Annotated in this window: 55 protein-coding genes, 1 pseudogene and 13 riboswitches (1 of these 69 cut by a window edge); of the genes and pseudogenes, 28 read left to right on the top strand and 28 right to left on the bottom strand. The window is 59.8% G+C overall.

Translation table 11 applies throughout. The features are described from left to right. From KHC23_RS22815 to KHC23_RS22785, 7 genes are all read left to right on the top strand, one after another. Positions 1-1212, top strand: partial view of a proton-conducting transporter transmembrane domain-containing protein gene (locus KHC23_RS22815; protein ID WP_213376009.1) — the 3' portion only. 765 nt of this gene lie to the left of the window's left edge; 1212 of the gene's 1977 nt are visible here — the last part of the coding sequence; its start codon lies off the left edge, out of view; it ends in the stop codon at positions 1210-1212. Positions 1213-1234: 22 nt separating this feature from the next. Beyond that, complete coding sequence (locus KHC23_RS22810) at positions 1235-1609, top strand: fluoride efflux transporter FluC (RefSeq protein WP_213376008.1); 375 nt, start codon at positions 1235-1237, stop codon at positions 1607-1609. A gap of 12 nt (positions 1610-1621) precedes the next feature. Continuing rightward, a complete protein-coding gene (locus tag KHC23_RS22805; RefSeq protein ID WP_213376007.1) occupies positions 1622-1966 on the top strand; it encodes a DUF190 domain-containing protein in 345 nt (114 codons plus the stop codon). Positions 1967-1992: 26 nt separating this feature from the next. Then, positions 1993-2649: a hypothetical protein gene (locus KHC23_RS22800; protein ID WP_213376006.1), complete on the top strand. Its 657-nt coding sequence runs from the start codon at positions 1993-1995 to the stop codon at positions 2647-2649. Between the two features lie 65 nt (positions 2650-2714). Continuing rightward, a riboswitch (Fluoride riboswitch) is annotated at positions 2715-2774 on the top strand. A gap of 133 nt (positions 2775-2907) precedes the next feature. Then, positions 2908-5058, top strand: a complete 2151-nt coding sequence (eno, locus tag KHC23_RS24945) for a phosphopyruvate hydratase (protein ID WP_213376005.1) — start codon at positions 2908-2910, stop codon at positions 5056-5058. A gap of 40 nt (positions 5059-5098) precedes the next feature. Beyond that, positions 5099-5485, top strand: a complete 387-nt coding sequence (locus tag KHC23_RS22790) for a DUF190 domain-containing protein (protein ID WP_213376004.1) — start codon at positions 5099-5101, stop codon at positions 5483-5485. A 2-nt stretch (positions 5486-5487) separates the two neighbouring features. Next, positions 5488-5766, top strand: coding sequence for a hypothetical protein (locus tag KHC23_RS22785; protein WP_213376003.1), 279 nt, complete (start codon positions 5488-5490; stop codon positions 5764-5766). A gap of 320 nt (positions 5767-6086) precedes the next feature. Further along, positions 6087-6149, bottom strand: a riboswitch (Fluoride riboswitch). A gap of 170 nt (positions 6150-6319) precedes the next feature. Here KHC23_RS22785 and KHC23_RS22780 read toward each other — a convergent pair. The 3 genes from KHC23_RS22780 to KHC23_RS22770 all read right to left on the bottom strand — a co-directional run bounded on the left by KHC23_RS22780 (position 6320) and on the right by KHC23_RS22770 (position 8839). Further along, positions 6320-6586, bottom strand: coding sequence for a hypothetical protein (locus tag KHC23_RS22780; protein WP_213376002.1), 267 nt, complete (start codon positions 6584-6586; stop codon positions 6320-6322). 127 nt (positions 6587-6713) lie between these two features. After that, entirely contained in the window at positions 6714-8480 is a 1767-nt protein-coding gene (locus KHC23_RS22775) for a dynamin family protein (protein WP_213376001.1), read from the bottom strand. Next, complete coding sequence (locus KHC23_RS22770; RefSeq protein WP_213376000.1) at positions 8477-8839, bottom strand: hypothetical protein; 363 nt, start codon at positions 8837-8839, stop codon at positions 8477-8479. Before KHC23_RS22770 ends, KHC23_RS22775 begins: the two co-directional genes overlap by 4 nt. Before the next feature lie 257 nt (positions 8840-9096). Then, positions 9097-9158, bottom strand: a riboswitch (Fluoride riboswitch). A 107-nt stretch (positions 9159-9265) separates the two neighbouring features. After that, a riboswitch (Fluoride riboswitch) is annotated at positions 9266-9328 on the top strand. Positions 9329-9410: 82 nt separating this feature from the next. On the opposite strand from KHC23_RS22770, the gene KHC23_RS22765 reads away from it, so the two are divergent. From KHC23_RS22765 to KHC23_RS22755, 3 genes are read left to right on the top strand one after another with little or no spacing between them, the layout of a single operon-like run. Then, a complete protein-coding gene (locus tag KHC23_RS22765; protein WP_246544887.1) occupies positions 9411-9794 on the top strand; it encodes a hypothetical protein in 384 nt (127 codons plus the stop codon). 32 nt (positions 9795-9826) lie between these two features. Then, a complete protein-coding gene (gene ilvD, locus KHC23_RS22760) occupies positions 9827-11656 on the top strand; it encodes a dihydroxy-acid dehydratase (RefSeq protein ID WP_213375998.1) in 1830 nt (609 codons plus the stop codon). A 52-nt stretch (positions 11657-11708) separates the two neighbouring features. Continuing rightward, positions 11709-12578: a universal stress protein gene (locus tag KHC23_RS22755; RefSeq protein WP_213375997.1), complete on the top strand. Its 870-nt coding sequence runs from the start codon at positions 11709-11711 to the stop codon at positions 12576-12578. A gap of 29 nt (positions 12579-12607) precedes the next feature. On the opposite strand, the gene KHC23_RS22750 is transcribed toward KHC23_RS22755, so the two are convergent. After that, positions 12608-13630: a formamidase gene (locus KHC23_RS22750; RefSeq protein ID WP_213375996.1), complete on the bottom strand. Its 1023-nt coding sequence runs from the start codon at positions 13628-13630 to the stop codon at positions 12608-12610. 246 nt (positions 13631-13876) lie between these two features. Then, positions 13877-13937: riboswitch (Fluoride riboswitch) on the top strand. A 253-nt stretch (positions 13938-14190) separates the two neighbouring features. Here KHC23_RS22750 and KHC23_RS22745 point away from each other — a divergent pair. Together KHC23_RS22745 and KHC23_RS22740 are read left to right on the top strand one after the other, a co-directional pair. Then, a complete protein-coding gene (locus KHC23_RS22745) occupies positions 14191-14826 on the top strand; it encodes a DedA family protein (RefSeq protein ID WP_213375995.1) in 636 nt (211 codons plus the stop codon). A gap of 66 nt (positions 14827-14892) precedes the next feature. Further along, positions 14893-15243 carry a hypothetical protein gene (locus KHC23_RS22740; protein ID WP_213375994.1) on the top strand — a complete coding sequence of 117 codons (351 nt, stop codon included), beginning with the start codon at positions 14893-14895 and terminating at the stop codon, positions 15241-15243. A 113-nt stretch (positions 15244-15356) separates the two neighbouring features. On the opposite strand, the gene ppa is transcribed toward KHC23_RS22740, so the two are convergent. The 4 genes from ppa to KHC23_RS22720 all read right to left on the bottom strand — a co-directional run bounded on the left by ppa (position 15357) and on the right by KHC23_RS22720 (position 17320). After that, positions 15357-15896, bottom strand: coding sequence for an inorganic diphosphatase (gene ppa, locus KHC23_RS22735; protein WP_213375993.1), 540 nt, complete (start codon positions 15894-15896; stop codon positions 15357-15359). Between the two features lie 61 nt (positions 15897-15957). Next, positions 15958-16019, bottom strand: a riboswitch (Fluoride riboswitch). Between the two features lie 24 nt (positions 16020-16043). Further along, positions 16044-16304: a hypothetical protein gene (locus KHC23_RS22730; RefSeq protein ID WP_213375992.1), complete on the bottom strand. Its 261-nt coding sequence runs from the start codon at positions 16302-16304 to the stop codon at positions 16044-16046. A gap of 21 nt (positions 16305-16325) precedes the next feature. After that, positions 16326-16982 (bottom strand): histidine phosphatase family protein, encoded by a 657-nt coding sequence (locus KHC23_RS22725; protein ID WP_213375991.1) that lies wholly within the window; start codon positions 16980-16982, stop codon positions 16326-16328. Next, on the bottom strand, positions 16979-17320 hold the full coding sequence (locus KHC23_RS22720; protein WP_213375990.1) for a hypothetical protein: 342 nt from the start codon (positions 17318-17320) through the stop codon (positions 16979-16981). The genes KHC23_RS22725 and KHC23_RS22720 overlap by 4 nt, the downstream gene beginning before the upstream one ends. A 157-nt stretch (positions 17321-17477) precedes the next feature. After that, a riboswitch (Fluoride riboswitch) is annotated at positions 17478-17538 on the bottom strand. A 120-nt stretch (positions 17539-17658) separates the two neighbouring features. After that, positions 17659-17723: riboswitch (Fluoride riboswitch) on the top strand. 65 nt (positions 17724-17788) lie between these two features. Here KHC23_RS22720 and KHC23_RS22715 point away from each other — a divergent pair. Continuing rightward, on the top strand, positions 17789-19123 hold the full coding sequence (locus tag KHC23_RS22715) for an SAM-dependent methyltransferase (RefSeq protein WP_271188711.1): 1335 nt from the start codon (positions 17789-17791) through the stop codon (positions 19121-19123). A gap of 143 nt (positions 19124-19266) precedes the next feature. Next, positions 19267-20187 carry a MurR/RpiR family transcriptional regulator gene (locus tag KHC23_RS22710; RefSeq protein WP_213375989.1) on the top strand — a complete coding sequence of 307 codons (921 nt, stop codon included), beginning with the start codon at positions 19267-19269 and terminating at the stop codon, positions 20185-20187. Between the two features lie 39 nt (positions 20188-20226). On the opposite strand, the gene KHC23_RS22705 is transcribed toward KHC23_RS22710, so the two are convergent. Next, entirely contained in the window at positions 20227-21012 is a 786-nt protein-coding gene (locus KHC23_RS22705; protein WP_246544886.1) for an undecaprenyl-diphosphate phosphatase, read from the bottom strand. Positions 21013-21181: 169 nt separating this feature from the next. Between KHC23_RS22705 and KHC23_RS22700 the strand changes: the two genes are divergently transcribed. The 9 genes from KHC23_RS22700 (at position 21182) to KHC23_RS22660 (ending at position 32211) form a co-directional block, all read left to right on the top strand. Then, positions 21182-21946, top strand: coding sequence for a COG4280 domain-containing protein (locus KHC23_RS22700; protein ID WP_213375988.1), 765 nt, complete (start codon positions 21182-21184; stop codon positions 21944-21946). Between the two features lie 9 nt (positions 21947-21955). Further along, positions 21956-22162, top strand: coding sequence for a hypothetical protein (locus tag KHC23_RS22695; protein ID WP_213375987.1), 207 nt, complete (start codon positions 21956-21958; stop codon positions 22160-22162). Between the two features lie 8 nt (positions 22163-22170). After that, entirely contained in the window at positions 22171-23382 is a 1212-nt protein-coding gene (locus tag KHC23_RS22690; RefSeq protein WP_213375986.1) for an MFS transporter, read from the top strand. Continuing rightward, the gene (locus KHC23_RS22685) at positions 23379-24020 is read left to right on the top strand and encodes a dual specificity protein phosphatase family protein (protein WP_213375985.1); all 642 of its coding nucleotides are present in this window, start codon (positions 23379-23381) and stop codon (positions 24018-24020) included. Before KHC23_RS22690 ends, KHC23_RS22685 begins: the two co-directional genes overlap by 4 nt. A gap of 117 nt (positions 24021-24137) precedes the next feature. Further along, positions 24138-24839, top strand: coding sequence for an acid phosphatase (locus KHC23_RS22680; RefSeq protein ID WP_213375984.1), 702 nt, complete (start codon positions 24138-24140; stop codon positions 24837-24839). A gap of 357 nt (positions 24840-25196) precedes the next feature. Next, complete coding sequence (locus tag KHC23_RS22675) at positions 25197-26918, top strand: dynamin family protein (RefSeq protein WP_213375983.1); 1722 nt, start codon at positions 25197-25199, stop codon at positions 26916-26918. Then, complete coding sequence (locus KHC23_RS22670) at positions 26915-28540, top strand: MutS-related protein (protein WP_213375982.1); 1626 nt, start codon at positions 26915-26917, stop codon at positions 28538-28540. Before KHC23_RS22675 ends, KHC23_RS22670 begins: the two co-directional genes overlap by 4 nt. Then, entirely contained in the window at positions 28537-30024 is a 1488-nt protein-coding gene (locus tag KHC23_RS22665) for a MutS-related protein (RefSeq protein ID WP_213375981.1), read from the top strand. Before KHC23_RS22670 ends, KHC23_RS22665 begins: the two co-directional genes overlap by 4 nt. Before the next feature lie 170 nt (positions 30025-30194). Further along, positions 30195-30273, top strand: a riboswitch (Fluoride riboswitch). Between the two features lie 90 nt (positions 30274-30363). After that, positions 30364-32211: a DUF190 domain-containing protein gene (locus KHC23_RS22660; RefSeq protein WP_213375980.1), complete on the top strand. Its 1848-nt coding sequence runs from the start codon at positions 30364-30366 to the stop codon at positions 32209-32211. 154 nt (positions 32212-32365) lie between these two features. Here the strand turns inward: KHC23_RS22660 and KHC23_RS24590 are convergent, their stop codons facing one another. The 4 genes from KHC23_RS24590 to KHC23_RS22640 all read right to left on the bottom strand — a co-directional run bounded on the left by KHC23_RS24590 (position 32366) and on the right by KHC23_RS22640 (position 35407). Further along, the gene (locus KHC23_RS24590; RefSeq protein WP_213375979.1) at positions 32366-32743 is read right to left on the bottom strand and encodes a DUF190 domain-containing protein; all 378 of its coding nucleotides are present in this window, start codon (positions 32741-32743) and stop codon (positions 32366-32368) included. 53 nt (positions 32744-32796) lie between these two features. Then, positions 32797-32861: riboswitch (Fluoride riboswitch) on the bottom strand. 371 nt (positions 32862-33232) lie between these two features. Continuing rightward, complete coding sequence (locus tag KHC23_RS22650; RefSeq protein ID WP_213375978.1) at positions 33233-34204, bottom strand: inorganic phosphate transporter; 972 nt, start codon at positions 34202-34204, stop codon at positions 33233-33235. A 37-nt stretch (positions 34205-34241) separates the two neighbouring features. Further along, complete coding sequence (locus KHC23_RS22645; protein ID WP_213375977.1) at positions 34242-34835, bottom strand: cation efflux transmembrane domain-containing protein; 594 nt, start codon at positions 34833-34835, stop codon at positions 34242-34244. Then, on the bottom strand, positions 34832-35407 hold the full coding sequence (locus tag KHC23_RS22640) for a Chromate resistance protein ChrB (protein ID WP_213376022.1): 576 nt from the start codon (positions 35405-35407) through the stop codon (positions 34832-34834). Before KHC23_RS22640 ends, KHC23_RS22645 begins: the two co-directional genes overlap by 4 nt. A gap of 216 nt (positions 35408-35623) precedes the next feature. Here KHC23_RS22640 and KHC23_RS22635 point away from each other — a divergent pair, with 216 nt between their 5' ends. Continuing rightward, positions 35624-36307 carry an RNA pyrophosphohydrolase gene (locus KHC23_RS22635; RefSeq protein ID WP_246544885.1) on the top strand — a complete coding sequence of 228 codons (684 nt, stop codon included), beginning with the start codon at positions 35624-35626 and terminating at the stop codon, positions 36305-36307. Between the two features lie 74 nt (positions 36308-36381). Then, positions 36382-36442: riboswitch (Fluoride riboswitch) on the top strand. Positions 36443-37218: 776 nt separating this feature from the next. Here the strand turns inward: KHC23_RS22635 and KHC23_RS22630 are convergent. From KHC23_RS22630 to KHC23_RS22575, 12 genes and pseudogenes are all read right to left on the bottom strand, one after another. Beyond that, positions 37219-37542: a hypothetical protein gene (locus tag KHC23_RS22630; RefSeq protein ID WP_213375976.1), complete on the bottom strand. Its 324-nt coding sequence runs from the start codon at positions 37540-37542 to the stop codon at positions 37219-37221. A 202-nt stretch (positions 37543-37744) separates the two neighbouring features. Next, a riboswitch (Fluoride riboswitch) is annotated at positions 37745-37804 on the bottom strand. A 126-nt stretch (positions 37805-37930) separates the two neighbouring features. Further along, complete coding sequence (gene ctaD / locus KHC23_RS22625; RefSeq protein WP_213376020.1) at positions 37931-39556, bottom strand: cytochrome c oxidase subunit I; 1626 nt, start codon at positions 39554-39556, stop codon at positions 37931-37933. A 375-nt stretch (positions 39557-39931) separates the two neighbouring features. Further along, positions 39932-39991, bottom strand: a riboswitch (Fluoride riboswitch). A 132-nt stretch (positions 39992-40123) separates the two neighbouring features. Further along, positions 40124-42271: a type IV secretory system conjugative DNA transfer family protein gene (locus KHC23_RS22620; RefSeq protein WP_213375975.1), complete on the bottom strand. Its 2148-nt coding sequence runs from the start codon at positions 42269-42271 to the stop codon at positions 40124-40126. Next, the gene (virB11, locus tag KHC23_RS22615; protein ID WP_213375974.1) at positions 42249-43322 is read right to left on the bottom strand and encodes a P-type DNA transfer ATPase VirB11; all 1074 of its coding nucleotides are present in this window, start codon (positions 43320-43322) and stop codon (positions 42249-42251) included. Before virB11 ends, KHC23_RS22620 begins: the two co-directional genes overlap by 23 nt. Beyond that, a complete protein-coding gene (virB10, locus tag KHC23_RS22610) occupies positions 43285-44637 on the bottom strand; it encodes a type IV secretion system protein VirB10 (protein ID WP_213376019.1) in 1353 nt (450 codons plus the stop codon). The genes virB11 and virB10 overlap by 38 nt, the downstream gene beginning before the upstream one ends. Before the next feature lie 2 nt (positions 44638-44639). Next, a complete protein-coding gene (virB9, locus tag KHC23_RS22605) occupies positions 44640-45443 on the bottom strand; it encodes a P-type conjugative transfer protein VirB9 (protein WP_213375973.1) in 804 nt (267 codons plus the stop codon). Continuing rightward, complete coding sequence (locus tag KHC23_RS22600; RefSeq protein ID WP_213375972.1) at positions 45440-46156, bottom strand: VirB8 family type IV secretion system protein; 717 nt, start codon at positions 46154-46156, stop codon at positions 45440-45442. The genes virB9 and KHC23_RS22600 overlap by 4 nt, the downstream gene beginning before the upstream one ends. Further along, positions 46153-47283 carry a TrbL/VirB6 family protein gene (locus tag KHC23_RS22595; RefSeq protein ID WP_213375971.1) on the bottom strand — a complete coding sequence of 377 codons (1131 nt, stop codon included), beginning with the start codon at positions 47281-47283 and terminating at the stop codon, positions 46153-46155. Before KHC23_RS22595 ends, KHC23_RS22600 begins: the two co-directional genes overlap by 4 nt. A gap of 8 nt (positions 47284-47291) precedes the next feature. Then, entirely contained in the window at positions 47292-47486 is a 195-nt protein-coding gene (locus KHC23_RS22590; RefSeq protein ID WP_213375970.1) for a hypothetical protein, read from the bottom strand. 205 nt (positions 47487-47691) lie between these two features. After that, complete coding sequence (locus KHC23_RS22585) at positions 47692-48408, bottom strand: type IV secretion system protein (RefSeq protein WP_213375969.1); 717 nt, start codon at positions 48406-48408, stop codon at positions 47692-47694. Positions 48409-48418: 10 nt separating this feature from the next. After that, complete coding sequence (locus tag KHC23_RS22580; protein WP_213375968.1) at positions 48419-49315, bottom strand: hypothetical protein; 897 nt, start codon at positions 49313-49315, stop codon at positions 48419-48421. Beyond that, a pseudogene (locus KHC23_RS22575) lies at positions 49312-49905 on the bottom strand (TraG/VirB4 family ATPase); the annotation flags it as partial. The pseudogene KHC23_RS22575 and the gene KHC23_RS22580, both read right to left, overlap by 4 nt. A gap of 204 nt (positions 49906-50109) precedes the next feature. Between KHC23_RS22575 and KHC23_RS22570 the strand changes: the two are divergent. Then, positions 50110-50697: a hypothetical protein gene (locus KHC23_RS22570; protein WP_213375967.1), complete on the top strand. Its 588-nt coding sequence runs from the start codon at positions 50110-50112 to the stop codon at positions 50695-50697. Positions 50698-50744: 47 nt separating this feature from the next. Here the strand turns inward: KHC23_RS22570 and drt2 are convergent, their stop codons facing one another. Continuing rightward, positions 50745-52052 carry an antiviral reverse transcriptase Drt2 gene (drt2, locus tag KHC23_RS22565; RefSeq protein ID WP_213375966.1) on the bottom strand — a complete coding sequence of 436 codons (1308 nt, stop codon included), beginning with the start codon at positions 52050-52052 and terminating at the stop codon, positions 50745-50747. A gap of 184 nt (positions 52053-52236) precedes the next feature. Between drt2 and KHC23_RS24720 the strand changes: the two genes are divergently transcribed. The 3 genes from KHC23_RS24720 to uraD all read left to right on the top strand — a co-directional run bounded on the left by KHC23_RS24720 (position 52237) and on the right by uraD (position 54271). Beyond that, positions 52237-52362, top strand: a complete 126-nt coding sequence (locus tag KHC23_RS24720; protein ID WP_271188710.1) for a hypothetical protein — start codon at positions 52237-52239, stop codon at positions 52360-52362. 212 nt (positions 52363-52574) lie between these two features. Then, positions 52575-53378 carry an ABC transporter permease gene (locus KHC23_RS22560; protein ID WP_029557200.1) on the top strand — a complete coding sequence of 268 codons (804 nt, stop codon included), beginning with the start codon at positions 52575-52577 and terminating at the stop codon, positions 53376-53378. 14 nt (positions 53379-53392) lie between these two features. Continuing rightward, positions 53393-54271, top strand: coding sequence for a 2-oxo-4-hydroxy-4-carboxy-5-ureidoimidazoline decarboxylase (gene uraD, locus KHC23_RS22555; RefSeq protein ID WP_213375965.1), 879 nt, complete (start codon positions 53393-53395; stop codon positions 54269-54271). Here the strand turns inward: uraD and KHC23_RS22550 are convergent. Both KHC23_RS22550 and KHC23_RS22545 read right to left on the bottom strand, forming a co-directional pair. Then, positions 54256-54747, bottom strand: coding sequence for an HPP family protein (locus KHC23_RS22550; protein WP_213375964.1), 492 nt, complete (start codon positions 54745-54747; stop codon positions 54256-54258). The genes uraD and KHC23_RS22550 overlap by 16 nt on opposite strands. An 18-nt stretch (positions 54748-54765) precedes the next feature. Further along, positions 54766-55527 (bottom strand): haloacid dehalogenase type II, encoded by a 762-nt coding sequence (locus tag KHC23_RS22545; protein WP_213375963.1) that lies wholly within the window; start codon positions 55525-55527, stop codon positions 54766-54768. Between the last annotated feature and the right edge of the window lie 91 nt (positions 55528-55618).

Here is a 55618-nt window from a genome sequence, read left to right as displayed (position 1 = left end):
CTGCCGGCCACATCAGGCGACGCATTCCCAGTGCTATCGGTGATCGTGATCGTGGTGGCGACGTTCAGCGCGATCCTCACGATCCTTTACGCATTCCAGCAGGATGACTGGCGCTGTCTTCTTAGTTTCTCGTCGGCCGAGAACGCGTCGATCGCCGTTGGTGCCCTCGGTGCAGCAATGCTGTTCCGCAGCTACGATCTCAAAGACCTTGCCGGTCTTGCTTGGACGGTGGCGCTTCTACATCTCGCCGGCCACGCCCTCGCCAAGGGAGCACTCTTTCTCGCAGCAGACGGACTGCGGAGCGCCAACGGGAACTATCACATTGCCTATAGCGGCGCCGGCAGCCATTGGGTGTTCGGCGTGGGCGCACTGCTGGCGGCGATGAGTCTCGCAGCAATGCCGCCCACGGCTGGCTTCGTCAGCGAATGGTTCGTCTTCCAGACAGTCTTCCAAGGCTTCCACCTGCCAACTCTCGGCGGTCGCCTGGTGCTCGCTTTGGCGGGAGCTGGCCTTGCGCTGACGGCCGCCGTGGCGTTCGCAACCTTCGTTAAGGTGATAGGCCTCGGCGTATTGGGCCGCGATGCGCGGCGGCCAGCGCCGGTGAGCCGTGTCTATTCGATCTCCGTCGGTCTTATCGGCTTGGCGGTCCTGGCGCTCGGTGTGGGAATGCCTGTGTGGCTTCAGGCTTTGAACATGGCCACGTTCCGGCAGGTCGGCGTCGCTGTAGCATCACAGATGCATGACGGCTTCTTGCTCGTGCCGCTCACGGCCAAATTCGCTTTTATCTCACCGAGCCTTCTAATCATCGTGATGCCACTCCTGGCGCTCATCCCGATCGGTCTCGTACTTGTCAGTCGTCATCGGCCCATCCGACGCACCGCTGTGTGGTATGGGGGACTTTCGCCCGATCCAACAACGGCGTCGACAACGTCGTTGTCGTTTTCGAACGCGATGCGAACGTTCTATAGCTTCGTCTATCGCCCAACGGCCGAGACCGAACGTGACGCGGATGCCGGCGGGTATTTTGTGACGAAGCTCGTCTTCGAACACGATGTTGCTCCGATCTTCGGTCCTTGGCTGTTTCAGCCAGCGGTTCGAGCGGTGCGCGCTGTCGCCGGCAAGCTGCGACTGCTCCAGTCGGGGCATCTCAATTTCTACCTCAGCCTGATCGGACTGCTTCTTGTGCTCGTCCTCGGACTGACATTGTCCTAACCAACGGAGACGAGACGGTACGATGTGGACTTACGGATCAATAGCGTTCTTCGGCGTCCTTGGTTGCTGGGCGCGGTTCGCACAAACAAACCTTGTCCAGGCTGTCTATGGGCGCGACTTTCCCTACGCCACGATGAGCATCAACATCATGGGAAGCTTCATCATGGGGTTTCTATTCGTCGAGACCCTTGAACGGCTGACCCTTGCGCCGTCGCTACGCACCGGGATTCTCACCGGGTTTATCGGTGGCTACACAACGTTTTCGACTTTCGAAATGGAAACGCTCCTGCTTGCCGAGGGCGGCGAGGCCCTGAAAGCCGCGCTCTACATGGTTCTCTCGGTGGGTCTTGGCTTCATCGCTGCATTCGGAGGAGCCTACATCGCCAGAAATTTATAACGGGAGGACCCAATGACCAACGACATCCTGATGGTGCGCATTTACTTGAGCGAAGCCGACCACGGCAAACGCAAAACGTTGATGCAAGAGATCCTCACGCTTCTGCAGGACCGGCACGCCGTACAAGGCGTCACGGTGTTCCGCGGCATTGCTGGCTTCGGCGCGAATGGCGAGGTCCGAGCAGACGACATCTTGCGCCTTAATGTCGATCTTCCATTGGTCATCGAGTTCTTCGATGAACCGAAGGTCGCGGAGGCTGCGATCGCTCTGCTGGATGATATTGTTCCAGGTGGTCACATCGTGTCCTGGCCCGCGAAGCGATACGGCACGACGGCACTGCCGTTGAAGCGAAGCTAAGCCAGCGTCGCTGAGCGAGAACCGAAATGCGCAAGCCCGCATCGAGAGTGCCGGTCAGCGTGGAAACCGATGATATTCCCCGCATTGCGCTGACGCATGGCCAGACGATTTGGTTGATGACCGAACTCGGGCTTCACCATGGCGTGAGCACATCGACATTCAACTATTATATAAAATCACTGCGCAAACTTGGAATTCCGTTCGAAAAAGGCAAGGGACAGTCCGAAGGTCATCGCCACGTAACCTATGATTTCGAGGAATTGATGGAGCTGACCGTAGCCCTTTTGTTGCGTGTTTACGGGACGCTTCCTGACACAGTGGTCGCAGGTCTTCGCGAGTTCCGGGATGATCTTCGGCCGATCTATCGCCAAGCTTATTTCGACACCAAAACCAAGACTTATCCGGTCGCGCGCGTCGCCGAACATGGCCGAAACCACGTTGCCATCGATGGCCTCTTTCTGGACCTCAACATTCGCTATTCGGCCGGGCAAATGATCGAATTTGGCCCGCCAAAGGCCATGTCGCCGTTCGAAGCGGTGACGACATTTGCGCGCTCCGAGGTTCCTGCTCGATCGTATCTCCCACTCAATGTCACAGCCCTGGCGGAGATGATCGTCGGACGGACCCAGGTGTTACCCTCGATCCGCCGCGGACGCGGCGCGCGGCAAGCGCACCAATCGTAAGGGGTGCTGTTCAAAGTGTTTTCGATCGTTGTTCGCTTGCCTAGGGCTTACAGCGAGGATATCTTGTGCTCGATGGGGATGGAGTCCCCCGAAACCGCCGAGAGGCTGATGACTCCTACCGCGCGAATGGTCGTGGTAGGAAAGTCGTGACTCCCTTGTCCCCCCTTCTTCCCACGGCAGGCCCTACCCGCAGCAACCCTGCGCAACGGCTTCCGCATTCGGCGGCTTCGATGTCGAACGAATGGGACGGAGGCCTTCATGAACAGGATTGTCGCGATACTCGGAGACGAGATACTCGACTCGCGTGGCTATCCCACGTTACGCGTCGAAGTACGGTTGCAAAGCGGCATCGCCGCGCTTGCGTCTGTGCCCTCCGGTGCTTCGACCGGTGAAGGCGAAGCCCACGAACTGCGCGACGGGGATCCCAAACGCTATGGCGGCCGTGGCGTGCTCAAGGCGATTGCGAATTTGGAAGAGATCGGTCGCGTCATTCGTGGTCACGATCCGACCAATCAGGCTGATATCGACCGTCTGCTGATCGAGGCCGACGGTACGGAGACGAAGTCTCGGCTCGGCGCTAACGCGATTGTCGGCACATCAATGGCGGTGGCTCGCGCTGGCGCGCAGGCATCTGGTCGCCCGCTCTATGCCTACCTCGCCAGCTCAACGAGCGCGAACCCAGCGAGCTATCGCCTTCCGGTTCCGATGATGAACGTTATCAATGGTGGCGCTCATGCGGCAAACTCCCTGGACTTTCAGGAGTTCATGATCGTCCCGCATGGTGCGCCATCGTTTCGTGAGGCAATGCGTTGGGGTTCGCAGACCTATCACGCGCTGCGCACCCTTCTCAACGAGAAAGGCCTAAGCGTTGGCGTCGGTGATGAAGGTGGCTTTGCACCGAATTTGGCAGGCAACGACGCCGCCTGCTCGCTGATTGTCGAAGCCATCGAGCGTGCCGGCTTTATTCCAGGAGAGCAGATCGCTCTGGCGCTTGATCCGGCGGCTTCCTCGTTCTGGCGAAATGATACCTACGATCTGAGGAAGTCAGGCGTCGGGCCGATAGACAGCGGCGGCCTTCAGGCGATCTACAAGGACTGGATCAAGCGGTTTCCGATCGTTTCCATTGAGGACGGCTTCGGTGAACATGATTGGCCCGCGTTTCAAGCCCAGACCGCCGAACTCGGGCGGTCAATCCAGATCGTCGGTGACGATCTTTATGTGACCAATCCCAAGCTCATCGACCGTGGTGTTGCCGAAAAGACCACCAATGCTGTCTTGATCAAGCTCAATCAGATCGGCACCGTCACCGAGACGATCGCAGCGATTTCGGCGTGCCGCGCGGCGGGATGGAATTACGTCATCTCACACCGTTCCGGCGAGACCGACGATCCGTTCATCGCGGATTTTGCGGTTGCAATGAACGGTGGGCAGATCAAGGCGGGCGCGCCCTGCCGCGGCGAACGCTTGGCGAAATACAATCGTCTCCTTGAGATAGAGCGCGAAGTCGCAGGACAGAGCTTCTACCTCTCCCCATTTGCCCCCGTCTATTCTCAATCAAAAGACGTTGCTCGCACGGCGGCGTCGTCTACCGCGCCGGGGCACGACGTTGTTGCTGTCATCGAGGAAGCGTCCACCGCACGCCGCTGTCTTACGGTCGCGCAACGGGCTGCGGAACTGGGCGGAGCGCTCTCGCTGTCAGCGCTTCACATCTGCGTAGACCCGGCGAAACTCATCGCGGCCGCAGAGGAGATCGATCTGCAAAAGATGCGTGAAATGCAAGAAGGCACTGCGCAGGAGCGCCTGCGGCAGGCTCGCTACGTGTTCGAAGGATGGTTGGCGTTCTCTGGCGCGCGAGTGAAATGGCTGGAACATGTCGGCAATGTGACGTCTTCGCTGATCGCCGAAGTCGAGGACGCTGCCCTCATCGCGGTCGCACAGCCGCATAACCTCGATTCCGCCGACGCCTTGCATGCAGCAATCTTCAATACAGGACGTCCTGTTCTGTTTGTCCCCACTGAGGGATCTTTGCCGCCAAGCCTCGGCGAACACATCGTCATCGCATGGAAACCAAGGACGCAAGCGCGCAAGGCGATCATGCGGACCATTCCGTGGCTACGCGCAGCAAAGCACATCACGGTCGTCACCGTCGACGAGCCCGAAGCCTCGCAAGACTGCGCGGAAGTGCTGGGCATCTTGAAGGATCACGGCAAGTCTGCGGACGTCAGGCATGTTCGAACAGATCCCGGCCAACATATCGGCGTGCGTCTGCTCACCGAAGCAGAGGCTGTCGGCGCCGACGCCATTGTCATGGGCGCGTTTCGATTCGGTCAAATCTTCGAATGGGTATTCGGCGGGGTAACGCACGAGGTGTTGAGGCGGACGCGATTGCCGGTGTTCTTGATGCACTAAGGAGTGTGGGTACCGCCATTCAAGCACAGGGAAAGCTCAAGTGAAGCAACCAGTACAAGCAACATTGCTCAGAATTTTCACCGATGAAACCGCTCGCGGCGACGAACAGCCGTTGTTCGAGGAAATCGTGCGCAAGGCGCAAGACGCGCACCTTGCGGGTGCAACAGTGCTCAGGGGGCCACTTGGGTTCGGACGGTCAGGCGTTCTTCACACCGAAAAAATACTGCGTCTTTCGTACGATCTGCCTGTCGTCATCGAGATCATCGACTCAGACGAGAAAATACAAGAATTCCTTCCGCAACTTGCTTCATTCGAAGACTGCGTGGTCACGTTGGCGGACGTTCAGATGTTCCGTCTCGATCGCGCTGAGACGGCGGGGTCGTCTCCCAGCCACGCTGCGGGCCGGCCTCCTACGATCGGAGATTAGCGATGCCCGGAGAAAGCGCGTTCATAACCGCCCTCAGAGAGCACAAGCGTTGGGCGAATGCCGCTTCAATCGTCTCCATCGTTCTCGTTATCGGTCTTCTTTGTCTAACGGCGTATCTGGCTGACAGCGCAAAGGCGGACGAGGCAAGCCGTATCGGCATGTACATCGCGATGGTCAGCGTCGTGATCGTCGTCTGTATCTGGCAAGCCGCCGCGTTTATTGCCGCCTCAATTGAGGTTGCGCTTCGGCGCCGATGGGCGGAGAGAGGCCCGTGGGAGTGATTGCCATTCGAACGCCTATCGATCGCGGTTGTCGTTATGCATTTTGGTCTCGAGAAAGGCCGTCAGGCCTCCAATGAACAAAATGCCGAACACGATCTCCGGAGGGGCGTTGAAAACAAGGGCGGCCACGAACGCTGCCCCGATGGCGCCTAGCACCAGGAGCGGCAATGTCGGATCTTTCGAAGTCCGGGCGATCGAGCTGAGGCCAGCGTACCCGCGCGTTCTAATCGCGGAGTACGCTCGCCGAAGCAAGCGGCCCCGTGGCAATGGCGGATTCGGAGGTGTGACGTTTGAAGGCATGAATCCTACCGCACCGTGCGTGCCAAGTAGGAGTCATCAGCCCCAAGGGCGGTTTACGGAGGAACCCCATCTCCGTCGGTGTCGTTAAGCTATCACAGCATATCAAATGGGCAATCTTGCAACGCAGCATTCTGTTAAGGCGCGAGCAGGCCCACAGAGCTCAGCGTCTCCAACGCAAAAACGGGCATCAAAAGGAAACCGATAATCTGCACCGTCAGAACATGTCGAGCGAATTGCCACAGTTCAATCAGTGTCAGGACGTTGACTGCAAACTAAACCCGGAAAAGAGAATGCCGGCGGCGATGCTTATGTGCATTGCGATCCAAACTCCCAGCCCCCACGCCACCCAACTGACCGCGCTTGCCATAAGGCTCGCCGCATATTGTAACCGCGGAATCCAATCGTCCGCGGCCGCCGGCGCATTGAAGGGAGGTCCTCCGGATTGCAGGCCACCGAGTGCGATCTGCCATCGCGCCGCCCAAATATAGGCTTCGAAACTTCCTTGGATCGCCAGTGTCATTGAGGCTCCTTCGACACAACATCCTGGACGATCCTCGCGGGAAGTGAGGCGAAGCGAAAACGGAAGCCCATGTCTCGGAAGCATGACCCAACCGAAGAGCAGCTGCCATCGTTTCGATGACGATCCATCACCAGCCCCTCTGGAGGTGCAGACCGAGTTGGTCGCGAAGAATCTTAAGGCGCCCTATGCTCGCCCTGACACGTTCGATCTCATCGTGCAGCGAGACATCATCGCTGCACCGGCGGTCCTGCGCCATCACGAGGACATCGCGCGTCGCGGCGACACTAGCGTCAATCGCGTCTCTCGACGAAAATAACAATCGACGAAAAGAGTCGTCGATGTTTTGTTGCATTGTCCAGTGCAGGTCCGAAATGTTTCGAGTCACGGCAGCCCGCACAGCCTCGATCAGCTTCCTCTTCTGTCGCTTCCGTCGCAATCTCGCAGGAAGTAGGTGAGCAAGCCCGTCGATCGTTATCGATCCCAGACTTTCAACCCGAGCCTGACTGACCCAATACGGTTCTCTGACGATTTGAAACCAATCGTCCGGTGCAATGGTCGAAACCGGAACGTCCATTAGCGCGGCGGCCGTTTCTCGCACACGAGAAGCCAAGGCGTAATAACGCTGCTGATGGACGGCGACAGCAGCGGTGAGGTCGTTGTCGACGGCGTTTGCGATCGTTTCGAATTCTTTGTCGAAAACGACAGACATCACGGACTGAATGACCGCCTGGTCGGACTCGGGACCGGAGAAAGTCGTGACGTCCGAGACCGCGCGGTCTAGCTGAGAGCGCGCACGGCTTTCCGCCGCCTGGCACAAGGCGCCAAGCTTATCCAAGGCGCGGCGCCACTCACCCGACAAGAGGTCGTGAAGGCTGTCCCGCTCTTGCGCAAAATCGGACGCGGCCTTCTCGAAGACGGTGACTTTTGCGTCCAACTCCGCGAGCGGCAACGTCAGCGCCCGCTCGGTCAGTGCAGCATCGGCGACCAAAGCCTCGACAATATCCAAGCTTTTCTTTGCAATGGAGATCTCCAGGTGTCGGCGCTTGTTGTCGAGGAGACTTGAGCGGATGTATTCTTCGAGCGCGATCAAGCCACTTTCCTGCAGTCCATCCCGGTCGCCAGATTGACGCGCCGCGAGGGCCTGCCGGGCCGATACCGGAAAAATCCGGTGATCGAGTTGCGGCTCCGGCTGCCGGGAAAGAACCGACGAGAGAAATGCAAGCGCCTTGTCTTGGTCGCGACGCTCGACGAGATCGACCTTGTTCAACACCACGATGATCCGAGAGACCGTCCGACAGATTGTGGCGAGATATTCGACCTCGACTTCCGTGATCGGCGGGTCGACCGACAACACGAAAAGCGCTGCATCGCATTGGGGTAGAACGGCATGCGCGGCGTCGGTATTGTGCGCATGCGTGGAGCCAATACCCGGCGTGTCGATGAGAGTGATGTCGCCCAGCCATTGGTTGGACGGCACGCCTACATCGACGCGCTCCAGGCCTTTCACGTTGTGAGGATTGTGATCCTCGGTGGTGACACCGGTAATCGCCGCAGCCAGCTCTTCGAAGTTCGCGAATTCCTGGGCCTCAGTGTGACCCCCCAGATATTTGACGCGCACGTACGTTGTTGGACTGGCCGACAGAAAAGTCGGGACCGCGGTCAGCGGGACCACGCCGGCACTCAGCAAGGGATACCCAATAAACGCATTAAGAAGCGTGCTTTTGCCGCGCTTGAATTGTCCGAGCACAGCGAGCTGGAACGTGGTCTCTGTCAGGCGTATGGCCTGCTCGCTCAGACGATCAAGCAGTCGTCGCTGCCCCGAACTCGGCCGATCGATGGCCTCTTCGATCGCCGCCGCGATGTCCGCAATGCCATGGAATTCTGAGCTGATCATTCAGCCGCTTTCGACATCAAGGGCTGACCGTTGATCCGGCGTTCTTCGGCGCGAAGCCATTCCCAGGTTTTCGCCTTGCTTCCGGAAAGCGGCTTTGCCCATTGGGTGGAACGGATGGATTTGTCGTTATGGTCCCACCACATTTCCTTGACCACCAGCAGGGTCCAACCGTTCGGATTCGGTTTGCTGATCAGATATTGATCTATCGCGAAGCCTGATGCGGTGCCATTGAACGTGTGGCGTTCGCGGACCCAATTCGCGCCGCGGTGCGACCATTTGGTTTTGCGCATGTCCGTATGGGCTTCGCCGAGCAGCGCGTAGATCAACCGGAAAAAGGATGGGTGGGCAAAGCTTCTCACGTCTCACTCCAGCGCGGTTTCCTCACTTTTCGTTACGCGCCAGATGTCGTCCCGCCGCGCATGGGACGGAAAGAACCCGCCGCGCGACCCGTGGGGGAAAGGGTCGTGCGGCGGGCCAGTCTGGGGCCCGGTTTCTTGCGCCTCCTCCCTCAATCGCGGTGGCGGCTTCTTGGACCCTATGGGGCGGATTGCACTCGCCCGGGCAACAAAAAACCCGCCAAAACGGCGGGTTGCGCAATCCTCCCACCGCGATGTCTCGCACGGCAGGAGTCATCAGCCACGGGGCGGTTAAAAGGGAGACTCCATTCCCTCATTTCCATTTAGCAGCCTCTCCCTTTTGACGCAATGGATCATACCGCCGAATCACAGCCACAGAGTTCCGTGAACCATTTCCGGTTTGACGGTGCCCGTCTGGCGCAGTATCAAGGGCAATACGGAGATGGAGCTCTCCGATAACCGCCGTGACTGGCTGATGGCTCCTACTGTTGAAGGGCGCGAGCTCGGCGATGGTGGGATCGTTTCAACAACAATCCAGCCGCCTGGCCTTGGCCCCGCTAAGAGAGGCAAGGTCATGGAATTTGTCGTCGTGGTGCTGGGGCTGTTGATCGGCCGGGGCTGGACCTGGACCTTTGCGTCAGGGCTAAGCAGCTTAGCCGGCGTGGCCCCTCCGGCCCTCACGCTTATCCTCTATGTGGTCATTGCAGTCGTCACCGGCATTGCCATTAGCGAGCTCGAACGCCGTGCTGCGTTCCCCTCTGAGATTGTGCATGGCGCCGCTGTTGGCTTCATTGCGGGGTTCATCTCGCATCCGTGGTTCGTGCCACAGGCGGCGCGTATCTACCGACGCCGCCAGGTCAAGCTAGCGATCGCCTATCTCCTCCTCTTACCGGCTCTGACGTGGTCCGCTCTGCTGGGCGGCTACCTCTCCTGTCGCCCTGTACTTTCTCTCCCGTGAGGCGACGCCTCAGCACGAAAGGGTCAAGACGAATGCCTCCCTATCGATCCCGTACGACAACCCATGGCCGTAACATGGCCGGCGCTCGAGGGCTTTGGCGAGCAACCGGTATGACAGACGCCGACTTCGGAAAACCGATCATCGCGGTCGTGAACTCCTTCACCCAATTCGTGCCTGGCCATGTGCATCTGAAGGATCTCGGTCAGATGGTCGCCCGCGAGATTGAGAAGGCCGGCGGCGTCGCAAAAGAGTTCAATACCATCGCGATCGATGACGGCATCGCGATGGGCCACGATGGGATGCTTTATTCACTGCCATCCCGAGAATTGATCGCCGACAGTGTCGAGTACATGGTCAACGCCCATTGCGCCGACGCCATGGTCTGCATCTCGAATTGCGACAAGATCACCCCCGGCATGCTGATGGCCTCTTTGCGGCTCAATATTCCGTCCGTGTTCGTATCCGGGGGGCCGATGGAAGCTGGGAAAGTGACTCTGGCCGGAAAGACCAAGGCGCTCGACCTTGTCGATGCAATGGTGGCTGCTGCCGACGACACTGTCTCGGACGATGATGTGAAGACAATCGAGCGCTCGGCCTGCCCGACCTGTGGATCGTGCTCGGGGATGTTCACCGCGAATTCAATGAACTGCCTCACTGAGGCATTGGGGTTATCCCTGCCCGGGAATGGATCGACTCTCGCCACTCATGCCGAGCGCAAGCGATTATTCGTAGAGGCCGGACACCTCATCGTTGATCTGGCCCGGCGGTATTATGAGCAGGACGACGAGAATGCGCTACCACGCAAGATTGCCAGCTTCGGTGCGTTTGAAAATGCGATGACGCTCGATATCGCCATGGGCGGGTCGACTAACACGGTCTTGCATCTTCTCGCTGCCGCCCATGAAGCCGACGTACCCTTCTCGATGGAAGATATCGACCGATTATCCCGCCGAGTCCCATGCCTTTGCAAGGTCGCCCCGTCCAAATCGGATGTTCACATGGAGGACGTCCATCGCGCCGGGGGGATCATGGCCATTCTTGGTGAACTCGCCCGCGCCGGCTTGATCGACCAAAACCTCCCGACCGTGCACAGTTCGACGATGGGCGAAGCTCTCGAACGATGGGACGTCAAGCGCACAAACAGCGAGACCACCCATAACTTCTACCGAGCGGCGCCCGGCGGTATTCCAACGCAGGTTGCCTTCAGCCAGGATCGCCGATTTGAGTCCCTCGATCTCGACCGCGAGGCTGGCGTCATTAGAGACAAGGCGCATGCCTTTTCGCAGGACGGTGGTCTTGCCGTCCTGTTCGGAAACCTCGCCGAAGAAGGGTGCATCGTGAAAACTGCCGGTGTTGACGAATCGCTCTTGCGGTTTGCTGGCCGGGCCCGTGTCTTCGACAGTCAGGACGCAGCTGTTGCCGGTATTCTCGGCGGCAAGGTTGTACCCGGCGACGTTGTCGTCATTCGCTACGAAGGTCCTCGCGGCGGTCCAGGCATGCAGGAGATGCTCTATCCGACGAGCTACCTGAAATCGAAAGGGCTCGGCAAAGTCTGTGCGTTGATTACCGACGGACGCTTCTCTGGCGGCTCGTCAGGTCTATCGATCTGTCACGTCTCGCCGGAGGCGGCTGAAGGCGGGGCAATCGCCTTGGTGCGAGATGGCGATATCATCGAGTTCGACATTCCGAACCGCAAAATCCAGCTCATCGTCGACGCGGACGAGATGCAGAGACGGCGCGAGCAACAGCAATTGGTCGGATGGCAACCCGCCGCCCCTCGCAAACGAGCTGTTTCCGGCGCCTTGCGCGCCTACGCATCGATGACCACCAGCGCTTCGAAAGGCGCAGTTCGTCGCATCTAACAGCGGCGCGCACCGAGTCGGCGACAGGCAACGCAACGGAAAAGGACGCGGTATGGGTGATTCCCTTAAGGACGTGGCGGTCATCATCGATGGCGCCGATCATTTGGCCGACACGATCCAGGCGGCCGTTGCCTTGCGGTTGTCGCATCATCATGGTGCGTGCCTCACGGTGTTCGAGCAGGGTTCCCGCGACAGCCTCCCGCCACTCGCGTGGATCGACGAAACGGATGACGAACCCTATGCCGGGGTCGAAATCTGCGGCTTCCACGATGCAGCCCCGACGAACGGACGCCACAGCTCGCGGTCGCCCATCGAAACGCTTCTGCATGAAGCCCATTCCGCCGGGCGTTGGATCACACGGCTGCGCTCTGACGAGCTCTTGGCACATATTCGGTGTATGGACCTGGTGGTCGTCGGCGCTCCAATTCTAGTCGACGGCAGAATTACGAACGAAGCTGACGATATCGTCGCAAGAGCAGGCCGTCCTGTTCTCGTCATGCCTCACAAATTTGCCCGAAGACGACCGCATGATCGGCAGATCGGACACCGAATCCTTATCGCATGGAACGCCAGCGCCGAGTCGGCTCGCGCAGTCCATGATGCACTCCCCTTTCTCAAATGCGCAGAAGAGGTCACTCTTTTATTCGTCGACGAGCATAATGACGGCCAAGGCGCGCAGCAGCACTCGGTTAACGCACTTGCCGAACACCTGCGTCGGCATGGCGTGGAGGCACGGCCAGAAGCTATTCCGGTCGCCGATGCGTGGCCGGCCCGTATTATCCTCGATCGTGTGAACGAACTGAACGCCAATCTTCTTGTCATGGGCGCGTTCAGCCGTTCACGGCTAAGGGAAGTGTGGTTCGGCGGCGTGTCGACCGAGCTTCTCCACGCCGTCACGATTCCCGTGCTCACAAGCCACTGAAGATTGCTTGTTCGCGTGCCGTCGCGAGGTCACTCGGCTGCCTGCTGCCGCGGCATCGGGCCGAGTTTCACGCCGTCCGGATAATACTTCCAGCCGTCACGAACGCGGATGTTCTTGTCCCAAGGCAAAACGTACTTTCCTTCGGCCAGGTCGCGCACCCATGTCAGATAATTCGCCTTTTCGCCGCCAGGCTTTCCGACATAGGCGCGACACCCAAGGTTGAATATATTGTTCTCGAGCGACCAATTTTCCCGAGCCTTATCGACGAGTCTTGGGAAGAGCTCGGCGGTGACAATCTCCCACGGATTTCGGTGGCCCTGCTGGATGACGTTTCCGTCGTAGTTGCACACCGTGCCTTCGCCAAAATAGTAGAACACATTGTCATACCCCGCGAGGTTCACGGAAATGGTGTACATGAGATTCTGCCAGGCGTTCGTGCGGTTCGTCCAAATCCACTGGTCGTTGACTTGGGTCGAATATCCCGAAATGCGAATATAGACGTTCGCGCCTTTGTATGCGGCTTCCCGCGCCAGCTCGGGAAACATGCCATCATGGCAAATGCAGACAGCGAGTTTAGCGCCCTTCGGTCCGTCGCACACGGGCATCCCGTAATTACCGGGCGACCATGGCTCGATAGGAACCCAGGGCTGGAGCTTTCGATAGTGGAGAGCAATCTCGCCGGACGCGTTGATAATGATGGCGGTATTGAACGGGGGCAACTTCGGATCGTCGTTCCGCTCCATGAGCGAAAAGACACCCCAAACCTTATTGCGCTTGCACGCCTCCTTGAATGCGGCGATCTCGGGCGACTCGATTGTTAAAAGCATCTCATCATAGGTCCAGATTGCCGTATTCAGCCCCTGCGTTGAGTATTCCGGAAACACAATCAGGTCGAGGTCGGGATAACCAGCCTTGGTGCTATCGACGGCGCGACAGATTTGACGGACCTGCGTCTGGATATCCTCCGGCCCGCTGATCACCGGGACCGGGTACTGAATCATCGCCACAAGAAGAGCTTCATCCCAAGCGCTTACGCTGCCGGTGCTTGCCATCTCAGAGTCTCCGAACATGATTTCGATGGAAAAGCGCTAAGCTGGGGCGTGAGGAAGTTGAATACGGTGTTCGACGTAGGAGAAATGAGTCCCTATCTTCTCGCAATCCGAAGCTGCCGTGCTTTCGCAAGTAGAATTGGGGAATGATAAATGCCGCGTTTGGCCGTTGCCTGAAAGTAGGAGCAGCGTGCAATGCGGTATCGCGGCCGGTAATGCTTGAGTCGCCCCGAAAAGTTGCTATCTTTACTGCATCAAGGTGGAGGGGTTCACCGTTAATCGCCGTGAGGCCAATGACTCCTGCTTCAGCAGGAGTTGTTTATGCCCTCACAGACATTTTTCCCTCCGGAAAACGCAACAGGTCGGACCGAATCGACGCCTCGGGACAAGTGGGCCCGCGGTCAGCACCGTGGCGTCAACGCGGCTGCATTCCTCTCGAGACGCGGTCCGTTTGGGCCGGCCGTTGTTAGACCCTTCAGCGCAAGAGGCAGTTTGGCCGCAGGTGCCACCATCGTCGTGGTCCCCTCGTTTGATCGCCTCGGACGGCGATCGGGATGACACCCATGGCATTGCTGTCTGCCCCTTGGCTTCAGAACGCGTTCCAGTCCTACGGACTTTACGCGGTCTTTTGCGTCATCATGCTGGAGAGCATGGGTGTGCCGATGCCAGGAGAGACTATCCTTATTATCGCGGGCATCTACGCGGGCTCGACACGTAGAATCGAACTCGTTCCGCTTATAGCAACAGCCACTGCTGCAGCGATTGTCGGCGACAATATTGGCTACGTGCTCGGGCGGTCCGCGGGCCGGGCATCCCTACACAGGTACGGAAAATATCTTCGCTTGGACGAGCGACGACTCAAGGTCGGCCAGTATCTCTTTCTGAAACACGGCGGAAAGATCGTGTTTCTGGGAAGATTTGTCGCGTTTCTTCGCACATTCGCAGCGGTGCTTGCCGGGGCAAACCAAATGAGCTGGCCCCACTTTTTAATGATGAACGCTCTTGGTGGCCTCTGTTGGGCCTGTCTCGTTGGCGGTGGGGCATATTTCTTTGGCGAACGGATCGAGCGTATCGCTGGGCCATTCGGCCTGGTGCTGCTGTTTGGAGCGGGCGCCCTGATTGTTGGCGCAGCTATTTACTTCAAACGCTACGAGCGCGCTTTGGAAGATGTCGCCGAGCGGGCGTGCCTCGGCCCCTAGCCCGCATCGAGTGAAGAACGGAGGCCCAGCGGCGTGCGAGGGGCGGGACTATCAGCAAGGAGAAGCATGGCACGAAAACCACGAATAGACCGTGTCAGCGAGGCGGACGTCGCGTTTGGTGTGCTTGTGATAGCAGCCTTCCAGCCGAACGGGGTCGCTAGCTTTCGGCGGCTGCGACGGGAAATTCCGATCCATGTACGGTTGTCGGATTTCGACATGGCAGAATCGGTGATGAGAGAGGGAGAGGAGAACTGGATGCAAAAGTTGCGCAACATCAAGGCCAACGCGCGCGTTCCAGGCAACTTCATTCATGAAGGATATTTGGAACACGTGCCGTATGTCGGTTATCGCATCACTCCCCTCGGCCGCGACCGGCGAATGCGCGGCCGACTCGATCGCACGGCGCGTCCGGCTTGATTCGTTTACCTGACGGCGTGCAAGCGTCATCCAACGCGAGCATAGTCCTGTCGACGGTTCACTCGAGGAAACAGCGATCTGTCGCCATCGTGCGAGCGCCGGCCAAGCGCCGACTAAACTCCATGTTTTTGCCGATAGCGGTCATGAGCGGCCCGAATAAACTCCTTGGCTTCAGCGGCGTTGCCCCAGCGCACGATCTTGACCCATTTCGAGGCTTCAAGGTCCTTATAGTGCTCGAAGAAATGTTCGATTTGCCGAAGAGTGATGTCGGGAAGGTCTGTCGATTCGACGACATCGTCGTAGCGTCTTGTCAAACGTCTGATTGGAACCGCGATTATTTTCTCATCGGGCCCCGCCTCGTCTTGCATAACGAGAACACCGATCGGCCGGACGGCGATGACAGCGCCGGGGATCAAAGCCCGGCTGTTGGCAACCAGGGCGTCACACGGATCACCATCTTCCGAGAGCGTCTTCGGAATGAAACCATAATTACCGGGATAGCGCATCGGCGTATAAAGGAAGCGATCGACGACAAGCGCACCCGAAGCCTTGTCAAACTCGTATTTGATCGGCTCGCCTCCAATTGGCACCTCGATCACGACGTTAACCTCGTCGGGAGCGCTGGCGCCGACAGTGAGTGCATCAAGATTCATGATTTTCTCCTGAGCCAAGCGAGCGAAGCAGTTGCGAAGGTCGCAGCTGCAGAGTCGCTATCGTTTGGTAGGAGTCATCAGCCGGAATGGCGGTTTCGGGGGTACTCCATCCCCGTTTGGGTGGCTTACGATCGCCTTCGTCCCGGGTCAACCCGAAAGTCGCGACGCCTTTACGGCTCGATAGCCTCGCCGTTGCCCCCCGGCATCATCGCCAATCGCCTCGAAGCCTGCCGCCGTCAGCCGGCCCGCCTCATATAAGCATTGAGCAGAAATCGTTCCCCAGCCAACAAATCGCAAACCGAAGTCTGGATCAAACGGCTCGCCCCTCTCATAGGCAAGGCGCCCCGCCGAGTAAGGGTCGGGTCGAATTCGTTTAATCTTTGGCAAAAGATCCATGGTCGCCGCCATTCACCGCTCGCACTAAGCCGTTTAGGCGCCGCGCATCTTCACGACAAGCGGCGGCGCGCCAGCATCCGACCATTTGATGTGACTTGTATCGTTGATGGACACGACGCGAACCGCCTCCTTGTCGTATTCGATCACGTTGATGCAGCAAGGATCCTGGGCGAGTTTCCAGTAGGCGGAGAGCGGTTGATCCAGCAATTGCAAGAGCAATGCGCGATTCACGCTATCATGGCCGACCAACACGACCGTGTCGTCCGGAAAGCCCTCGATCATGGCTCGAACAACATCGGCCGCCCTCAACACGATATCCTGCAGCGACTCGCCTGACGGAAACCGCACAAGATGCGGTGTTGCCTTCCACGCAGCATAGAGGCGGGGCCACTTTTCCTTGACCTCGTCGTGTGTCTTCCATTGCCAGTCACCATAATGCAGGTCTTGGAGCCCATCACTGGTGATGGACTCCAAGCCGCAGGCTTCGGCGATCAAACGCCCGGTGACAACACAACGTTCGAGTGGGCTCGTGCGCACCGCGACGGGCCGCCACTTCGATGCAATCCGCTCCGCAGTCATCTTCGCCTCAGCGCACCCTTGCTCCGTCAAAGGTAGCGGATGCTGACCACGAAACCGAGGGGGGTTGATCCCCTCGACATGACCATGTCGGGTAAGGATAAGCGTCGTCACGCCTCCTCCCCTTTTGATTTGGGTGGCGTCGACGTCTGCGCGCCTCCGGCGGCAGCCATCACAATATCCATCCAGAAGCCCGTAAAGGCTTTGGAGTCGGCGGTGAGCAGCTCAAGCCGCTTGGTGATCCAGCGATTACAGACTTTCAAAGCAGCACTCGGATCGCGCGTTGCCATCAGTTCCTTGGTGAACTCAGTTTCGATCGCCTGCATTTCCTGCAGGCGCTCCATCCAAGCTTGATGGCCCATTTTTACCTGCTCGCCCAAGCGGTCGATCGCTGCCGCGCCAGGAAGACCAGCAGCCAAGGGCGCCTGCGTTTTTTGATTCGAATCCGTCATGCATGCCTCCAAAAGCGAGGCACGCCACAATCGATCCGGGCCGGGACTTCGGCGGTAAGAGATTTTGCAGGTCCCGCTCGCATCGGTGCCTCTCCAGGTTATGTCGGCCCAGAGAGAAAGCTGTCACCTTGCTGGCGACACACTCCCACCACGGGTCAACGTGGCAGGAGTCATCAGCCAAATGGCGGTTAAAGGGGGACTCCATCCCCTGAGACAATATAGGCCGCCAGCACTCGCCAGACAATCGCTCACCCGACGATTCTTTACGCCGTCAATTTTGGCCATTTCGTCGAATTCTGCCCGAAACAAGGCTTGACGGCGGCCCCGTCCCAAGCGACGATCAGATGGGGAATGGAGTCTCCCTTTTACCAACCGCCTCGGTGCTGATGACTCCTACTGCAGCTGTCTGCGGTAGGGTCGTGCTTGCTAGGCGCGATGCGATGGCCGCAGCTCAACGAGAGGCGGCCGGTGCTCCAAGCAAAGCTCAAACAACTCATTCAAACCGGCTCTCTTTCGGTCACATGGCCGAACGGCCGCGTGTCCCGCTTCGGCCCCACAAATGGTTCTGCGACGGGGCCTGACGTCGCCGTCCGCTTGAGTGGAAAACTCACACCACTGAAGCTCGCCTTGCACCCCGATCTCTACCTCGGCGAAGCCTATATGAACGGGACCCTGCGGATCGAGCGCGGGACGTTGCCGGATCTGTTCGAACTGATCGGCAAGAATATCCTGCGCTACGCCGGCGGCCGCGACGGGCTGCTGCTGCGTTTGGGGCGTCCCCTCCTCAATCTGATGACGCAATACAATTCCCGCAGGCTGGCGCGTCGAAACGTTTCCCATCACTACGATCTCTCAGATGAGCTCTATCGCCTCTTTCTCGATGCCGATCTTCAATATTCGTGTGCCTATTTCGCTCAACCGGATATGACCCTTGATGCGGCTCAAACAGCCAAGAAACGACATCTCGCGGCCAAACTGCAACTGCAGCCGGGACAGCGCGTCTTGGATATCGGGTGCGGTTGGGGCGGTTTGGCGCTCTCGCTCGCACAGGCAGAGGACGTCAAAGTGCTTGGGATCACTCTCTCGCAGGAGCAGCTAGAAGTTGCGCGCGAGCGAGCAAAGAAACTGGGATTGTCGGAACGGGTATCGTTCGAGCTCAGCGACTACCGCGACGTCCAGGGTCCCTTCGATCGCATCGTATCCGTTGGCATGTTCGAACATGTCGGCGTTCCCAATTATGCGCACTTCTTCGGACGGGTTCGCGAGTTGCTCGCGCCGAATGGCATTGCCGTTTTACATTCCATCGGGCGAATGCACGGGCCATCGACCACAAGCCATTGGATACAGAAGTATATTTTTCCAGGAGGTTATATTCCAGCGCTCTCGCAAGTGATTCCGCACCTTGAGAGTGCCGGTTTCTGGCTCACGGATCTCGAAGTCCTACGTCTTCACTATGCCAACACCCTCAGGCTGTGGCGCGAACGATTTCTGGCCCATCGAAACGCAATAGCCAAGATTTACGACGATCGATTCTGCCGAATGTGGGAGTTCTACCTTGTCGTCAGCGAGATGAGCTTCCGCTATGGCGGTTTCATGGTCTTCCAAATGCAGCTGTCCGGTGAAGTTGACGACGTGCCGCTGACCCGTGACTACCTGTTCGAGGCCGAGCGGGACGTCAGACCCTTCTATGAACTGCCGGAACATCGCGTCGTACGCTCGAAGTCAAGCTTGGCGAGCCTCCCGCCAGGCATCAGCGATGACCCTGCCGGGCGTCTGCCAGCGAATGCGAGGGCTGCCAAGTAGAGGCGTCGTAGCGCCGGGCGACCCGCAAATCCCCAGTACGTGGAGGGAGCAGCATTCGGCGACCGCCTACTTGGCTGGTGGCGTTCATTACGGATATAGGGCATCGTTGTCACAAACGCGACAAGCGGTCGCGGGGCCAACGAATGTCATTTTCAAAATTCGAAGATCGAGTCGCCGCTCATTTGGACGCTATGAGCCCAGCCGAACAGCGTGTCGCGCGGGTTTTGCTTGATGCTCGGGAGGAAGTTCTCGTTGCCTCGGCGGCATCCTTAGCCGCCAAAGCGGAGACAAGCGACGCGACGGTGGTGCGAACAGTCAAGTCCCTTGGTTTCGAGGGAATGGATGAGCTCCGTCGTCTCCTTGCCGCAGAGCTGAAACAAAGCCTGACGATCGCAAACCGACTGACGGAGACATTGCGGGAAGTCGGCGATGATTTGCATGCAGCATTCAATGTCACCCTGGATGTTCATCGTGACGCTATCGAAAACCTGCGTCGCGACATCACTCCTGAAATGTTTCGAACGGCCGTGAAACTCATGGCGTCTGCGAAGCGCATCGTGATTTTCGGAATCGGACCATCAAGCGCGATCGCAACGTATTTTGCGACACAGCTCGGCCGGTTTGGCATCGACGCGCATTGTATAACCCGCACGGGTCTTCTATTTGCGGATGATCTGCGACAACTCCGTGCGGGAGATGTCTTGGTTGCCATGGCCTATACCCATGTCTACCGCGAACTGGCGGTGCTCTTAGATGAGTCCGATCGTCATCGGATCAAAAAGCTGCTCTTGACAGATAGCCTAGCTGCCAAGCTTCGTGGACGGGTCGATTTGATCCTGCCGGTTGCGCGTGGACGAGCTGGCATGCTGAGCATGCACACGGCGACGCTCGGTCTTATCGAGGCGATACTTGTCGGAATTGCCGCAAAGAACCCAAAAGCGACGGTTCGCAGTCTCGAATCGCTTAATGCGTTGCGAAAGGTCGTTGCCGGAGAATCGTTTGATGTGCCGACTGGGACCAGAAAGCGCGCGCGTCCAACCTCCAGGCCAGGAGCCGCTAAATAGCGCTTGGTCGATCGTCCGCGATATCCGGTGGAACCCCGGTCATTTCATGATGGCCAGCCCCAAGAGTCCGGCGCCCAAGAGAATCCGGTAGACCGCAAACGCCGTGTATCGATGCGACTTGATATAGCCGAGCAGCCATTTGACCGTGATGAAGGCGGTGACGGCTGATACGACAAAGGCCGTGGCCAGCGCCCCCCAATCTTCATGTCCGCCACCTTGTTTGAACTGGCTGTAGAGCTCATAGGCGCTCGCCGCGTACATGGTCGGAATGCCGACCAGGAACGCGAACTCGGTGGCGGCGGGGCGGTTGCTGGTGCCGGCCAGCATAGCGGCGAAGATGGTTGCTCCCGAACGCGACGTTCCCGGAAAGATGCCGGCGACGATCTGCGCTACTCCGACCACGATCGCAACCGTCCAGCTCACTTCAGGCCGATCCTTTTGTCGTGCGGCGAACCATTCTGCCGCGATCATCCAAAACCCGCCAATGATCAGCGCCCATACGACGGGCGCCAGCGTTTCCGGCAGGGCGACACCAAGCTTTTTGGCGACGAAACCGAGCACAACCGTAATCAGGAAAGCGACGGCTAACTTGCCGATGTAGGCGCGATTTTCCGGTTCTTGCCAGCCGACCACGAGGGTGGTGAGTCGTCGCCAATAGATGATCGTCACCGCCAACATCGCACCGTCTTGAATAACGATATTGAACGTATCGGAACGCCCCCCTAGCCAGTGCTCGGCAATCAAAAGATGCCCGGTGCTAGAAATCGGCAGAAATTCCGTAATTCCCTCGATGATGCCGAGGACGATGGCGGTCCAATCTATCATTGTGCTCCTGCCATCGGGCTGACATGTCCCAGTTGCTGTTGGGCGTTCCATGCGCACTCGCGTCTTGCGGGCGAGCGACTCAATTGACCACGTCTGTCGTAATTGCTACAACAATTGCGGAAATAACGTAGTGTAAACTACCGATACCGCGCGACCCGTGGAGAGGCAAATGATCGTGGATTGGACTCACGCGTGGCCGACCATGCTTGCCGCCTTTCTGGCATCGCTTGTCGAGTTCGTGGAAGCGCTGACCGTTGTCCTCGCCGTGGGGACTGTTCGCGGTTGGCGCGGGGCGCTGATCGGTACCGGGAGCGCGCTGGGACTGCTGCTCCTGATTGTTCTAGCTTTGGGTCCCGCACTCACCAAGATTCCGCTCGGAGAGGTCCAACTCGTGGTCGGAGGTCTTCTCCTCCTGTTCGGCATGCGGTGGTTGCGTAAAGCAATCCTCCGGTCCGCCGGCGTGATCCCTCTGCACGACGAGGAGACTGCTTACGCAAAGGAAACGGAATCGCTAAGACGCCAGGGCGGTATCGGCCGTGGCTGGGACACGGTAGCGATTGCGACGTCTTTCAAGATCACCATGCTCGAAGGCCTTGAAGTCATTTTCATCGTGATTGCTGTCGGCGCCGGTGGCGTCGGCCTCCTGATTCCGGCGAGTGTCGGCGCGGTGGCGGCCCTCCTCCTGGTCGTCGTCCTTGGTGTCGTGGTCCACAAACCGTTGTCGACGGTTCCAGAAAACACGCTCAAATTCATCGTCGGCGTGTTGCTGTCCGCGTTCGGCGCCTTCTGGGTTGGCGAGGGAATGGGGCTGAGTTGGCCTGGCGATGACTGGTCGATTCTTGGCTTGACGCTTGGATTCTTAGTCTTCGCGCTACTGTCCATTCAACTGTGCCGCAGCCGTGCGACAGCGCGCGCGTCGCTCGCCGACAGATAGGAGTTGTTGATGCGGTGGCTCAGAACAATCTTAGAGGAAGTCTTCGGCCTGTTCGTGGACGACGGCAGTTTCGCGATTGCGATCATTGTCTGGCTTGGAATCACATGGTTCCTCTCCGTACATATTCTCGCAGACATTCGATGGAGTGGGGTGGTTCTCTTCGGCGGGCTTGTGGCGATCCTGATTGAAAGCGTCACACGACGAGCTCGGCAATAGGAGCAGGATTGGCAGCTGATCGCTCGCAGACGCTTCCTGTCGATCCGGCGACTCGCCGGATTGCGGTTCGATTCGTCTTACTGATCGGTATTCTGAGCTTCTTCGCGGATTTCACCTATGAAGGCTCACGCAGCATTCTCGGGCCATACCTTGAGGCTTTCGGCGCAACCGCAACCGTCGTCGGCATCGTCACGGGCTTCGGCGAGTTGCTCGGATATGGCCTCAGGCTCGTCTCCGGGCGATGGGCCGATGCGACGGGGAAGTTCTGGCCGATCACAATTTTCGGCTATGTCGTGCAGATGGCGGCGGTGCCAGCCCTTGCCCTCACGCAGAACTGGCCGCAAGCGGCAGCACTGATCATCCTAGAGCGGGTCGGCAAGGCCATCCGGAATCCGCCCCGCGACGTGATGCTGTCGCACGCAGGCAAACAGGTCGGCGGCTATGGCCTGGTCTTCGGCATCCACGAGGCCATGGATCAGTTCGGCGCCATGTTCGGCCCGCTGCTCATAGCCTTCATCCTCGCCCACCGTGGCAGCTACCATGAAGCCTTCGCCGTCATGCTGGTGCCGGCATTGATCAACCTTGCTTTCGTTGGGCTCGCGCGCTGGCTCTATCCACGACCGCAGGACCTGGAAAGCTCGCCGCCAAACGTCAGTGGCGAGGGATTGCCCCGGATATTCTGGGTCTATCTCGGCGGCGCGGCCTTGGTTGCCGCGGGCTTCGCCGATTATCCGTTGATCGCCTATCATTTCGGCAAGACTCATGTTGTACCGAGCGACTGGATTGCGATCTTCTACGCCGTGGCGATGGCGGTCAGCGGCAGCGGATCACTGCTGTTTGGGCGTCTTTTCGACCGCTACGGCTTTAATGTTCTCATCGGTCTCACGGTCGTTGCAGCTCTATTTGCACCGCTCGTCTTTCTTGGCGGCTTCTGGACAGCTCTGATCGGCGCGGCGATTTGGGGCATGGGGATCGGCGTTCACGAGTCCATCATACCCGCTGCGGTGGCGCCGATGGTGCCGGTGCATCGAAGAGCCTCTGCATTCGGCCTGTTTACCGCCGGCTATGGGGTGTTCTGGTTCCTGGGAAGCGCGGCGATTGGCATTCTCTACGATACATCTATCCCGGTGACGATCGCGTTTTGCGTCGTCGCCCAACTTGCGGCCGTGCCGATCTTCATCTGGGTCGGACGCCATTACAACAGAGCAGCACTTCAATGACAGTCCACTTTAAATTGAGACTCCTCATTCGCAGGGTCGGCATCGGTCTCTTAGGCGTCCTCGCGATGGGCGGCGCGTATTTGGGCGCACTTCAACTCACCGGGAATTTCAACACCGTGGTTGCGGGGGAATTCTATCGGTCAGGGCAATTGAGCCCAGCGCAGATCGCCGATTATGTCCAGACGTACGGCATCAAGACCATCATCAATTTGCGCGGCGATAACACTGGCCGCGCCTGGTACGATGCCGAGTTGGTAGAGGCAAATCGGCTGAATGTTGCCCATCTCAATTTTGGGATATCGGCCCGGCGTGAATTGACGGCCACGAAAGCGGCGGAGCTAATTGCGCTGATGAAGGACGCCAAGAAACCGATCCTGATCCATTGCCAAGCGGGCGCCGATCGAAGCGGTTTGGCATCGGCGCTCTATCTGGCGGCGATCAAAAATTCGGCTGAGGCGGAAGCGGAAGCTCAGCTTTCGATCCGCTATGGGCATTTTTCTCTGCCCTTCATTGCTGAGTACGCGATGGACCGCACACTTAAAGCGCTCGAACCGTCTATAGGATATTCCAGATCGCAAAGCACTCCGGAAGCGGGTGAAGAGACGGCCTCAACGAGAAAAAAAAAGCTTAAGCATTAGCGCCCGTCTCCCAAAATGGACAGCCGAATAAACAACTCGCTTATACGGCCTTCAGTTGTTCGGTTTCGAAGCCTACTCAACGCTGCGGTGTTTGAAGTCGGAGGAAAAACGTTGGTCATGGTCCGCGTCGTATTTGTCGCGTTTATATGCCTGCTCGTCGCATCGGTTCCTGGTCTAGCAACTGAAGCGCACTACGTCGGGCCGCAAGATGTTCCGTTGTCTAGAATCCTTGCCCCGCCGCCGACACCCGGTTCGGCGGAGGACCAAAAAGACTTAGCGGAAGTATTGGAGGCGCAGCGAACACGAACTACTGAACAATCCACACGCGCAATAGCCGATTACGAGTTTTCGATTTCACGACAGGTGTTGGATACTCTCGGTCCGAACTTTACCGCTGCCCGCGTCCCGAAAACCGCAAAGTTTCTCGAACGATGTGATGACGATGCGAGATCAATCCTCACAGCCACGAAAACCTCGTGGCGGCGCCCTCGGCCATTCGTGACACACCCCGACGTCCATCCGGTCGGCGAACAACCAAGCTCCTGGTCCTACCCAAGCTCCCACGCTCTTCAGGGATATCTAAATTTGATGATCCTTGCCGATATGGTTCCGGAAAAATCCGACGCCCTCTTTGCCAGGGGTCGAGAGTACGGGACAAGTCGAATCCTCGCCGGTGTCCATTATCCCACTGATATAGAAGCCGGCCGGCTCGCAGCGACCGCGATCGCGGTCCAATTGTTCCGCAACACGAACTTTCTCCGCGATTTTGAGGAGGCGAAGGCAGAATTGCGGAATTTTCTGCACTCATACATTCGCTAGAGAGGGGCCAGCCGTCGGCCGATCGCTCGGACCCAGCGCCCCGGTTCCGTCGCATATTCCCCGCGCGCGACGCGAAGGTTCATTGACGTCGGTCAACGTCTACCCTATTTTTCCAATAGGGATGGAGTCCCCTCTTACGCCCTGTCTGCTGATGACTCCTGCCATTCACACCGCGCGCCAATTAACGGCGCCGAGGCAGGATCAGCATATGACAGTCGCCCGCGCTCCCACGTCCGTGTTTTCCCTTTCGTTTACCGTCCGTTTCCCGACCGTTTCGGGCAACGGCTCGATACTGCTTGCCTTCCATTGGCCCCCGGGCGGGCCAGCGGCAGTAGCCGTTGACATGGAGTTCAAGCAATGAACCTCGCGGGCTACGAGCGCGCCAAATTCGAACTATCGGACCTGCTGCAGACGATCATCACACTCAAACTCACGGCAGAAAACCGAGCGCTCCATGATCGCCTGCAGGACCTCTTGGCGCGGCTGGCCGAGGATCGCTTCAACCTTGTTGTCGCTGGGCGATTCAACCGCGGCAAATCCTCCCTGATGAATGCAATCCTCGGCCTGGACCGTTTGCCGACAGGCATCGTGCCGTTGACCTCTGTCATCACGACGGTTTCCTACGGGACGACCGAGAAGGTCATCATCAAATATCAGCAAAGCCGCCTCGACAGCGAAATCCCTTTGGCGAAGTTGCCTGCATACGTCACTCAGGAAGGCAACCCGGGAAATAGCCGCAGCATCGCGACAGCGAACATTGAATTGCCGGCCGAAATCCTTCGGCGTGGGTTTTACTTTGTAGACACGCCTGGCCTCGGATCCGTCATCGCGGAAAACACCGCAACGACGAATGCTTTCTTGCCCGAAGCAGACGCCCTTTTGCTCGTCACGAGCTTCGAGAGCCCGCTCACGGAAGAAGAACTCGCCTTCTTCACGCGCGCTTCCAATAGCGATTTGCCCGTCTTTGTTGCTTTGAACAAGCAGGACCTCGCCACGCGGCCGGAAAGGGAGCAGGCCGTGGCCTTTGTCCGGGACCACCTTTTGGGACTGGAGGGGCGGCCGCCGGTGGAAGTGTTTGCGGTGTCCGCGCGCGACGGCCTCGCGGCGAAGCTTTCGGGTGACTCTCATGGTCTCGTCGCAAGTGGCCTTCCTCCTCTCGAAAACGCGCTCGTCGGCTTTTTGCTCGAGAAAAAAAGAACGGCTTTCCTGTCCCGCATGTGCGCGCGCTTGGAAGACCTGGTCGATGACCTGCCGCCTTTCGAGGAGTCGACGGGATTGCGGCAGCAGGCGCAAGCGCTGACTGCCAAGTATCGTGACACGGTCGCGGCAGACAAGCCACCGGAGCGTGGCGCGGCAGCCACCGAGCGTTTCAATCTGGCGCAGCTTCGGTCTTGTGAGATCTGCGCCGCGGTCGATGCGCGAGGCTGGGACTTTCTTGCTCGATTCCAGTACGAGCTCGCGACGGACCGCGATTGTCAGGCCGACTTTGCAGCGCGCTCCGGATTTTGCTGCTATCACACGGCCGAGTACCAGGAGCTCGCATCTCCATTTGGAACCTGTTCTGGTTACCCGCCCCTCCTGGAGCGGGTGGCGGCCTCGCTTCGCAGCGGTGCCCTGGCCGGTGAAACTGAAATGCGATCGGCGGTCGAGGCTTTGCTGCCGTCCCGCGGCGCGTGTCCAATGTGTGCGGTGTCCGACAAGGCAGAGCTCCGCGCCGTCGCGGACGTATCGGATCGGCTGCGTTCTGGCGATGCGACCGGCACGCAGACGCTCTCCGCGCTTTGCCTGCCGCATTTGGCGGCCGTGGCGAATTCGATCGACAACCCCGACGTCCTGCGCGCCCTCCTGAATCAACAAGCTCTGACATTGGAGCGCACCGCGGAGGACATGCGCCGGTTCACTCTCAAACAAAGCGCAACGCGCCGCCAGCTGCAGACGAAGGAAGAGCAAAGCGCGTCGCTGCGTGCACTCGCTCTCGTTGCCGGGCGCCGGAACGTGAACTTCGCGGCCGGACAGACCGTTGTCTCCCCGCCTGCCTCGCATCGTACGCGGCGTCGCGTTGCAGGGGATCGGCCATGACTGAGCAAGCCCACGACATCGCGCGCCCGCCCCCCGCGGCCACAAGTGGTGCCAGCGTGAAACAGGTAACGCCCGCACCGGCGTCAGCCTTCGCCAGCATCCTGTATCCGCCCGGCCTTGAGGCGCTGCAGACGGACCGCGCCGACGAGCCAGAGTGCTTCGTTGATCTGAATCTCGATCAGGTGGTCGCGGCCGTCGTGGCCAAGCGCGATGAAGGAGTCTTGCGGCCAATCTTCTACTCCCCCTGCCGGCACGAGGAAATTGTTCGCTACCGGCAATCAGTATTCGCAGATCTTGAAAAGCCTGACGTGTTTAAGCTGTTTCCGGCATTTTGCGAGGCGATGCGGTCTGTGCGCGGCAATCTCGACTATGCGCAGAAAATCTCCTACCGCAGCCATAAGCACACCGTGTTCCTGCGGGCCGTCAGGCTGTATTGCGAGAGTGTAGATGAGCTTTTGCGCGATCTGCAATCGGTCGCGCCCCGGTCGCTGGGATTGAGAAACCTGCTCGGCTATCTCGATACATACGTTCGTTCCGGCGCATTCGGCCAACTTTCGAAGGAAACGGCCGAACTGCGGGAAGCTTTGTCGAAGCTGAGCTACGGCACCCTGTTTCGCGGCGATAAGGTCACCGTACGCAAATATGCGTTCGAGCCGGATTACACCGCGACGATTCTTGAGCGCTTTGCCAAGTTTAGGGAAACCGAGATCGAGGCGCCTGCGCCACGCAAACCCAAAGACGAGTTCTCGCTCAATCACATCGAGGAAGCAATCCTCGAGTTCGTCAGTCGTCTTTTCCCAGAGCAGTTTCGTCGTCTCGACGACTATGTAGCGCGGCACGGTGGGTTCATCGACGAGGCCATTGCGCGGTTTGATCGCGAGATTGGATTTTACGTCGCCTATCTCGATTACATTGAACCGCTCAAGCGTACCGGCCTACCGTTTTGCCACCCCGCGGTCTCGGTTTCATCCAAGGAAACTGAGGTGGAAAACAGCTTTGATCTGGCGCTCGCCGGAAAGCTGGTTCTGGAAAAGGGCACCGTTGTGCGCAACGGTTTCCGGCTTTCCGGAGGGGAGCGTCTCCTGGTCGTCTCCGGCCCGAACCAGGGCGGCAAGACGACCTTCGCCCGCATGTTCGGCCAACTGCACTTCCTCGCCGGTCTCGGCTGCCCGGTGCCCGGGACCGCTGCACGCTTGTTTTTGCCTGATCGAATCTTCACGCATTTCGAACGCGAAGAGAACATTACAAATTTGCGGGGCAAGCTTGAGGACGAGCTGGTTAGATTGCATGAGAGCTGCAAGATCATGACGCCGGACAGCGTGATCGTCCTCAATGAGATCTTCAATTCGACGAGCCTCGACGACCAGGTCTTCCTCAGCACCAGGGTGCTGCAGCAGTTTCTAGCTGCGGACGCGATCGGCGTCTGCGTCACTTTCATCGACGGGCTATCGACGTTGAGCGAGAAGACGGTGAGCATGGTCAGCACCGTCGATCCCGATGATCCGGCGCGCCGGACCTTCGAGATCGTGCGCAAGCCCGCCGATGGTCTCGCCTATGCGCTCTCGCTGGCGCAAAAGCGTGGTGTGACATATGAGCAGCTTCGCAAGAGGGTCCAGCCATGAAGACCTTCTTGATGCATCCGGATCGTGATTTCGACGCAGAGCCGCCGTCGCCAAAGGCGCCAATCCCCTACGCACAGGATCTTGAGCTCAATGTGCTGCTGACCGCCGCCGCTGGTGGAGACCGCTATCTTTATGACATCATGGCTGCAGCTTGTGCGCACGCGTGGTCCAACGACATCGCAACTGTCCGCTATCGGCAAGAGGTTCTCAAGGATTGTATTGCAAACGCGGCTATCGTCCGGCAATTCTATGCGCTTGCAATCGAGCCGTTCAGCCGAGATCACAGCTGGAATTTCAGTCTCTATGGGCGGGACGCCTCCTCGATGGTCGGCAGCGGCGTTCGCACGCTGCAGAGTTGCCTCGACGTGCTCGGCCGGCTGCGCGATACCTGCATTTTCAATGCCGATCGATTCAAGTCAGCAGGGTTTCGGCAGTTCTTTGCCACACTCGAGGAGGACCTGGACGATACCTACCTGGAGGCAGCTCGCGCCGACCTCAACAATCTCACGTTCCGACACGGACTTCTCTTGAGTGCGCAGGTGGGAGATGGCGGCAAGGCGTTCGGCACGATGCTGCGGAAGCCGCAGCCGCGCGATCTCAGCTGGATACGCTGTATTCTCACGCCAGGCGCGCCGAGCTTTACATATCAGCTTCACCCCCGCGATGAGGCAGGCGCCCAAGCCTTCGGCGAATTGCAGGGCCGCGGTCTCAGCCTGATCTCCGACGCGATCTACCAATCGGCCGAGCATGTCTTAAGCTTCATCAAGACGTTGCGCGCGGAACTCGCATTCTATCTCGCGTGTCTCAATCTCAAGGACCGCCTCGATCAGATCGGCGAACCGCTTTCCTTTCCGGAGCCGATCGAGGCTCAAGCCCGCTTTCGTTGTCGAAACCTGCGCGACGTTTCCCTGGCGCTGACCATGGGCCGCCCGGTGGTGGGAAACGATGTGAACGCCGACGGCAAGCCGCTGATCGTTATCACCGGAGCCAACCGCGGCGGCAAGTCAACATTCCTGCGCAGTGTTGGGCTCGCCCAATTGATGTTGCAATGCGGCTTGTTCGTCACGGCGGACGAGCTTTCGGCTTCACTCCATTCCGGCCTGTTCTCGCATTACAAGCGGGAAGAGGATCGCAACATGCGCAGCGGCAAGTTCGATGAAGAGCTCGTGCGTATGAATGAGATTGCGGAGAAAATACATCGCTCTGCGTTGGTCCTGTTCAACGAGTCGTTCGCGGCCACTCATGAGCGAGAGGGTGCGGAAATCGCGCGGCAAATCACGTCAGCGCTGCTCGAAAACAATGTCACGGTGTTCTTCGTCTCCCACATGTACGAGTTTTCGCGGTCGTTTCTTGACGACGATCGGACGGTATTCCTTCGAGCCGATCGCGGCGAGGGAGGTGCGCGGAGCTTTCAGCTGCGTGAGGCGAAGCCATTGCCGAGTAGCTTTGGAGCCGACCTTTACGAGCGGATCTTTGGCGCTTAGCGAGCAAACATCTCCGAACGGGCCAGCCGCCTCCTCCCCGAGTGAGGCATCCGACATGATCGGCAAAAACGCGTAGCCGCGACCGCTGTTGACCTGCGCGGAGATTGGGCGACGGTGTCTGAATTTTGGTCGTTCGGTGGCATTGACAGCACTTGTTGCGCTGCGGTAAGTGCGCTCCCGGCAATGGAATCTGCCAGACCCTCCCGGGTCGAACCGCTTCTTTGAGAGGCTGATGACTCCTACTCGCTGCAGTTTTTTGCAGGTGAGGAGTCGTACCTGCTGCTATCTCATTCGGGATTGCTGACAGATTGAGAGCTCCGCCTGTATTCGGAGCCCTGAATGTTGTTCAGCACGTTGTCGAGCCGTCTGTCTCAATTTTCCGTCCTGGCTAGGTGGCTGATCTTCGTCGTCCCGATGGCGTCGGTCGTCGGGACGATTTGCGCCTTGTTCCTTTGGGCCCTCGACGCCGCCACGAAGGCTCGCTTCGATTACCCTTGGCTGCTCTTCGGGCTCCCCTTCGCGGGCCTTGCTGTCGGTCTCCTCTACCATTGGGTCGGACGCTCCACCGAAGGCGGCAATAATCTCATCGTGGAGCAAATCCACGAGCCTGGCGCAGGCGTGCCGCTGCGGATGGCGCCCCTCATCTTCCTGTCAACTATCGTCACGCATCTATTTGGCGGCTCGGCAGGACGCGAAGGCACGGCGGTCCAGCTCGGCGGGAGTTTGGCAAGCGCATTTGGAAAGGCTCTTCGCCTCGATACGGATGAGGTTCGTCTGATGTTGATGGCGGGTATCGCAGCCGGCTTCGGAGCCGTGTTCGGTACGCCAATTGCCGGCGCTGTGTTCGCGTTGGAAGTGTTGACCGTCGGTCGCATTCAATATGAGGCCTTAATCCCCTGTTTGATCGCCGCCGTGACCGGCGACTGGATTTGTCAGCTGTGGGGCATTCAACATACCCACTACAGTCTCGGGTTCGGCGCTGGCCTGCCCAACTTCCATTTGGATATCGTACTGTTCGCCAAGGTTGCTTTAGCGGCGATCGCGTTCGGGTTGATCAGCCAACTCTTCGCCGAAGCCTCCCATGGTGCCCAGTCGATCCTGAAAAGGCTCGTATCCTTCGCTCCCCTGCGGCCGGTCGTCGGAGGCCTGCTTGTTATTGCCCTTGTTTATGTCCTCGGCACGCGCGTCTATCTCGGCCTTGGCGTGTGGTCGGCGAACCCCGCTGATCCAACCATTGCGGGCTTTTTCGATCCCACACGTACGGATCTGTGGAGTTGGCTGTGGAAATTCGTGTTTACGGTCGTCACGCTAAGCGCAGGTTTCAAGGGCGGAGAAGTCACCCCCCTTTTCTTCATCGGTGCAGCGCTCGGCAACGCCCTTGCGCACCTGCTCGGGGCTCCTGTTGATCTCATGGCGGGTCTCGGCTTCGTGGCGGTGTTCGCCGGCGCGTCGAATACGCCGCTCGCCTGTACAATCATGGGCATCGAGCTATTTGGCGCCGACAACACGGTCTACATCGCGACGGCGTGTTTCATTGCTTACGCCTTCAGTGGACATTCCGGGATCTACCTGTCGCAACGACTCGGCGTCCCGAAAACGAACTTCGATTTCATCCCTCCGGACGTCGCACTGCGCGACGTCCGCGCGATCGGCCGGCCGGGGCCGGTCGTCAACCATCTCGAAAGCCGCGCGCGCAAGCGACTGGCAGGCGAGTCTTCCTCTCTCTCTAACAAGGTCTATGAAATGAAGCCTACGCATAATTTGACTGCGAGCGATGTCGGCATGGTGCGGATTTACTTGAAGCCGCGTGATCGGATGCCGAACAAGGGCGTTCGCGCCTTGTGGAGCTCCCGCCCGCTCTACCGAGAACTGGTTTTGGAAGCCAAAAAGGACGGCCTGATGAATGCTGTCGCCCATCACACGCATTATGGCTATAGCAACCATGGTCGCGTTCAGGACCATTCCAGCGAGATAGCAAATCCGGAACTGACCATGTGTGTAGAAATCATTGGCCATCGGCCGGATCTTGAGAGCTTTGTGCGCCGGCATGGAGCATTGCTTCACGACAAGGTCATCATCTTCAAGCATCTAGAACACTGGAGCATTGACCAGGAAGGAGACTCTCTCGTCGAGGAGACGACTCTCGGAGAGCCGCTGCTCAAAAAGGAAGAACGCCGCATCGGGTGACGCCGGGCTTCGATACATGGAGGTGTTGCCCGGCAACACTTCCATTCTAACCTTCTGCTTCAGCGCTTAGCGCGCCATCACCCGAGATATGGGATTGTCGGTGAGCGGCGGTATTTATCGGCGATTTGAATCTGCCGAGAAGACCGCGGCCGCCTCATTCTATCACCTCCAGGGGAACCCATTGCTCAATGGCTTCCCAGCTGATCATTGCGGCGGGCAACATGCAGCGGACCTTCCTTGCGAGGGCCTCGAGTTTGTCTCGGGAATCGATCACTTCCACGGTCACCGGCGTGGCGTCCTCAATGCCCAGAAACCGCGCGATAAGCCGGCGATAGCCACGGGTCACGCCGGTCACGATCGGTTGCGACAGATGCAGATCATGAGCTGCCTGCAGAATGGCCGCGCTTGCGGAATGATGACCATACCGCGCCTCGGGAAGGACCACGATCTTCAGCGAGACAGAACGGCGGTGAGCGATCTTAACTTGAGATCGTGTGCTTGATGGAAACCGAGGATCTTGCTCTATGCTCACCTGCACCGCCCAACCCGGTTTTGCGGCGAGGACGCAGGGTCCCGACCGCGTTGACCAGAGTAGGAGCCATCAGCCATAAGGCGGTTCGGTTCAGGGGAGCTCCATCCCCAAGCTGCAAATATCTATTTGTCCGAGGACGCCGTCAATCGAAAGTTTGCGGAGTTTGGGCGGCGGATTGCTGGAACCAGCGCCAGTTTGAAGGGTGCTTCAACCCCGCAGGGGAGGCCATTTTTCAGAATGTGCGATGCGCGGGGATCGCGTCGGACGACAGAGATGCGCGACGCCCTCATTGTTTGTCTGCCCGCGGCAAGCCAGATCAGAACGATCAGAGGCGTAGAGCGAACCGATACAGGCGACGATCTCCAAAGAACCGTCGAACTGCGCAATTGCTCGCAAATTCGACCGGGATAATCGCTCCGGTCGCGATCCAGGCTAAAGGGTGATCATGGTGAGGGATACCATCCGCTATCGGGCAGCCCGAATGCGACATCAGCGCACCTGGAGAACCCACGACAGCGCCGTGTAAAGCAAGAATGACACGACGCCGGCCAGAAGCGGCGTGAAAAACCAAGAAAAAGCGATCTCTTTGACGGCCTTCCAGCTGATTGGCTCACGCCCCCGCGCGCCGGTCGCGCCCGCCATGCCGCCGAGCAGCGCCTGGTTCATCGAGGTGGGATAGCCGCACCATGCAGCCGTGTGAGCCGTGATGCTTTGCGCAAGTTTTGCACCGACGCCCATATTGGTGTCGAGGTCCACGAGACCTTTTCCGACCTTGTCAAGGATCGGCCGACCCCACGTCAAGGCACCGATCGCCATGACAATACCGCCCACGAAGCCCGCCTGCATTTGGCTCATCTTGTGCAAGCCATAAAACACGCCCACGGCATTGCCGGTGTTGTTGGCCCCAAGCGTATAAGCCGCATAACAAGAGGCTGCCAGCAGGAGCCAGCGAAGCCCTCTTTCGGCACGTTCCCCATAATTTTGGCTGACGCCGTCTGCAATGCGCGTGAAGGCGAAGCCGAGTAAGCCACTCGCTATCGGCGTGCCTATCCACGTGACAAAGAGCAACACGACGGTTGTGCCCCAGAAGATAGGGACGCCCATGGCGAGCGCCGCGCCAACGACCGAGAAGCACGCGAGTTGGGACGTCGAGACAGGCCATTTCATCCAGGTGTTGGCGGCCGTCACCAGCGCGGCCGTCAACATCATCACCATCGCGCCGAGCGGCGTCAGATCCTGCGCTCGAATGATCCCTGTTCCGACGGTCGAAACGACATGGGAACTGTCGAAGGTGGCGCCAATCAGCACGAAGACAGCGATCAGGATCGTCGCCACCGTTCGGCTCTTGATCAGACCAGTGCCATAGGCCATGCCCATGGTTGCCCCGGTATAGTGCGAGCCGATGGTCCATCCGAAAAACAAGCCCGAAATTAACATGCCGGCTGTAAGAAACTGGTCCATCCAACTTAATCCAATAATGAGACTACGTGTTCACTGCTCAGGACTGCGCCACGCCCAAGCGATGCTCTGCGCGTGCGGTCGCCAAGACCACCCGTGCTGCGTTGAGATTCATAAAAGCGATCCCGAAGCCGACGATGACGTCTGGCCAAACCGAGGGATATCGCAGCGTCACGACACCCGCGGCAACGATCGCGATATTGGCGAGGGCGTCGTTCCGGGCGGAGAGAAAAGCAGCGCGCGTCAGGCTCCCGGCGTCGCTACGGAATCGCGCCAGCAGGATCGCGCAAAGCAAGTTGACCACCAGCGCACCAGCGCCTGTCAGGCTCAGCGATATGGCGGCCGGAGCGGCAGGCGCATTGAACTTTTCCCACAGCGTCCAGGCAAAGGCGATCCCAGGCGCGAGGAGGATTCCAGATAGAAGCATGCCGATTTTGGCTCGGCGTCCGGCGCTCCATCCAAGCGCTGCCAAGATAAGGATATTGACCGCTGCATCTTCGAGAAAGTCGGCGCTGTCAGCGAGAAGCGAGACGGCGCCGATCGCGAGGGCGACGGCGAATTCCACGCCGAAATACGCAAGATTCAATGCGGCAACGATCGCAGTGGCCCGTCGCAGGCTTTCGTCGCGGCTCATGAGCCGCCCTTAGGGTCGCGTGGAGTGTGGGTTCGGTTCTCCTCGTGGGCGTCGAACACGCGCTTGGCGTATGTCTCGAGCAAAGATGCGCAATGCTGCAGCCGCGCATCGGCCTCGGAGGAAACGGGAGCTTCATAGAAGTCGAGCTTGCGGATTTTGGCGAGCCAGCCCTTCAGCTTCTCGAGGTCTTCGTCATTTTCCTCGAGCTCGGCATAGGTGAAATGCTCCGCCTTGGTTTCCTTGTCGATCTCCGCTTCGAAATCCGCACATTTGGCGATAAACTCGCGGTAAGCCTCGTCTCGATCAGCCGTAAATCGACTGATGACTTTGTCCTCTTGACCGCGATCAAGCCCGACGGTTTCCAGCAGGACCGATTCCCCGCCCATTTCGTCGACGTCATTCTCCAGCACTTTCAGGCGGCGCAGATGGTCGTCGGTCTTGGGCAACAAACAGACACCGTTCTGCAGATAAACCGCGCCCATACCCTTCAATTTCCGCCACAACGCGATCCGCTTGGCGGCGGGCTCGGGCGGGACTTTATAACTGAGGAGAAGCCAAGACGGTGAAACCATGACCCGAAAACTAATGTAACCATGGTAACAATTCAAGCGGATTGCCCGATCAAAATATTTGGCACGACCGCCACTTCCCCTGTTGCCCATGGCTCGAATTGCGTTATCGTGTTCAGCGGGGATGGATTCCCCCTTTGACCGCCGAAAGCGCTGATGACTCCTGCCATCGAGTGAATGCGAGCCATTCTTGGAGCTCGCTGAGGGCGGGATAGAGCCATGAGCGGCAAATACTCAGACGATACGGGCCTAAATTTTCACGATCTTATGGCCGACCCGATGATCCGTTTGATCATGCAGGCTGACTGCATCGACGAGCGAGAATTGCGCGAAATGCTGGAGCGCACCTCGGCAGATATGAAAAATCAGCGCCGATCGACCAATGACAATCCGCCAAAGGATCGACCTTCAGAGGTGGAAACTCCCCTTCTCCGGCGTGGTGTCGGCATTATGCTGGTCAACAATGACGGCCAGGTTTTTGTCGGCCAACGAATCGACGTAACCGTCGATGCGTGGCAAATGCCGCAGGGCGGGATCGAAAGCGGCGAAAGCCCCCGGACCGCCGCGCTGCGCGAACTACGTGAGGAGATCGGAACGTCCAACGTCGATGTGGTTGTCGCAACGGAGGCATGGCTGCACTACGAGCTTCCGGCCGAACTGCTAGAACGCCTTCCGAAAGGCGCATGGCGCGGGCAGAAGCAGAAATGGTTTCTCATGCGATTTCGAGGAATAGATGCCGAGATAAATGTTGCGACTGAACATCCCGAGTTTTCTAAATGGAAATGGGTGCCCGCCGATCAACTAATTGATCTGATCGTGCCTTTCAAACGGCAGCTCTACCGGAACGTCCTGAAAGAATTTGCGTCTTATCTGCCGGCCGACGCTTCTGCTGATAAATACTGATTGCCGGCTGCCGTGTTTCGACATGTCGCTTATGCATTATGCAACGGCTTGATTAAGCGCCTCTTCATGCTAACGTTCGCAACGGGAATGGAGTCTCCCATCAAATGCCGAAAGGCTGATGACTCCTACTGCGACTGATCGCGGTGGGAGCTTCTGTTGCAAACCCGCCGGAAGGCGGGTTTTTATGTATCTCGTGACCAGCGGTCCAGACATTCCGGCGGTGAGCTTCCGTTGCCTCAGCCCCGTCACCCCGGATGCCAAAGGCCCCGGTCAGTACGAAAGATGCACGACCCGTCGCTTCCACCGCGGTCTCTCATCAATAGTACGTTCCAAGCGGGGCGAGGCCGGCTTGCTCCCTGCCAAAAAAGCGGGATCCTATCTCCGGTTTTCCGTCGGGCGTCATTATCAGCTGGCAACCACCTACGCCGGTGCGTGAGCACGCCGTGGAACGCCCACCGTCGAGTGCCTTCCTGTCAATGGCGCTCGGTTTCGTGTTCGGAACAGCCCTCATTACGGCTTTTCATATATCTCCGATGCTAATGGTGGTTCTCGTCACCGCCGCGATCGCCGCATATATCGAGTTTCAAACCCGCGCATAATGGCAGGGGCACCCGACTGAATCGCCAAACAGATTTGTCGAAGAAGCCGGTACTGGGACTTCATTCGGAGCGGTCGGAGCTTCGCCATCGCGCAATCAGGCACATGCTCAGAACACACGATAGACCCAGAAGCCCGGAGATAAGCGCGACATCATCTCCGCCATAGGTAACATAACGCACAGTGGCAGCCGACCAAAAGAAACCCATCAGGCCGGCACCGATCGAAACATAGCGGGGCAAACCGGCCATAAAGTGCGATGCCTCTCTAAAGAGGCCGACGATCGCTAAAGCGTCGGTCAGCCGATCGTCCCTCTAGCGGGCGAGTAATCGCACAAGCATGACCATGCTCAACGCCGAAAACAAAAACGCGCATGTGCCGGTAATGGCGACAGCGACCTTACCCTGTCCCTGATCCACGGCGGTTAATCTAGATTGCTTGTCGAGACGCGCGATACCATCCATGAATTGGAAATGAAAAACGCCCGCCATCCCGACGAGTATGAGCGCGCAGGCCAAATCAAGCGCCGCGGATTCTGTCCCGTATCCCGCAATCTGAATGCCCGTAAAAACCGCGACGCTTGCAGCAAAGACCCTGGCGCCCCTACGTACCCCGGCCGCACGCAAGAATGCCTGCATGTCGGTGGCTATCGCTTGCGCGCCTGCTTGGCGATCACTGGCACGTCAGCCGCCTGCGACCTCCTATGCCAAAAAACAATTATCACACCGAGGATGCCGCATCGGATCAAGACCTCACACAACACTCTCATCGTGTCCTCCACGCTTCTACGTGCCGGCGTGGGGTGTGAGCAAACTCCCACCACGACCAGCGCAATCTGCTGTCGCAGTAGGAGTCATCAGCCGCTAGGCAGTTTCGGGGGACTCCATCCCCATCCATTTTATTGTACCACTTTCGCGCACATCAGAAAATCCCGATTCGCGGCTAGTAATGAATGTTCCAACCAGCCCAGGACAACATGCAACTGGCGGCGGAGCTCTGCTGCCGGCCGTCGTCGCCTAGGCAGGCCTACTGTATCAACGGCAAGCGTTCGAATTGATGGAATGGCGGAGGCGATGACAACGTCCATTCCAGGGTTGTCGCACCAACGCCCCAAGGATTGTCCGCCGCCTTTTCCTTCCGCACGAACGCATCGATGACGCCATAGAGGAAGATCAGGACGGCAAATCCGGAGATATAGGAGCCGATCGACGAGACAAAATTCCACCCTGCGAAGGCGTCGGGATAGTCGACATAACGCCGCGGCATTCCGGCCAGCCCAAGAAAGTGCTGGGGAAAAAACACCAGATTGACGCCGATAAATGTCACCCAGAAATGCAATTTGCCGATGAACTCGCGGTACATGTAGCCGGTGATCTTCGGAAACCAAAAATACCAGCCCGCAAAAATAGTGAAAACCGCGCCGAGCGACAGCACATAATGGAAATGGGCCACCACATAGTAAGTGTCTTGCAGAACGCGATCAACGCCGGCGTTCGCTAGCACAACTCCCGTCACACCTCCGACCGTGAACAGAAAGATGAAACCCATTGCCCACAGCATCGGCGTCTTGAACTCGATCGAGCCGCCCCACATCGTGGCGATCCAGGAGAAAATCTTCACGCCCGTCGGCACGGCAATGACCATGGTCGCCGCAACGAAATAGGCCTGAGTCGCACTCGACATCCCGACTGTGTACATGTGATGCGCCCAGACCACGAAGCCGATGGCGCCGATCGCCGCCGTCGCGTAGGCCATGCCGAGATAGCCGAAGATCGGCTTCCGGCTGAATGTCGAAACGATATGGCTCGTCATCCCGAAGCCCGGGAGAATCAGAATGTAGACTTCGGGGTGACCAAAGAACCAAAAGAGATGTTGATAAAGCAAGGGATCTCCACCGCCGTCGGCCGAGAAGAACGTTGTCCCAAAATTGCGATCGGTCAGCAGCATGGTGATGCCACCCGCGAGCACTGGCAATGACAGCAGCAAGAGAAACGCCGTCACAAGGACCGACCAGCAAAACAGGGGCATCTTGTGCAAAGTCATGCCCGGCGCCCGCATGTTGAAGATGGTGGTGATGAAGTTGATGGCTCCAAGGACCGATGATGCGCCGGCCAGGTGCAACGACAGAATGACAAAGTCCATCGCCGGGCCGGGATGGCCGGATGTCGAAAGCGGAGCGTAAAGCGTCCACCCCGCGCCTACGCCGTTCGCGCCGGGCTCCCCCTCAACAAAAGTCGAAATGATCAGCAGGGCGAACGACGCAGGAAGCAGCCAAAACGAAATGTTGTTCATGCGCGGAAAGGCCATATCAGGCGCGCCGATCAGCAAGGGCACCATCCAGTTGCCAAAGCCTCCGATCATGGCAGGCATGACCATGAAGAAAATCATGATCAGGCCGTGTTCGGTTACGAAGACGTTGTAGGTATGGCTCTCATGGAAGATCTGGACACCCGGGTACATCAGCTCTGCCCGAATCGCTATCGAAAGCGCGCCGCCAATGAGTCCCGCAATAATTGCAAAGATAAGATACATCGTTCCGATGTCCTTATGGTTCGTCGAATAAAGATATCGACGCCATCCTGTCGGGTGCGACGCGCCATGCCCGCTATCGGCGAGAGTTTCGCTATGAACGGAGGTCGCACTGCTTGACATGCTGTTATCTTTCATCGCTGCGGAAGAATGTGCGTTCTTGATTGTCGGCGGGATTAACTGGGCGCGGGGCAATAGCGGGTTGGAGTCGCGCATGCGCACGTCGACGCACCGACAAACGTTGTTTCAGAATAACTGCGTCGGACGGCTGCATACGGCTGTTCATGTCAGCGCACAGCGATCTCGATGTTTCGACGAGGGGCAGACGATCTTGGCTCAATCGGTTCGATGACAGCCAAATCTGCCGTCCAACGCAGCTCACGCACAGAATCGTGCCTGGGTCGTATCAAAAAACAGGGCTGTGAATGAACGACACCAGCGGTGCGCTGACTGTCAATTGAACCGCGCTGATCACGCATAGCTCCTGCCTCCGTAAGTAACGTGGCAGGAGTCATCAGCCGATCGGCAGTAGCGGGGAACTCCATCCCCTCACGCGTCAAGTAGTCGCGCGAGCGGCGGAGATATTAGCGGCGCCGCTCAAAATGGCAAGAACCTCATGGCATGGAATAAGACAATATTACGCGTGAGAACAAAGGCGCTGTTGCGTCCCAACCTTGAGGTGAAGACCGCCTATTTCTCATCGTCTCCGAATGACTGATGCAATGAGGCGAGCGCCTCGCCTGCTTGTCGGACCCTCGCAGAATTGGGGGCCTTGCCGAGCACCTCCATCACGGCCCCGAACTCCTCATCTTGGCTGGAGGCAACAGATGCCAGCATGTCTCGAACATCACAGCTCTCCCCTGCGGGCGCTGCGGGCGCGACGCCTAACGATAATGCCTTGCGCACCGGCGTCTTCGGCTCCGTGCGGGCCATCAACGTCAAGGGCGCCTCTGCGGCCACAGAGGCCTTTGGCGGCTTTGTAGCTTCGGCCTTCGTCTTGATTGTGCGCCGTCCCGGGGCTTTGCGCGGTCGGGGTGTTTCATTTGTCGTAGGCGTGGCGGGAACTTCCAAGGCCTCCTTCGAGTGATCCGGCGCCGGATTGATTGCGCCGCCCAAGGTCTCATCCTGCCACTCACGTAACATCGGCAAGATAGGAGGCGTAGCTTTGGCTTTTTCAAAAAACGCGCGGTAGGGCTTATCGGTGTAGTGCCGGATTTTCGTTAGTTCAAACGAACGTGAGTTCTTCACCATCAGGATCGACAGCCGCGCCGACATTTCCCGCAGCTCGAGAGGGCTGCGAAGCGGCCGGGGTGTGTAATGCGGCGCCCAGACGCGTGGCGCGAAGATCCCCTGCCCCGGCCGCTGGATCGGCGTCTTGTAGACCTGCGTCGTCTCGCCCAGCATCTCGGACACGAACTCCGACGTTTCCAGGTCGTTGATCTGAATGAACAGCTTGATCTGCGATCCCGACACCGTGGTGATGCGCGTGTTCTTGCCGTAGAGTTCGTCGAGCTGCGCGATGTCCTGCATCACGATCGCCATGCGGAAGCCATAGCCGGCACTGATGGTGATCTTGGAGATCAGCGAATCCATCCGTCCGACGTGGTAGAATTCGTCGAGCATCAGCAGGACCTGATGCGGCTCGTCATCGCCGGGAATTTTCACCATCATCAGATCGTGAATCTGTTGAAATAAAATACGGATCAGCGGCCGGAAGATTGAGAGTTCTGCGATGGTGCAGCCGATGAAGATTGTCATCGGCTGGCGCCGCAATTCGCGGATGTCGAAGTCGGATGTCTCGGTCGCGGCCGAGATTAGGCCGTTGTTCCATAGCGACATCGCCATGTTGACGTTGAACACCGCCGAATTGCGCGTCTCCGGCTCGAGCGCGATATATTGGTTGAAGCTGTCCACGACCCAGGTCGGCAAATGCTGGCGTTCGGTCTTCACGATGGCGCGCAAGACCGACGAGATGTCCTTTCCCGTCGTGGTCATCCGCGCGACCGTGCGCATATGCTGTGCGCCCGCAATCAAGGGTGACGACAGGACGTAGCCGATCAGCGCGGACAGCAGTAGACGGCCTGCACCCGCCCAGGTGTCGTCGGCTTTCTCCGGGATCACGAAAGACGCCACCACCAGGCAGTCCGTGGCCATCCGCTCGTCGCGGCGCACGAAGTCCAGCGGGTTGTAGCGATGGGTGTCGTTCGAACCCGGCGAGAACATGAAGACCTTGTTGCCCATCGTCGCGCGATGGTTGGCGAGTGCATCGAAGTTCTCGCGCTTGGGATCGAAAAACACGGCCGATCCCTGCCAGAGGTAGCCGTTCGGAAGAACGAAGCCGGTGCCTTTGCCGGATCGTGAGGGGCCGACGACGAGAATGTGCGCGGGCTCGTCCGATCGAATGGTGGCGCCCCCGAGTGTCCCCAGGACGATGCCCTGCTTGGGGGTGAGGCCTTGCTTGGCGGCCTCCATTACCGTGCCGAAGCGAGCTTCGCCGTAGGGCATCTGCCGGCGGTTGATCACCGCAAACAGCACCCCTGCGCTGGCAAGCGCGCCGACCGCGGCCGCCGCGTAGCCGGCACGGATCAGCGCTTCGACGCGCGTTCCCGGAAACAGCAGGCGGTCGTAGAAATGACGCCAGGCGATCAGGAAGAAGTCGGCGGACCGATCGGCATTTTGCATCCGGAACAGAGCCCAGCGCGACGCGCCTTCGCTTGGGAATTTGCTTGGCGCCCAGCGTAAGGCGACGACGACCTCGTACGCCATGCTCCATAGCAGCCAGAAGGCGAGCAGCAGCAGGATGGCGACGCCGATCCTATAGGCGACGACGCGCGCCATGACGGCCCTTCCCCGGTTGCGGCTTGTTGGCCTCTCGCTCCTCGCGCCACTCGGCCATACGCGAAAAATGTACCGCCGATGTGCCGCGCCAGCCGCCGACCTTCGTCTGCTGGATGACGATCGGCAGCACCGACTTGATGTAGCCGACGATCTCGTCGCGCCGCAGGCCGAGCCCGGCCTGCATCACCATGAGCGCGAGCTGCTCGAACGCGCCGGCCGGGCTGTCGGCGTGCACGGTGGTGATGCTGCCCGGATGTCCGGTGTTGATGGCGCGCAGGAACGAATAGGCTTCGGCACCGCGAATCTCGCCGAGGAAGATGCGGTCCGGGCGCAGCCGCATCGAGGCCTGAAGCAGAGTTTCGACCGTGACGCGTGCCTCGCCCTGGTCGCCCTTCGAGGCCACCAGCGGCAGGTAGTTCTTTTGCAGCGGATTGACCTCCCGCGTATCCTCGATGGTGATAATGCGCTCATCGACTGGCACTTCCTTCAAGATGGCATTCAGGAAGGTAGTCTTGCCGGAGCTCGTCCCGCCCGACAGCAGGATCGAGTAACGGCTGACCACAGCGAGCCGGATAAACTCCTCGATACGGCCGGCATCGAGATGCTCGCAGAGCCGCCGGTCGGTTTCCGACAGCGCGCCCTCCCCCGCCGTCGACACCTTCTCGAACGATCCGAGTTTGCGGTAGTCGTCGAGCCGCATTTCCTTGATGACCTGCTTGCGGATCGCGAAGGCGCCTCCCGCCGTTGTCGCCGGCGGCATCACCCCTTGAAACCGCTCTCCGGTCGGCAGCGCGGCCGACAGCAGCGGATGCTCCTCGTTGACGCTCTGGCCCGAATGTCCGGCGACCCGCTCGGCCAGGTGCCGGAGGGCGTGCTCCGTCAGGCCCGGCACCTCGTGACGCTCCATCGCGGCCTGTCCGAAGCGTTCGATCCAGACCTCGCCCGGACCATTGGCGCAGATCTCGACGACCTGGTCATCGTCGAGCCAGGGCCTGATCGGATCAAGGGCGCGGTCAATGAAGACCGTCAGGCTTCGTGCCGGCGCGTTCACGTTTGAGCTCCCTCAGGGCTTCCTTGACCGGGTCCGGATAGAGCGCGGAAAAGTCGAGATCGCGCCGCACGAAGACGATGATTCGCGTCCCCTGGTCGAGATAGATGGTGGGTGGAATATTGATCGAATTGCGGAGCGCCTCCTGCGCGATGTTGGTCAGGGTCTGCGAGACGTTCTGCGCGGCGATCTGGCGGGCCTGCAGGCTCAACTGGTTCTGGTTCACGCCGGTCTGCGTCTGCGTCGTGATGCCGGTGACGGGGTCCGTCGTCGTGATAATGGTGCCATTGCCATTGGTGTTGTTGGTGTTCTGTCCGTACGCGCTGAGGAACTGCGAGACGCCGCCAACGAGCGACAACATTACTGCAGAGCCAAAGCGCTCCAGATAATGGTTGTCGACGAAGCCGGCATTGCCGGCGCGCCCGAGGTCGTCGGTCCCATTGGAGCCGAGCTGCACCGAAACGCCGTCCGAGCGCAGCATGCGGGTCCAGACCACGAACACGCGGGTTTGCCCTTGTGCGATGCCGGACTTGTACTCGCCGACCAGGCGGCTCCCGGCGGGAATCAGCACGCGGCGGCCGTCGAATGACCAGACGTTTTCCGTGACGACCGCGCGCACCATGCCCGGGAGGTCGCTTTGAAGTGCGGTCTCGAGCACGCCGCGGATCATGGTACCCTGCGCCACCAGGGCGTCGATCCGGTTGTTCTTGGTCGCGCGTGAGACCTCGACCCCTGCGGCGGACACGGAAGCGAGAAAGCGCCGGTTGGGATCATCCTCCGGACCGCTCGCAGCCCTGCTGCCCTCGTCCGGATTGGCCCCGTTCGCCGCCGCCGCGGCATTGTCGGCGATCACTTGCGGCGCCCGCAATCGTTCCCAGCGCCGCCGCTCTTCTTCCAGTCGTTGACGTTCCAGCTCAGCGAGACGACGGGCCTCGTCGTCATTGGGTGGGGCCACTGCCAGCGGCGGCTCGGGTGGCGGCGGCGCCGGCAGCGCGAGAGGCGGCGCGACCGGAGGAGGTGGCGGGGCGGGCTCGGCTGGCGCCTGCGGGATGACGATGGTGCCCTGATTGGTCTGCACACGCGGGGTCGATAGTGACGGCGCCGGGAACTGCGTCGTCCTGAACTCCTCCTTGTCCGGCGTCGTCAGCGTGGGCGACCGTCGGACGACTGTGCCGTAAATCATCCAGGCCGCGACAATGAGCGCGCCGATCGGAACGCCGAATTTCAAAAAGCTGCCGAGCGCGGTTCGGCCACGCGCGACCGAGGTGGCCGCCGCAGCTTCCAGTTCGAATGAACGATAATCGTCCGGTGTCGGCATCATCAGCCTCCCGCGGTCGTGGCGGCACCGACACGTTGCGGCGCATAGGGCTCCAGCCCGTTCGGCTCATGCACGTTGGTGAGGCGGCGGTTGAAGATGCAGGTCGAGTCCTGGCCGTTGCGCAGCGTCCATTGCGGCGAGACCTTGTCGACGATGACATAGGGCCCCTCAGTCCGGAAATTAATCAGGCTCTCGTTGCGATCGGCGTCGACAATATAAATGGCCGGCGTCTCGCCTTCGAAGCGAAACCAGGTCTTGGTCCCGTCATCGAATACCGCGACGGGTTTGTTCACCGACGAACCCTTGTAGCCATAGTCGCTGTTGGCGTTGGCGATGTTGAGGTCTTTGAGATTCGGATTTGCAGCGCGCTGCTTGGCTTCAGCCAGTAGTTTTGCGCTCGCATCATCGTCCGGAAAGCGGAATCGCACGGCATAGATCTGACCGGACGGCGGCCGCGTGTTCGAGCGCAGCAGGAACGAATAGATGCGCTTGTCGGTGACGACGTTGAGGTTCGATATCGCGTTCTTGTCGACCGGCTTGACGAAGATGATGTCGCCCTTGCGGTTCGGCTCGACCTTCCAGGCGATCGAGTCGCCGAGCGCCAGCGTCTCGATCTTCTCGTCCGGCTGCAGCTGGATCATCGTCGAGGTACCGTAGCTGGCGTCGATCGCGGTGACGTTGTCCCTGTTGTAGATGACATCCCGGACACGCGCATCGGTACGACCAGGGCGCGGCAAAGCCTCTGCATGCGCGGCGCTCGCCGTGATGCAGAGGATCAGACTGACGACAACGCAACGCTTCCTCATTGCTGCGCACCCATCGTTCCGGGGGATGGCGCGGTTTCCTGATCGCGGCGATACTCGAGCACCTGGAAGCCGAGCGGATTGTCGAACCGCCATTCATTGCGCAACGGCACGGAGGTGTAGCGAAACCGTACCAGCGAGACCCAGTTGCGCGTGACGATGTTCGTCGACGACTTTTCCTCGGTGGAGAATCGCGCCAGCGCGGTCCGATTGTTTGGGAATGTGACGGATTTTATGTTGACCGAGACCACGGTGTTGGCGCCGTACACCTTCACCGGATTGGTGGGATTGGCGGGTGAATAGATCTCCGTCAGCTCGCGTGCTGCATCTGCCGTCCCGAGCAATTGCGCCAGATCGAAATTGTCCTTCAACGCCTTCGGATCGTAGGTCTCGCGCGCTTTGATGTAGCGGACGACGTTGAACGTCGTCACCGCTTCGTCCTGGGTCAGCGGGCCTTCGGCCATCGGGCGCTTCACTTCGACGAAGCCTGTCGTCTTGTCGACGACGACCATATAAGGCTCGTAGGTCTTGAGCGGGACCAGCAGGGCAAGAGTACCGAGCGCTCCGACCGCAACTACGCTCATCACGGCCGCGACGATCCAGGCGAGCGCACGCGAGTTGCGGTTGCGTCGCGCGATGTCGCGTTCCCAGGTCGCGCCGTCAACGTAGTAGCGCGGATCGACACGCACGGGTTCCGATGTCACGGTTTCCGTCATGGCCGCCCCCCGCCGCTCTGCGCCGGCGGCGTGCCCGGATTGCGCAACTGGTCAGCAAGACGCCTGAATTCCGCTGATTGCGCCCACGACGCGGCGCGAATCCCGACGCGCGCGCGTTGGCGCGACGCCAGCTCCTCTCGGCGCGACACCGAGGCCGGATTTAGCGGATTGCGAAAGGCCAGCCGGGCGCGATTGGCCGAGGCCCCCAACCGATAGCCCGTTGCGGTGGCGAGCACCGCACCGATGCGCGGCGCAAAAATCGGCACGCCGCCGGCGAGCGCCGCCGCCATGTTGTTGATCTGGCTCAGCAGCAGGATGCCGATGATGGCGAGCAGCACGACGGGACCGATCGTGGCCCAGGTCGCCGACTTGGAATTGGCGACGCCGTTGAGCGTGTCGATCGTCTGCTGGATCAGCGAGACGTAGAAGGCGAGAAACGCATAGACGAGTACCTGCACCAAAAAATACTGCGCCAATGAGCTGAGCCACCCGCTAAAGAACCGCGTCGTGACCCCGAACAGCAGTAGGATGATGAACAGCGGCGCCAATGCGAGCAGCAGCCACATGAACATCTTCGACAGCACGATGAGGAACAGCGCGAAGCCGATCAGTATCGCCATCACCACGTAGAAGACGGCCGCGAAGATGTAGGGCCCCCAGTTTGTAATGCCGGCATTCTGAAGGAACGCCTCGGTCGCGCTGTTGGTCGTGTCCCACATGTTCTGCAACGCCGACTGGACGCCGTTGACGGAGTTCAGGTTCGCGGATGTGCCGGTGTTGTTGGCGGATGTCACCGCGCTTAGCAGCGCGTTGCCGATCGCGGACGGGCCGTCGTTGAGGAAGTTATAGGCCAGTGTCTGGAAGTCGCCCCACTTCGTGGCCATGGTGTAGATCAGCGCAGCACGAAACAAACGAAACGCGTGGTCGGCAGGACCGCCGGTCGCGGTGCCCTGCCAGATCCCGACACCCCAGAAAATTACATAGAGCGTGAGCAGCAAGCCGGCGACGCTGGTTGCGCCGCCCGACGTCGCAGCGCTCGCCAACGCCTGATAGGCGGTCGAGACGTAGTTCTGACCGAGCTGATCGACCGATTGCAGCAGCGACGTGATGTTGAAGCTATTGGCCATCGCGCCTCTCAGATCGGCCGCATCGGACCGCAGCGGTCCAGGCGTTGAAGCGCCTCTGGCACGGCGGGCGTGGGAAGGTCGGAATAGGCCAGTGGCGTCCCGCCTTCGTCGGAAGAACACGGCGCCTTCAGCGGCTTGTAGGCGCAGCCGGCGAGCGCGGTGGCCACGATTGCCAATGCGGTGAATGTCACGATGCGTTTCACGGGGCCGGCGCCTTCGGTTCGGTGAATGTCATGGCACGTGACGCCGCTTTGGCCGCGTCGTCCTGGCCGCCGATAGCTCCCGCGCTGATGGCCGGCGCATGGCGTGGCGGGAGACCATAGTAACCGATCGCTACGCCAACAGAGATGGCGACGATGACCACGAGAATCAGAGCACGCTTTGACACGTTTCCCCCAACCGCTTTGATTACTGCTGTGTGAACTTCATCGCGCGGGCAGCGGACGATTCCGCGGCGATCCGGTCGAGGTTTGCTTGATTGGCGGCCGCCGCTGCATTGTTGACGACGCCATTGAGTTCGTTGATCGTTTGCCCGGTCTGGATCTGCACCTGGGTGTTCTGATCGACGCTGCCTTTGAGGTCCTGCGCCTGTCCGATCTGCTGGCCGCCTTGCGTGAAGGCAGAGGACCGCTGCTGCACAGCGCCCTGCGTCGAGGTGATCAGCCCCGACAGCGTGGCTGCGACATTCACCGAGTTCTTGTAAGCCGTGTCGGCCGGGTGGTTCTGACCGTTGACGAGGCCGGTGATGGTTTGGACGAGCTGTAGTCCGTTGATCAGCGTGGAGACGATGTTCTGAGACGCCGATCCCATGCCGGCGAATGATAACGCGCCGCCCGAAATGACCGAGCCGAGCGACGGTGCCTGCGCCATCGAGAAGCCGCCGCCGAGCGCCATCTGCGCCAGCGTACCTTGGGCCTGCGAAGATCGGTCGCCCGTCACCGCCTGCAGGGTCTTTTGCGTGAACTGCAGGATCTGCTTATCCGCCGTGAGGATCTGCTGCGTGCTGGTCGCGATCTCTTGCGCCTTGGTCAGGTTGGCGCTGTCGATGACCGGAACCTGCGCCATCGCCGGCGGCGCGCCCGCCAAAACCAGCGTCAATATGGCAAGCTTGAACATCCAACCCATCGGAATCTCCCTAGCGGCTGTTGGTGGAAATCGCGGCGAGCGCCGCAGTGACATCGGCGATCGTTAGCGCTGCATTCGCGCCGGTATTGGCGTTGTTGGCGGCGTTCTGCACCTGCGCGAGGTAGAAGATGACGTTGCCGTCGGTGTCGACATAGCGCGCACTGACGCAGGAAGGATCTGCCGGCGAACCCGGCGGCGTGGTCGAGCAAGCCGATGACACCCGACAGGGATCGGTCGCCGTCCCGGACCCGACCATGCCGACGGGGCAGACCGGACCCGACGTCGGCTGGGCAGCGCTCGCCGTTGCGCGCATGCCGAGCGCCGTCCGGCTCATATCGCTGTTCAGTGCCAGATTGAGGGCGTTGAGCGCTGTCACCCAGAGATTGGCGGAGCCGATTGCGCTATTCCAAGTGAGGTTATTCTGCAGCCGCGCCGCGCTGTTCATGTCGATCGCGCCCATCACCGTCGGCGCGGTTCCGACCTGCTGGCCGGCTGTCTGAAACCCCGACTGAGCCGCTGCCATGGTCGAGCGGCTGGCGTCGAGCCCAGCCACCACGTCGCCACTCGACTTGAACAAGGTTTGGCTGTTGAGGGCCGCGCCTTGCGCATTCGGATCGGGCATCGCCGGCAGATCGGGACCATAGGTCTGGATGGCCTGGCTGCCGGTGCCCGCCTGCGGCTGCACGGTTGGATTTGTGATGGTTGCTTTCTTGCCGGTGGTGACAGCGCATTTGACACCGCTGTTGGCGTCCTGCCGTTGCGTCGTCACCGGCACGAGCTTGACCGTCGTGCCGGCGGTCTGCGAGCGCTGCGTCAATTGCGCCGCGTCGTTGACGGGAATATTCGCCAGCGCGGGCGCAACACCCGACAAAAATGTCGCCGCGATGATCGCCATCTTGAGTTTCATGCTGGGCTTCTCCCCATGAAGATCGGTAACCACACGGCCGGGTCGTCGCCGACGCGGGCACGCAGCGCATCGAGCTCCGCAACCGTCTCGGTGCGCCCGGACAGCACCTTGATCAGATCGGGCATGCCGGCAAGATTGAGTCGGGCCACGACGCTGTCGCGGCCGTGCTTGATCAGGAATGAGCGGCTTTCCGGCACCGTGCCGCGAATCCAGGCGACCTCGCGCCCGGAAAGGCGAAAAGCCTTCTGGTAGCTTTCGTCGTCGGCTTTGGGGTTCGGGAAGAAGATATTGGTGCTGGTCTGTTCGATCAGCGTGTTCGACGCCTTCGACCGTACGATGTCGGCCGCCGACTGGGTGCCAAAGCCGACGATGCCGTTCTGCTTACGGATGGTCTTGAGCTTGTCGCGAATGAAGAAGGCAAAGACGTCATCGTCGAGCAGCCGCCAGCCCTCGTCGAGGAAGATCATCACGGGGTCGCCGGTGAGCAATTCCTCGGTCCTGTGGAAAATGTACATCAGAGCCGCGGTGCGAATGACGGGATCGTCGAGCACCCGCGTCATGTCGAAACCGAACACGCTCGATAAGGAGAACTGGTCCGAAATTTGCCCGATGGCGAAATTACGGCGGTCGGCAAGCATGGCAAGCTGACCGGGAAAGACATTCGGCTCAGCTACCCCGTGCGTGTCCTATCCACCGGGAGCCTGCTCAATCCCACGGACGTTCGAGTCAAGCTAAGAGACGCCTACGACTACTTCGTCGCGAACGGCAAAATCGAGGCATAGGGCGTCAGCCAGATGCGCAGATTTTTTCAAAAATGGGATTTCTTCTCGGCAGCCTTGCTGGCGATTGTTGGCGCTTATTTTGTGCCCCACAATGCAATGAAGGATATTACCACGGAATTGATCGCTTTTTTTAGCATTCAATCAGCCGTGATTCTGCCTGCCATGATTTTTACCGCTGGCATTCTAAAGCCGGATGGTTTGGAGCTTGAAGACGCGGCGCGTTATCACAAGGCGCTAAAGGCCCAGATGCTATTTTGGGTGGCGTTGCTCAGCCTGGATTTTGTGGCGGTGGTGGCGCTTATCGCTGGCAAGGCCTTGAACTGGATTCTCGTTCTGCCAATGCCGGCGCATTTCGAGCCGCTCGATCTTGGCTGGCTCCTTCCGGCAATTCTATATTTTTCGGGAAGCTTGGCAGTTTTTCGCACGATCCCCTTTGTGCGGGGCGTTCTCAGCCTACTCGATGTAAACAGCGACATGACTTTGAGAGCCATCACTCGGCGCAACAAGATCGAGAACGCGGACAGGAAGGCTCAAGCCGATCCGAGACCGATGACCCTGCCAGAGGGCTATGGGAAAGTCGTTAAACCACAAGACGAATAGAACTCATAAGAATTAATTATACAGATCTAATGTGAGAGATCTCCAATTCAAGAGCATGAAGAGGCCTTCAGCTTTTTTATTTCCCGCAACGCAACTTGCTCGAAGCGCTTCACCTGCCGATTGATTTTCTCACCTTGGCCGAATGCGTCTGCGCTGCGCCTGCCGTAAGACGAGAAATTCCGAAGCGTTCGTAGCGTGTCGCCATCATAGACCTTGAGGTATGCGAACCGCCGATAGAGCTTTTTTGTGTGGGCCTTACCGGGCAGGCCCGCCGCAATTCGCCATTGAACCGATTTCCTGGCACGCCTCATCGCCCGTCGCATTTTGCGCCATTGCCGGGCGAGGGAGCTTTCACGGATGGCTGGGCCGGATTCGTCGAAGGTAAAGCCGAGATATTGGGCTGCCTTGGAGGTGCGGGGTAATGACCGCCCTTTATCGAAAAGCGTCTTCTCGGTTTTATGCGGGGCGATCTGCAGCTTTTCGGTAGCGATCAGCCGCAAGATTTCCGCTTCTATCGCCAGCGCATCGTTAGGCTTACATATGACGAGGATGTCGTCGGAATAGCGGCGGTAGAATGCACCAACCTTATCGCAGCAAGCTTTGGCTGCCGCATCGAACTCCATCATGTAGAGATTGGAGATAGCGGCGCTGATTGGCGTGCCCTGAGGGATTCCACGACGATGCCCCTTGGCCATCTCAGGGTTGGCATGGAAGGCAATCCCTTCCGCCTTCAATTCTTCCATGCTGGCGATCCGGTCGCGGCTTTTATCCTTCAATCGCTGTCCGAACACCGGATGGGCCTTCAACTCCTTAAGATCGACGTAGTGGAACCGGGTGACGGAGCGAAAGACCTTGTACCAGTCGTCCGAAAGCTCGTGGACGCCGAGGAGAGATTTTAGCCGCTGCTTCAGGAGGCCATGATCGAGAGTGTCAAAGAAGCTCGTGATATCGAAGGCCAAGATCACGACAGGAGCTTCAGCCTGAGCGTAATCCATGGCTTCCGCAGCGAAATTGTAATTGCCTCGCCCGAGTGCTCGGTAGGCGATCACGTTGTCCGAGATGCCCATCACCTTGTATCGTGTATCGAGCGCCTGATTTATCTGATGTGCATAATAGGAAAAAATGCAGGCGTCCCGATGTGCGGCGTACTTAATTGGGCGCTCTTTTTGCGTGATTGTCCGCGTCCCACTCTTCGGACACTTTTTGTACCGCGTTTCGGTTTTGGTGTAGTGGATGAGCGGCGAGAATGCGTGCCGAGACACTATGGCGGGATCCATAGCCTTTTGTGCGAAGGCTTCGTTAACGGGCAGATCGAAATGCCGATAGCGGCGCGGTTTTAGCCAATCCAGCGACATGCTAACCCCCAATCGCAGAGTTCGGGGGACTGGCCCTGACCCTGGGCTCCGGTCGAAACCGGGCGTCCCCCGAACGCACGCCACCTTCTGTCAGCTATTGCGTTCAGTGTCTCAACTCCAAACGCCTCGCCAACACGGGTCTCGAAACGCGAGGTGGTATAATGTAGCTGTGGAGGTCCGAGCGATGCTCGATGTCTCTCTCAACCTGGCCGCCGTCGTGGCGATGCTGTTCGGCATCGTCATGCCCGGTCTCCATATCGAGGTTGACGGTCTCAACAGTCCAACCGCCAAGCCAATTCCTGACGGCTGACACAAAGTGGGAACAGATGCCGCCGGTTTCAAGGTACCGATAGACGCGCTCGGCCGAAATTTCTCAAGAATCTTCCCTATCGTCATACTATGGCGAAAGGGTATCGGTCGCGATCCAGGGAGAGGGCGGGGCGAAGTGCCTTCTCGTGCGGTCGGACTCTTTTGATCCGCATTTTCGCGACGCTCGTTTATGATATTCACAGGAGAAACGCCATGCTGCGCGACTGGCAGACCCTCTCCTTCAACACCGTGTTCGGCCTCCTCTCCCTCATCTGCGTCATCGCGCTGGCGGGGCCGACGCTGGTCATCCTCATCCTCTCCTTCACCGGGGAGGAGGCGCTGCACTTCCCGCCCGCCAGCTATTCGCTGCGCTGGTACGCGGCGCTCATCGACGCCAACGAATTGCAGGCGGCCCTGTGGGTGAGCCTGAAGGTGGCGGTCATCAGCGTTTCCGCCTGCGTGGTGCTGGGGGTGGCCGCCGCGCTCGGCATCGCCCGCAGCGAGGGGCCGGTGGCACGGGGGCTGGAGACGCTGTTCATGTCGCCGCTGATCCTGCCGGCGCTGGCCTTCGGCTTCGCGGCGCTGATGCTGTTCTCCATGCTGGGGATGCGGCCCTCGACGCTGACGCTCGCCATCGGCCATATCGTGGTGTGCGTGCCCTTCGTGCTGCGCACCACGCTGGCCAGCCTCGCCCAGCTCGATCCGGCTTTGCTCGACGCCTCGCGCAGCCTCGGCGCGTCGCGCCTGCATACCTTCCGGACGGTGACGCTGCCGCTCATCAGCCCCGGCGTCGCCTCCGGCGCCTTCATCGCCTTCATGGCCTCGTTCGACAACGTCCCGGTGTCGCTGTTCCTCCAGGACGCCCGCACGCAGGTGCTGCCCATCTATCTCTGGGACATCATCCAGAACCAGCTCGACAGCCGGGCCGCCTCCGCCTGCGGCGTCATCATCATCGCCACCGTGCTGATGATGGTGCTGATGGAGCGGGTCGCCGGCTTCTCACGCTTCATGAAATGACCGGGAGACGGGACGTGCCGAACGACCTCCTGCGCCTCGACGCGCTGAACGCCATGACCGCCGCCGATTTCGCGGCGGCCCTCGGCCCGGTGTTCGAGAACGCCCCGTGGGTGGCGCGGAATGCCGCCGGCGCGCGCCCCTTCGCCACCCTCACCGCCCTGCACAAGGCGATGCTGGCCGGCATCGAGGCGCTGCCCGCGCCGGCGCTGGCGGACTTCCTCAACGGCCATCCCCGCCTCTCTCCCGAGACCCTGAGGCGCGGCACCACTGCGGAGTCGACCGCCGAGCAGACCGCCCTCGGGCTTGATGCCCTCGATGCCGAGATCAGCGCCCGGCTGGATCGGCTGAACGCCGCCTATGAGGCGCGCTTCGGCTATCCCTTCATCCTCGCGGTGCGCAAGGCCTCGCTGGAGACCCTGTTCGCCACCTTCGAGCGGCGGCTGGCGGCGAGCCCCGAGGCGGAGCGCGCGGAGGCGCTGGCGGAGGTCGCGGCCATCTCGTGGATGCGGCTGCTCGACCGCGTGCGCGCCGCGCCCACGGGCAGCGTCTCCACCCATGTGCTCGACACCGTGCGCGCGGCGCCGGCGGGCGGGCTGGGCGTGGAGCTGTGGCGGCGGGAGAGCGACGGCGGGATGACACGCATCACCTCCTTCGTCACCAATGATGACGGCGCCTGCGACCACCATCTCCTCGGCGGCGGCGACCTTGCCGCCGGCACCTATGAGTGGCGCTACGACACGCCCACCTATTTCGCCCGCCACGGCTATTCCACCACCGCCCGCGCCTATCTCGGCAAGGTACGCGTGGCCTTCACCGTGTGGAATCCGGAGGAGCATTTTCACGTGCCACTCCTCCTCTCGCCTGGTTCCTACACCACCTATCGCGGGAGCTGAGAGCGGCCGGCGCGCAGGCGCTCCAACGCGCGGGCCAGCATCGCCGCGACCAGCGCGCCGGTGAGGACGGGCCAGATCAGGAAATCCCAGCCGGGTTGGAACTGCGCCACGATCAGAGGCGTGATCCCCGCCGGCGGATGGAAGCAGCGGGTGGCGAGCATGAGCGCCACCGCCAGCCCCACCGCGACTGCGGTTACAACGTCCGACGGCGGGAACAGCGCGAGCCCGCCCAGCGCGACCACCCCGCAGATCAGATGACCGCCGAGGATGGCGCGGGTGCCGGCCGGCGCGCTCGCGGGTGCCCCGCACACCAGCACCAGAGAGGTGATGAAGGGAAAGGCGGCGAGCGCCATGCCGGAGCCGGCGGCAACCCGGTGGACGATGAACACCACAGCCGCCGCCGAAAGGGCGGCGACGAGGATGGAGGCAGCGACGCCGAAGCGCTCCCCGCCGTCCGTGCGGTCGTGGCCTTCCATCGCCCGCCCTCCGTCCCGTCAACCCGCGGGCGCGAGCCGGGCGGCGGTGGCCTCGCCAATCAGCCGCGGCAGGTCGCCGAGCGACGGCACCACGAGATCCGGCGCCTCCGCATAGGTCTCTTCCTGCATCCGGAGCGCCTTGAACACGGTGAGGGGCGTGATGGCACCCGAGGCCAGTTCACGCGCCAGCGCCTCCCGCGGCAGGCGGGCGACACGGGCGACGCGGAAGCCGAAAGCCTTCGCGCCCCCCACGTCGAAGCCGTTGGAGGACACGAACAGCACCTCCGCCGGCGTCACGCCCAGCACCTCTTCCACCAGCGCATAGGCCTCCGGATGGGGCTTGAACACCCGCTTGGCATCGACGCTGATGACCGCGTCGAAGCTGTCGGCGAGGCCCGCATTGGCCACCAGCGCCCGCAGCATGTCGGGCGCGCCGTTGGAGAGGATGGCGCGCTTGAGCGGCGCCAACTCCGCGAGGCATCGGGCCGCGTCGGGATAGGGCGTGAGACGGTTGTAGGCCTGCGCCGTGTCGGCGAGGAAGGCCTCGTCCGGCTCCAGTCCCAGCGTTCCGAGGGTGTAGGCCAAAGCCTCCCGCGTGACGCTCCAGAAATCGGCATAGCGCCCCATCAGCGCCCGGAGCCAGCTGTATTCCAGCTGCTTCTGCCGCCACACCTGCGTGATGTACTCGCCCCGGCCGGGATACGCCTGCTCGGTGGCGTCGGCCACCGACTGGACGTCGAAGAGCGTTCCGTAGGCGTCGAACACGACGGCCTTGATCATGTCGTTCCTCCCGCTGTGTGCGCGTGTCGGTCAGTGAACCTGCATTCCCCAAGTGGCGTGTCGTTTGAGGTGAAGATCGCCTGTATCCGAG

Source organism: Ancylobacter dichloromethanicus (assembly GCF_018390645.1).
Lineage (GTDB): Bacteria > Pseudomonadota > Alphaproteobacteria > Rhizobiales > Xanthobacteraceae > Ancylobacter > Ancylobacter dichloromethanicus.
Note: the sequence above shows the minus strand (reverse complement) of the source record. Positions and strands in the feature narration are given on the sequence as shown.

What these genes read in the sequence shown, in the direction of transcription:
- KHC23_RS22810 (WP_213376008.1), top strand. Translation starts at nt 1,235, where the DNA reads ATGTGGACTTACGGATCAATAGCGTTCTTCGGCGTCCTTGGTTGCTGG.
- KHC23_RS22805 (WP_213376007.1), top strand. Translation starts at nt 1,622, where the DNA reads ATGACCAACGACATCCTGATGGTGCGCATTTACTTGAGCGAAGCCGAC.
- KHC23_RS22800 (WP_213376006.1), top strand. Translation starts at nt 1,993, where the DNA reads ATGCGCAAGCCCGCATCGAGAGTGCCGGTCAGCGTGGAAACCGATGAT.
- eno (WP_213376005.1), top strand. Translation starts at nt 2,908, where the DNA reads ATGAACAGGATTGTCGCGATACTCGGAGACGAGATACTCGACTCGCGT.
- KHC23_RS22785 (WP_213376003.1), top strand. Translation starts at nt 5,488, where the DNA reads ATGCCCGGAGAAAGCGCGTTCATAACCGCCCTCAGAGAGCACAAGCGT.
- KHC23_RS22780 (WP_213376002.1), bottom strand. Translation starts at nt 6,586, where the DNA reads ATGACACTGGCGATCCAAGGAAGTTTCGAAGCCTATATTTGGGCGGCG.
- KHC23_RS22775 (WP_213376001.1), bottom strand. Translation starts at nt 8,480, where the DNA reads ATGATCAGCTCAGAATTCCATGGCATTGCGGACATCGCGGCGGCGATC.
- KHC23_RS22765 (WP_246544887.1), top strand. Translation starts at nt 9,411, where the DNA reads ATGGAATTTGTCGTCGTGGTGCTGGGGCTGTTGATCGGCCGGGGCTGG.
- ilvD (WP_213375998.1), top strand. Translation starts at nt 9,827, where the DNA reads ATGCCTCCCTATCGATCCCGTACGACAACCCATGGCCGTAACATGGCC.
- KHC23_RS22755 (WP_213375997.1), top strand. Translation starts at nt 11,709, where the DNA reads ATGGGTGATTCCCTTAAGGACGTGGCGGTCATCATCGATGGCGCCGAT.
- KHC23_RS22750 (WP_213375996.1), bottom strand. Translation starts at nt 13,630, where the DNA reads ATGGCAAGCACCGGCAGCGTAAGCGCTTGGGATGAAGCTCTTCTTGTG.
- KHC23_RS22745 (WP_213375995.1), top strand. Translation starts at nt 14,191, where the DNA reads ATGGCATTGCTGTCTGCCCCTTGGCTTCAGAACGCGTTCCAGTCCTAC.
- KHC23_RS22740 (WP_213375994.1), top strand. Translation starts at nt 14,893, where the DNA reads ATGGCACGAAAACCACGAATAGACCGTGTCAGCGAGGCGGACGTCGCG.
- ppa (WP_213375993.1), bottom strand. Translation starts at nt 15,896, where the DNA reads ATGAATCTTGATGCACTCACTGTCGGCGCCAGCGCTCCCGACGAGGTT.
- KHC23_RS22730 (WP_213375992.1), bottom strand. Translation starts at nt 16,304, where the DNA reads ATGGCGGCGACCATGGATCTTTTGCCAAAGATTAAACGAATTCGACCC.
- KHC23_RS22720 (WP_213375990.1), bottom strand. Translation starts at nt 17,320, where the DNA reads ATGACGGATTCGAATCAAAAAACGCAGGCGCCCTTGGCTGCTGGTCTT.
- KHC23_RS22710 (WP_213375989.1), top strand. Translation starts at nt 19,267, where the DNA reads ATGTCATTTTCAAAATTCGAAGATCGAGTCGCCGCTCATTTGGACGCT.
- KHC23_RS22705 (WP_246544886.1), bottom strand. Translation starts at nt 21,012, where the DNA reads ATGATAGATTGGACCGCCATCGTCCTCGGCATCATCGAGGGAATTACG.
- KHC23_RS22700 (WP_213375988.1), top strand. Translation starts at nt 21,182, where the DNA reads ATGATCGTGGATTGGACTCACGCGTGGCCGACCATGCTTGCCGCCTTT.
- KHC23_RS22695 (WP_213375987.1), top strand. Translation starts at nt 21,956, where the DNA reads ATGCGGTGGCTCAGAACAATCTTAGAGGAAGTCTTCGGCCTGTTCGTG.
- KHC23_RS22685 (WP_213375985.1), top strand. Translation starts at nt 23,379, where the DNA reads ATGACAGTCCACTTTAAATTGAGACTCCTCATTCGCAGGGTCGGCATC.
- KHC23_RS22680 (WP_213375984.1), top strand. Translation starts at nt 24,138, where the DNA reads ATGGTCCGCGTCGTATTTGTCGCGTTTATATGCCTGCTCGTCGCATCG.
- KHC23_RS22675 (WP_213375983.1), top strand. Translation starts at nt 25,197, where the DNA reads ATGAACCTCGCGGGCTACGAGCGCGCCAAATTCGAACTATCGGACCTG.
- KHC23_RS22670 (WP_213375982.1), top strand. Translation starts at nt 26,915, where the DNA reads ATGACTGAGCAAGCCCACGACATCGCGCGCCCGCCCCCCGCGGCCACA.
- KHC23_RS22665 (WP_213375981.1), top strand. Translation starts at nt 28,537, where the DNA reads ATGAAGACCTTCTTGATGCATCCGGATCGTGATTTCGACGCAGAGCCG.
- KHC23_RS22660 (WP_213375980.1), top strand. Translation starts at nt 30,364, where the DNA reads ATGTTGTTCAGCACGTTGTCGAGCCGTCTGTCTCAATTTTCCGTCCTG.
- KHC23_RS22650 (WP_213375978.1), bottom strand. Translation starts at nt 34,204, where the DNA reads ATGGACCAGTTTCTTACAGCCGGCATGTTAATTTCGGGCTTGTTTTTC.
- KHC23_RS22645 (WP_213375977.1), bottom strand. Translation starts at nt 34,835, where the DNA reads ATGAGCCGCGACGAAAGCCTGCGACGGGCCACTGCGATCGTTGCCGCA.
- KHC23_RS22640 (WP_213376022.1), bottom strand. Translation starts at nt 35,407, where the DNA reads ATGGTTTCACCGTCTTGGCTTCTCCTCAGTTATAAAGTCCCGCCCGAG.
- KHC23_RS22635 (WP_246544885.1), top strand. Translation starts at nt 35,624, where the DNA reads ATGAGCGGCAAATACTCAGACGATACGGGCCTAAATTTTCACGATCTT.
- KHC23_RS22630 (WP_213375976.1), bottom strand. Translation starts at nt 37,542, where the DNA reads ATGCAGGCATTCTTGCGTGCGGCCGGGGTACGTAGGGGCGCCAGGGTC.
- ctaD (WP_213376020.1), bottom strand. Translation starts at nt 39,556, where the DNA reads ATGTCAAGCAGTGCGACCTCCGTTCATAGCGAAACTCTCGCCGATAGC.
- KHC23_RS22620 (WP_213375975.1), bottom strand. Translation starts at nt 42,271, where the DNA reads ATGGCGCGCGTCGTCGCCTATAGGATCGGCGTCGCCATCCTGCTGCTG.
- virB10 (WP_213376019.1), bottom strand. Translation starts at nt 44,637, where the DNA reads ATGCCGACACCGGACGATTATCGTTCATTCGAACTGGAAGCTGCGGCG.
- virB9 (WP_213375973.1), bottom strand. Translation starts at nt 45,443, where the DNA reads ATGAGGAAGCGTTGCGTTGTCGTCAGTCTGATCCTCTGCATCACGGCG.
- KHC23_RS22600 (WP_213375972.1), bottom strand. Translation starts at nt 46,156, where the DNA reads ATGACGGAAACCGTGACATCGGAACCCGTGCGTGTCGATCCGCGCTAC.
- KHC23_RS22595 (WP_213375971.1), bottom strand. Translation starts at nt 47,283, where the DNA reads ATGGCCAATAGCTTCAACATCACGTCGCTGCTGCAATCGGTCGATCAG.
- KHC23_RS22585 (WP_213375969.1), bottom strand. Translation starts at nt 48,408, where the DNA reads ATGGGTTGGATGTTCAAGCTTGCCATATTGACGCTGGTTTTGGCGGGC.
- KHC23_RS22580 (WP_213375968.1), bottom strand. Translation starts at nt 49,315, where the DNA reads ATGAAACTCAAGATGGCGATCATCGCGGCGACATTTTTGTCGGGTGTT.
- KHC23_RS22570 (WP_213375967.1), top strand. Translation starts at nt 50,110, where the DNA reads ATGCGCAGATTTTTTCAAAAATGGGATTTCTTCTCGGCAGCCTTGCTG.
- drt2 (WP_213375966.1), bottom strand. Translation starts at nt 52,052, where the DNA reads ATGTCGCTGGATTGGCTAAAACCGCGCCGCTATCGGCATTTCGATCTG.
- KHC23_RS24720 (WP_271188710.1), top strand. Translation starts at nt 52,237, where the DNA reads ATGCTCGATGTCTCTCTCAACCTGGCCGCCGTCGTGGCGATGCTGTTC.
- KHC23_RS22560 (WP_029557200.1), top strand. Translation starts at nt 52,575, where the DNA reads ATGCTGCGCGACTGGCAGACCCTCTCCTTCAACACCGTGTTCGGCCTC.
- KHC23_RS22550 (WP_213375964.1), bottom strand. Translation starts at nt 54,747, where the DNA reads ATGGAAGGCCACGACCGCACGGACGGCGGGGAGCGCTTCGGCGTCGCT.
- KHC23_RS22545 (WP_213375963.1), bottom strand. Translation starts at nt 55,527, where the DNA reads ATGATCAAGGCCGTCGTGTTCGACGCCTACGGAACGCTCTTCGACGTC.